The following is a 57671-nucleotide window of genomic DNA, read 5'->3' on the forward strand; positions in this document are numbered from 1 at the left end:
TCATCTCCACCTAAATTTCATAGAAATTATAGGTGGAGAATTCTTTGTTATTTTAGTTAAAATGTTAAAATGAAACAGGAGGTCTTATTAATATGAAAAAACAAAATCCATGGATATATTTAAATGAAGAAGAAAAAAATCAAATTTTCAATTTTTCTGAAAGCTACAAAAAATTTATAAGTAAATTTAAAACAGAAAGAGAAGTTTTAGCCTATGCCCTAGATAAAGCAAAAAAATTGGGATTTATTAACGCTGAAGAGAAAAAAAATTTAATGCCAGGCGATAAAATTTTTTATACCTGTAGAGAAAAATCTGTTGCTTTTGCTATTATTGGCAAAAATCCTATTGAAGATGGAATGAATTTCATTGTTTCTCACACAGATTCACCAAGACTTGATGCAAAACCCTCACCAATCTCTGAAGAAAATGAACTTACATTTATTAAAACCAACTATTATGGGGGAATAAAAAAGTATCAATGGTTATCTACACCCCTTTCAATAAGAGGTGTGGTATTTTTAAAAAATGGAGAGAAGGTTGAAATCAACATTGGAGATAATGAAAACGATCCTGTATTTGTAATTCCCGACATTTTGCCCCATCTTGATAGAAAAATACAAAGAAATAAAAAATCAGATGAAATTATTGAGGGAGAAAATCTAAAAATTTTAATTGGAAGCCTACCAATCGAAACAAAAGAAAAAAATAAAGTTAAACTGGCAACTTTGCAACTAATAAAAGAAAAATACAAAATAGAAGAAGAGGATTTTGTATCATCAGAAATTGAAATAGTGCCTGCAGGAACAGCAAAAGACGTTGGATTTGACAAAGCCTTAATTGGCGCTTACGGACAAGATGACAAAATATGCGTTTACACCTCACTAGAATCTATATTTGATCTTGAAGAGACTCCAAACAAAACAGCTATTTGCTTTCTTGTAGATAAAGAAGAAATTGGTTCAACAGGTTCAACAGGACTAGACTCAAGATATCTTGAATACTTTGTTTCTGACATGATCTTTAAAATTAAAAAATCAGAATACAATAATATTCACGTCCAAAAAGCTTTGTGGAATTCAAAAAGCATTTCTGCTGATGTTTGTGCAGCAATAAACCCACTATTTAGTTCAGTTCATGACGAACAAAATGCTCCCAAACTTGGCTATGGAATACCTATAATGAAATACACAGGGCACGGTGGAAAAAGTATGGCCAGCGACGCTGATGCTGAACTTGTTTCTTACATTAGACAATTATTAAATAAAAACAATATAGCCTGGCAAGTAGCAACACTTGGAAAAGTAGAAGAAGGAGGGGGAGGAACTGTTGCCAAATTCTTAGCTAGCTATGGAATAAGAACAATAGACATGGGCCCAGCTGTTATAAGTATGCATTCTCCAATGGAAATAACTTCTAAATTTGATTTATACAATGCCTACTTAGCATATAAAGCTTTCTACAAGGAATAAAATTACTATGGTAGTAGATTTAGAAAAAACAAATAAAATCAAAGTAGCTGAGCATATTATAGAGTGCTTTGGGGGAATTAAAAACATAAAAAACATAAACAAAGACCTAACACGAATAAAAATTCTAGTAGACAGCAATTCTTTAGTCAAAAGAGACGATTTAACAAAAAATGACAACATAATAGGAACCATTAAATCTAATGAACTTACAGAAGTTGTTATGAATTTTGAAATAATCGAAGATGTTTATAATAAAATTTTATATATGATGAATGAGCAAAAACAATAAAGCCCCTGAGAGGGGGCTTTATTTTATTGTCTAGCATCTTTCATATACTCAATAACAGATTCAGGCGCCAACTCTTTATTCAAAATTTTATATATAATGCTTAACAAACTATTAGAATTTAGATCACGATTTAATTGTTTTAAAAGGGAAAAAATTGATTTAGCAGCCAAAACTCCCTCTGGTAAATATCCAATTTTTTCAATATTATTTATCAAATCATCTATGCTAAAAAAGCTTTCTAAAATGTTTTTGCTAACAATTTCATTTCCAAATCGTCTATTTCTTCCAAACATGCTTCTACAAGTAACATCTAAATCGCCAGAACCAGACAAAAATAAAAACGTTTCAATATTTCTTCCCCCAAGTTCCATTGCAATATCTTTTATATTATTTAAGGATATTGAAAATAAAAATGATTCTGTATTATTTCCTATTAAATTGGGATAATTCAATTTATAAGCATCCAAAATTCCAAATGCAATTGCAAACACATTTTTTAAAGCTGCTGCTATTTGCACCCCAAAAACATCATTACTATAAAATAAAGAAATTGGGGTTTTACTAAATAAATTAATAAATAAATATGCATTTTCTCTGTTATTGCTAGCCGCAACAAGCCCTGTTATCACACCAAGCCCAACTTCCTCAGCATGACTTGGCCCAACAATATAAGTAATTTCATCTTTATATCCCTTCATAACTCTCTCAGCAGCTTCAATAACTGTTTGAATTTTACCATCAAAAGTAATAAATCCTTTTGTAAGTATTGCTAGCTTTGGCTTTATCCCTAAAGAATGTAAAAATTGATCCAATTTTTTTAAAATGTCAACAGTAAAAGGAGATGGTGTTGCAATGAAAATATAATCAGACATTGTTACAACTTCAAGCAAATCTGAACTTGCAACTAAATTTTTTGGCAATTTAATTTCCTTTAAATATTTAACATTTACATTGTCATTATTAATACCATTCTTAACATCTTCTTCAAAGGCCCATAAAAAAATATTAAAATCAAATTTATCTGCTAAAGACTTTGCAATAGCTGTTCCCCAAGCACCTGCTCCTATTACTGATATTTTCATAAATACTCCCTATAACCTTATAAAAACTCATATTTTATTGTTTCATCTAAATAGATTTTTATTTTACCAGAATTTTCAATTTTCTTAAAAAGAATTTCATCTATTAAAAGCTTTCCCAATTCTTTGAATATAAATTTTCTAACACTTTTTAAGCTGTAACCCTTACCATAGATCTTTTCTCGAATATAATCAACAACACTTTTTTCAAAAAAAAGATCAAATTTCCTATCTCTTAATATCCTTGCAAAACGATTAAGTTCATTAAAAATGATTTTTTCAAAATCTAACTCATCAATAGATTTAAATACAAACACATGATCTATTAACTCTAAAAATTCATTAGGCAATCTCTTCTCTAATATAAAGTTAAAATCATTTTCCCCTGCCATTTTATTTTTAAAGCCAATACTATTAAGCTCCTTGACCTCAGCATTAATACTTATTACTATTAAACTTTCTGATAAACTTACCTTTTTTCCAAGACCATCAAAAAGTTTACCTGTTTTAAACCCCTCTAAAAAAAAATCCAAAACCCTTTTATTACATTTATCAAAATCTGATAAAAAAATAATAGAATTGGAAGATTTGTTCAAAAATTTAAAAAATCCAGTAGATTCATAATACCCCTCATTACTTAAAACAGGCCCAATCAATCTATCAAGAGAATTAAAATCACTATACACACCCATGTTAAGACTAAATTTCGGAATTTTAAACTCTTGTGATAAAATATCCGTCAATTTGCATTTTCCTGATCCAGAAGCACCAACAAAGGCAAATATGCCGATAGTACTTCTGTTAGCAAGTAAATTGAATTTTAATAATTTAATATTTAATATCAAATCAAATACCAAGTTATCGTGTATAATAAGTTCTTTTTTTATTCTATTTTCTAAATTAATCAACAATTCGCTATCATACTCTTCAAAATTAAAAATATTAGAACCAACAATGGATTTAATCAGATCACAAACATCGTCTTTTGTTATGACCCTTTTTATGTTTTCAAGTCTAAATTTAGAGCCCAATTCATCTAAAATATCAAAAGCTTTGTCTGGAAGAAATCTATCTTTAATATATTTTTGAGACATGAGAATGCAAGCTTGTATTGCTTCGTCTGTATATTCCACATTATGATATCTCTCATAATCTTTTTTAATTTCCTGCAAAATATTATAAGTGTCTTCAAAATTGGGCTCTTTGAGCTCTATGCTCTGAAACCTTCTCATTAAAGCCTTATCTTTTAAAAAAAATTTTCTATATTCATATTCTGTAGTGGCCCCAATAAATTTAATTTTTCCCAAAGTGAGAATGGGCTTCAACAAATTGGAAATATCCATACTACCAAATGAAGTAGCTCCTGCCCCTACTATCATATGGATTTCGTCAATAAAAAGCACAACTTTTTTTCTTGAGTTTAAAAAATCCAAAACCCTATTCACTCTACTCTCAAGATCTCCCCTATATTTAGTACCTGAAACAAGCCTACCAATATCAAGAGAATAGATTTCATACCCTATTAAATCCTTTGGAACATTTTCTACTTTTATTTTATATGCAAGACCTTGGATTAATACTGTTTTCCCAACACCAGGTTCTCCAAATAAAATAGGATTACTTTTATGCTTTCTAAGTATCACCTGGATTAGTCGAGATAATTCTCGATTTCTACCAATTAAAGGATTATATTTTAAATCTAAAGCATCAATAACGTTTGTTAAAAAATTACCAATAGAATCTTTACCATCTAAGAAAATATTATTTTGATCCAACTTATCACGCTTATCATCAAAAATATGAAAACCTCCTTTTATTTTTGGCGTATTATTATGAATATACTGTGCAATTAATTCACTGTCGCCTGAGGCAGATTTAGTATTTACAGCCAAATAATCATGAACTTCAATAAGTTTGTCAAAAATAGTCAAATTAAAACCTGAACTAAGAAGCGAATCTAAAATACTATTTTTTCTTTTTTTGACAAGCACCCACAATAAATCTTTTTCTTGTATTTTATAGGGTTTTTTATAAAAAAAAAGAGCACTAATTATATCGTCATACAAATAATCTATACTAGAAACATAGTCTGGAATATAATTGCTTCTTAAGGGAAGTTTACTAAAAAATTCTTTTAATTGTTTATTGAGTTTACAAAAGTCAATTGCACACAAATTAAGCAGCTCTTTAACTTTATCGCTTTTAACAAGCCCATAAAAAATGTGCTCTTCTGTAAACACAAGATGCTTAGACTCCATGAAAAACAAAAAAGTGTTGAAAAACAAACAATTTAAAGCTCTTCTATCATACATTCAAAATCAACTATAAAACAATTCGTAAAAATTTTTTTTTACCTAATCTTAATTCAACTTCATTGTTATTAAAATCCTTTTTAGTAAGAAGGTGGCTCTGATTTTCTACCCTTTTGCCATTAATATAAACACCCCCAGAATTAATTAGTCTTCTACCTTCTGATTTGCTAGGCACAATTTTGGAATCTAGCATCAAATCAACTAACAACACCTCTTCTTCTGGATTAGAAAAGCCAAATTTAAAAAATGGAATATTACTTCTATCTCCACTTCCCCTAAATGCAGCAAAAGATGCTTCTTGAACTTTCAAAGCTTTCGCTTCTCCGTGAACAATTTTAGTTATCTCAAAAGCTAAAATATCTTTAGCTTTATTTAAAGCATTTCCCTTAAAATTTGAAATTAATTCAATTTCATCTTTTTCTAAAAAGGTAAAAAGATATAAAAAAGCTTTCACATCAAAATCTGAAGTATTTCTAAAATACTGATAAAAATCATAAATACTATAAAGATTAGAATCAAGATAAACAGCACCTTTTTCTGATTTACCCATCTTTTTTCCATCACTTCTTGTAATTAGTGGAAACGTGAGCCCAAAAGTTTCCGATCCATTTTTTTTTCTAATTAGATCAACCCCTGAAATAATATTCCCCCATTGATCATCACCACCAATTTGAAGTCTACAATTTTTAATTTTATTAAGCATATAATAATCATAAGACTGTAAAAGTTGATAATTAAACTCAATAAATGAAAGTCCAAAATCTAACCTTCTTTTATAAGTTTCAAAGCTTAACATACGATTAACAGAAAAATGCATGCCAATATCTCTTAAAAATTCAATATAATTGAGATTATCTAACCAATTTGAATTATGAATAAAACATTCTGAAGCAAACTTGGTTATTCTTTGAAGTTGATTTTTTATCAACATGGCATTATTGCTAATCTCTTCTGAAGATAAAATTTTTCTCATCCCACTTTTTCCAGAAGGATCGCCTATTTTTGCCGTAGAATCTCCGATCAAAACAATTGGCATGTGACCATGTTGCCCAAGGTGCATCATTGCTAAAAAGGGAATCAAATGACCAATATGAAGAGAACTAGATGTTGCATCAACTCCTACATAAAAAACTATTTTTTCTCTATCCATTAAATCACTTAAAACTTCTAAAGATGTACATTGCTTTAAAAATCCACGTTCATATAAAAGACTTAATGCAAAATTCATTTATTAAAATCCTCTTTATAATTTAAAATCTCTGTTTTAATGTATGAATATAAATCATTGATAAAAATTCTCTTCTGAGTCATACTATTTCTTTCCCTAACAGTAACTGTCTCATCTTCAATAGTATTGTAGTCTATCGTTACGCAATAAGGAGTCCCTATTTCGTCTTGGCGTCTATACCTTTTGCCTATTGTTCCACTATCATCATAAAATACATGAAAATCATCGCAAAGCTCCATATAAATCCTTCTGGCAACCTCAATAAGCTCAACCTTTTTGACAAGAGGAAATATAGCAATCTTGTAAGGAGCCAACTTGGGGTGTAAGCGTAAAACAATACGCTTATCTCCATCTGAGAGCTCTTCTTCAGAATAAGCATCACACAGGGTCATTAAAACAGACCTTGTAAGACCAGCAGAAGTTTCAATAACATAAGGCACATATTTCTCTTTTGTTAACGAATCATGATACTCAAATATCTTGGGCTTATTAGAAAATTTAGCGTGCTGAGTTAAATCATAATTGCCTCTATTGTGAATGCCTTCTACTTCCTGAAATCCAAACGGAAATTCATACTCAATATCAAATGCAGCTTTTGCATAATGAGCAAGCTGTGTTGAATCATGAGCCTTAAATCTTAATTTATCAGGCCTGATTTTAAGAGTTTCTGTAAAAAAATTCATTCTATTTTGCTGCCAATAACAAAACCACTCGTCTATTTGTTTGGGATGAACAAAAAACTGCATTTCCATTTGCTCAAACTCACAAGTTCTAAATATAAAATTTTTAGTAACTATCTCATTTCTAAACGCTTTACCTACCTGAGCAATCCCGAAAGGGATCTTAAGCCTTGAAGAATCCAAAACATTTCTAAAATTAACAAAAATTCCTTGTGCGGTCTCAGGTCTTAAATAAACCTCACTAGAACTGTCCTCCACTACTCCAATATGGGTCTTAAACATCAAATTAAAACTTCTTGGAAAAGTAAAATTATTCCCAACTTTACAATTCGGACAATTTTTTGACAAATCAACAAAATCAGCTCTAAATCTACTTTTACAATCTTTGCAATCAACCATAGAATCCGAAAAACCATCAACGTGACCTGATGCTCTCCAAATTTCGGGGCGCATGAAAATAGCACTATCTAAACCCACAATATTTTCATGCAAGTACACCATGCTCTTCCACCACTCCTTCTTTATATTTTTTTTAAGCTCAACTCCCAAAGGACCATAGTCCCAAGCTCCTGAAAGGCCTCCATAAACTTCTGAGGACTGGAATGCAAACCCTTTTCTTTTTGCAAGAGAAATAATATCTTCCATTCTAACCATAAAAATATCCTTAATAGCTATTCATTTATTTTTAAAAATTCCTGTGCTAATTTTATTCTTTCAAAAACTTTAGACTTGCCTATCAATTTTAAAGAATCAAAAAGCGGTGGAGAGACTTTGCTGCCAAGCGCTGCAATTCTAACAGGAAGAAGAATTTCTCCCAATTTAAAACCATTACTCTTGGCAAATTCATAAAAAATTTTATCATTTTCCTCTGATGATCTTTTTTCAAATCCTTCTAAAATAGGCTTTATTAATTCTAAAATAGAACAAACCTCTTTGGCTGTTTTTTTTCTGCTTAGAAACTCATCTAAATTCCAAGATTTAATATCCTCATAAAAAAATTTAGTCATATTTAAAGCATCGCTTAATTTTTTAATTCTACTCTTTATAAGAGAAATTAATAACTTTAATTGTTGATTCTCTTCTAAAGTGCTAGGCTTAGAAACATACCCTTTTTTTTGGAAAAAAGGGAGTAAAAGATTAAACAAATCTTCATCTTTTTTTTCTCTAATATAGTAGCTATTGAAAAAATCTAACTTATGATAATCAAAAACAGCAGGAGATTTATTGATCTTTTCAATTGAAAAAAATTGCTCAAGATCATTTTTTGAAAAAAATTCTCTCTTATCATCGTAAGACCAACCAAGCAAAGTAACATAATTAATAATAGCTTCAGGAAGATATCCATCTTCAATAAACTGTCTTAAAGCTGTTGAACCATGTCTTTTGCTTAATTTTTGACCATCATTTCCCATAACCATTGGAAGGTGGCAATAAATAGGAGGTTTCCATTTAAAAGCCTTATAAAGAAGCACATGCAATGGACCTGAAGAAACCCATTCTTGAGCCCTTAATACATGGGTAATTTTCATTAAATAATCATCAACAACATTGGCAAGATGATAAGTCGGCAATCCATCTGACTTTAGAATTACAGGATCAGGACTAATGTCTTTATTTGACCATGTAATTTTTCCAAGCAAAATATCATCAAAGCTAGTATCTCCTTCTAAAGGAATTTTAAATCTGACAACGGGCTTGATTTTTTGAATTAGCGCATTTTCAACTTCCTCATTACTTAAATTCCTACAATGCCTATCATATCCAGGTGGCATCTTATTAATATTTTGAATTTTCTTAATCCTTTCAAGCCTTTCAGGACTACAATAACAATAATAAGCATGCCCAGATTCAATTAAATATTTAGCATACTGCTTATATATTGCACTTCTTTGAGACTGAACATACGGTGCATAATCACCTCCTACAACAGGGCCCTCATCAAAAGAAATACCAAGCCATTTAAGACTTAAATAAAGATCATTTTCAGCTTCTGAAGAATACCTGCTCTGATCTGTATCCTCAATCCTGAGCAAAAATTTACCTCCACAAGACTTTGCAAAAAAATAATTAAACAAAGCTGTTCTAATCCCACCAATATGTTGCAAGCCTGTTGGAGAAGGTGCATAACGAACCCTTATACTCAAAACAAAACTCCTTTAATAAAAAACATCTTTTTTAGAAAAATCATAAATATAATAAAAAACAACAAAAAATAAATTCGAACCAAGTAGCCTTGTATGTTTAGAATCTATTCTGTTTTTAAATTTATAGTATCGATTTCTAATCTCAATTTTTTTTCTTTCAAGCAAATCAAAAGATGTTTTTGATTTTCGCAATAAATAATAGAAATAAATAGTAAAAATATCATTTTTTAAAAAAAACTTATCTAAAAAATTTACCAACTCTTTTAGCTTTGAGTGCTCTTCAAATGACAACATACTAAGAGCCTCACAATATTTCACCCACTTATTTACACTGTACTTGTAATTTAAAATTAAACTAGAAGCCTTTTCTTTTTCTCTAAAACTAATAAGAACAGAATAAAGCTCTATTATTGTCTTATGCCTTAATTTGGTATCTTTTAAATAAAAATAAAGCTCATCAAGGCTTTTTTTATCTTGTTTTATTAAAATAAATCTAAGAAGAATAGATATTTCAAAAACACTTTTAAGCTTTTTACGAACCATTTTAAGCTTCAAAAAAGTAAATGTATCTTCCATCCCATTTAAAATAAAATACAATCTTGGAAAAAAATATTGGGAATAAATAACATTAAAAACAATCACTAACAAAAAATAGATTACAATAAATTGATAATTAAACAAAATGAAGCTTAATTTCATTTGAAATCTTAAAATTGCCAGAAAATAAATAAATAATCCAAGAAAAATAACATTAAAACCTAAGCGAATTTTTTCTACCATAAAAATCTCTTAAAAAAAGCTTAATTCAAAAATTGAGATATAATAAATACATTATACTAATAGATAGACAATTAATAAATAATATGATATACATGGTTAATAGGGCTTAATTTCAAGGGAATAAATGCAAAATTCTGAAAGCATTATCAAAAATATAAAAAATTCATCATATTTAATAGACAAGGAATTTTTAGTTTGGCCTGAGAATGCATTTATTGGAGACAAAAACATTGAACTTATTGAAAAATGGAACTTAAAGCCATACATTAAAGAAAGAAAAAATTTTTTCAGTGACGATTCTGTTAAAAAAGAATATGAAGAAATACACAAAAAATTCAACGAAGAGGCTATTTCTAGTTATCATGTAATAATAAGTAATTTAGAAGAAATTTATGAAAATTGCAAAAGAAATAAAAAAATATATTACCAAGATATTCTGCCCACTGTAAAAAAAGTAATGGAATTTTACAAGAAACAGAAAAAATTTTTTATCAAATATTTTAGAATTCCCAAGCTTTCTGCAAACTATCACATTATTCACTCAGTAAATACAGCTATCCTAACAGTAGCCCTTGGCAATGAAATGGGATTAAATAACTATAAAACAGTAGAACTTTGTAGTATTGCTCTTTTACATAAAATAGGATTTTTATTTATTCCACCAAAAATCAGCGAAAAAAAAGAAGCATTAACTGCAGAAGAACTAGAAATAATAAAAAAATATCCCATAATAAGCTATAAAATAGCTTCAACAAGTAACTTATCACGATCAATATGTTTGACGCTTCTAACACATAAAGAAAATCTAGACGGAACTGGCTATCCCAAGGGCTTAACAAGTGAAAATATCAGCATAGAATCAAATATAATAGGCGCCAGCAGCGCCTATTCTGCTATCATTTTAGATAAGACATACAAAAAATCTTTTAATTCTGGAGCATCTATTATTGAATTAATCAAAGATGCCGACAAAAAATTTGACAAAAGAGTCTTAAAGTTAATAATCAATGCAATATCTTCTTGTCCTTTAGACTTTATTGTAGAACTTAATGACAATTCTATAGCAAAAATAGTAGACATAGATGATTCTAACCCCAATTTCCCATACATCCACTACATAATAAAAAATGGAAAAGTTGTAGACAAAAATGAACAATCTAATGTTCAGTCCATACCAAATACAAATACGGGAATAAAAAAAATACTCAATCAAAATGAAATAGAGCTAATTAAAAATAAATATTCTTTAATAAATATTATATAATACACTTAAAAGGAGAAAAAGCATGATTTTGATAATAGCAGCCATGCAAGAAGAATCAGAAGAAATAAATAAAATACTTGATAACAAAGAAGAAATTGTATTAAACGACTACTTAGAAAATAAAAAGATTTATAAAGGAAAAATTTTAGGAAAAGATGTAATATCTTTAACTACAGGAATTGGAAAAGTTAACGCAGCAACTTGGAGTAGTCAAATTATCTCTAAGTATAAAATTACTCACATAATAAACTCTGGAAGTTCTGGGGGGATAAAAGAAAACTCCAACCTTAAAATATCAGATATCATAGTATCCTCAGAAATAGCATACTATGACTTTGACTTAACCAAGTTTGGACACAAAATAGGACAAGTCCCTAATTTGCCACAAAAGTTTAAAGCAGATGAAGAGCTAGTGAAAAAAGTAGTCAATATTATTGACAACAAACTTTTAAACATTGATATCCACATTGGCTTAATACTAACAGGAGATCAATTTGTTGAAAATGAAAAAAATCTTACAACAATTAAAAAAAATTTCAAAGATGCTTTAGCTGTAGATATGGAAGGAGCTGCAATAGCTCAAGTAGCACACATATTTAAAATACCATTCATAATAATCCGTTCAATTTCTGATCTACCAAACAATAAAAACAACCATATAGACTTTAATAAATTTTTAAAAACATCATCAATAAATTCAAGCAAAATGACAAAGGAACTTATTAGGCTAATATGAATAAAATAATAGCGGCTAACCAAACTTTAACTTCTGAGGCTGTATCTGAAGGACATCCAGATAAAATTGCAGATCAAATCTCTGATGCCATCCTTGATGAAATACTAAAAGAAGATAAAAATGCAAAAGTAGCTTGCGAAGTTATAGTTGCACAAAATTTAGTAGTAATAGCGGGAGAAATAAATAGTCCTGTAAAAAGAAACATAGATATAAAAGAAATTGCTAAGAATATCATCAAAGATATAGGCTACACAAATATTGCTTATGGACTTGATTACAAAACAATAACAGTAATAGACGCTGTTGGCAATCAATCACGTGACATTATAAACGCAATTGAAAAAAAGGGGTCCAATGCCCTTGGAGCAGGTGATCAAGGAATCATATTTGGATATGCCTGCGATGAAACAAAAAATTTTTTGCCCGCTCCTTATGAACTAGCCAATTCAATTCTAAAAAAAGCTAGCAATCTTAGAAAATCAGGAGCAATAAAATGGTTAAGACCCGACTCAAAATCTCAAGTTACTATAGAATACGATAAAAACAGGAAACCTGTAAAAATAAAAAACATTATAGTATCTCATCAACATCATCCAAACATCTCCCAAAAACTAATACACCAAACAATAATTGAAGAAATTATCAAGCCCACTATTCAAGACAAATCAATGCTTGATGAAAATACTACTTATTGCATTAATCCTTCTGGAAATTTTGTAATTGGGGGAACTACCGGGGATACTGGTCTTACAGGAAGAAAAATTATTGCTGATAGTTATGGAGGATTTGCAAGACACGGAGGAGGAGCATACAGCGGAAAAGATGCCACAAAAGTAGATAGATCAGCTGCCTACATGGCAAGATATATCGCAAAAAATATGGTGGCAGCCGGAATTTCTAAAGAATTTGAACTACAGCTCGCATATGCAATTGGAATTGAAAACCCAATATCTATTCAAATAACTTCAGGAATAAATGATCCTCAATATGCAAACAAAATATTAAATTTTATTGTTAATAACTTCGATTTAACTCCCAATGGTATAATTGAAAAATTAAAGCTAAAACAACCCATATATCTTAAAACTTGTACCTATGGTCATTTTGGAAAAAATGAATTTGAATGGGAAAAATTAGATTTTGTAAAAAAAATACAAACAGTGCTAAAAAAATGAAAAAAATAACAAGTTTTACAATAGATCATACAAAACTAAACCCTGGCATATATGTCTCAAGAAAAGATACCTTTGAAAATGTAATATTTACTACAATAGACATTAGGATCAAAGCTCCCAACATCGAACCAATAATTGAAAACGCAGCAATACATACAATAGAGCACATAGGAGCTACTTTGCTTAGAAATAATGAAGTTTGGGCCGAAAAAATAGTATATTTTGGTCCTATGGGATGCAGGACTGGATTTTACTTAATAATTTTTGGAGATTATGAAAGTAAAGATCTTATTGATCTAGTATCATGGATTTTTTCCGAAATTGTAAATTTTTCAGAACCTATTCCAGGCGCAAGTGATAAGGAATGCGGAAATTACAAAGAACATAACCTTGATATGGCTAAATATGAATCTTCTAAATACTTACAAACATTAAACAATATTAAAGAAGAAAATTTAAAATATCCTTAAGCTTATAAAATTTACAAAATAGAAAGTATTTCGCTTTCATTTTTTGTTGCTACATCATACTGAAAAATAAATCCTAATGTTATTTTATGCATTTGATTTAAAAGCAAAGGTTTGTTGTAAAAAATTGGAGAAACTGTATATTCCAAAAAAATAAAATCCATAGTAATTCTAGCTCCAATGTCTATTCCCAAAACAAAATTATCCAATAATACCCAATCACTTGAATCTATAAAACAAACTTTTGCACCAATGTATGAAAATTTTAAACCTGTAAAAAAGATTAAACTAAACATTGGAGTATAAGGTAAAAAGAAATAATTACCATACATTCTCATTGAGAATGTAACATCTTTTATTATGAAATAATTTAGAGACTGCTTCAAATATACTTGATCATCCAACATAAATATAATCTCATTGGTGTAAGCAGTATGGTCGGGTAAAAATTTAATATCTAAATTAAATTCTCCGCCAAATGCTAAATTTTGAGAAACATTAACACCAAATCCACTGAAAAATTGATACTTAAGTCTTTCATAAAAGAATAAATCTTGAGTAAAATTATCAACGCCAACCCCAACTCCGCTGTATACATTAAGATAACCAGGAATTCCTGAATAAATCCTTAATGTACTGAGCATAAAAACAAAAAAAAATAAAAAGTTTCTTCTCATAAAGAATCCTTTTTAGCAAAATAAAGTTAAATATTCATACTTATTTGCATAGACAATTCTTTAAATTTTTCAACTTCAAGATTAAGTTTAGGGCCTCTCCTAAAACCAAAAACATCGTTTTTAAATCTTGGAATTACATGAAAATGAGTATGAAAAACTTCTTGCCCTGCTCCAACCCCCAAAGCAGAATAAATATTTATTCCACCATAAATGCTTAAATTTATTCTCTTTAAAGCATTTGAAATTTTTTTACATACCCTTAAAACTCTCTCATTAAATTTATCATCCATGTTCAATAAATTATCACTATGTTCTTTAGGAATAACAAGAGTATGCCCAACAGTTAAAGGATTAATATCTAAAAATGCTAAAACTAAATCGTCCTCATAAACTTTATAACTAGGAAGCTCTTTGTTTACTATTTTACAAAAAATACAATCATACATTAAAATATCCTATTATAAAAAATAATAATCAACATATTTAAATAAAATTTAAACAGCATAACTAACTAAAACCCATTTTGCTATATTAAAATAAGCTATTAAAGTAATAGCATCTGCAATCGTAGTAATTAAAGGGCCTGCCATAAGTGCTGGATCCAGCTTTAAAATTTTAGCAACAATGGGCAAAAGACCTCCCAATATCTTTGCTACTGTTAAACTTACCATCAAACAAGATGAAACTACAAAAGCTATTTTTAGCTTATCAGAATGGTGTGGAGCTACAAAAAATACAATTCTTAAAAAATTAACACTAGCAAGAATTGCTCCCACTAGAATACTAACACATATTTCCTTTAAAAACACTTTAAAAAAATCTTTTACCTTGACAGTACCAAGAGCAAGCTCACGAATTATTAATGCAGACGCCTGAGAGCCAGCATTGCCTGAAGTATCCATTAAAAGGGGAATAAAACTAGCTAAAACCACTAAAGACAACATTAAATTTTGATAATTTGAAATGATTGTAGCTGTAAAAGTAGAAGACACCATGAGAACTAAAAGCCAAATTATCCTATTTTTTGTCATAACTAAAATAGAAGTATCAAGATAAGAGGTATCTAAAGGTTTAACAGCTGCAATCATTTGAAAATCTTCAGTATTTACAGATTGAATAACCTCTAAAATGTCATCAATAATAATAACCCCTATCATTCTCCCTTCATTATCAACAACGGGAACACTGGTAATATCATGTTTCTGAAAAAGAAGTGCAACATCTTCCTTTTCATCATTGACTCCCACAATATAAAACCCGCTACTTCTCATTATTGACGAGAGAATAACATCATCTTTAGCCAATATCAAATCTTCAATTTTTATAACTCCTTTTAAATGCTTTTCATCATCTGTAATATAATAAGTATAAATATCTTCTTTGGTTTTAGCTACCCTTCTAATATAATCAAGAGCTTTACCAACTGTGAAATGTTCTTTAAGCTCAACATACTCAATTGTTACGATCGAACCTGCAGAGTCATCACTGTAAGACAAAAATTTATTAATAATTTCTCTATTTTCTTCTGTAGAACTTGCCAAAAATCTTTGAACAACATTTGCAGGGACCTCTTCTAAAAGGTCAATAACATCATCAAGATTCAGTTCATCAATCATTTCACTTATTTCTTTATTAGTAAAAGAATTTGCTAATTTATTTTTTGTAGATTGGTCAAAATTAGAAAAAGTTTCAACTGCTATTTTTTTGGGCAAAAATCTGTAGAGCAAAATCAATTCAGATCCATTAAGCCTTTTAAGAGCCTCAGCAATATCAAAGGAATCATGCTTTAAAAATTTTTCTTTAATTTTAGAATAGCTCTTCTCTTTAAGAAAAATTCTCAATTCATCGATATCTATCATTAAAAGGCCTCCAAAAATTTAAATTTTACAAGACATTTAATGAATCTAATTCATCAAAGCTTATCCAATAACATAGAACATCTTCCTGAAGGAATCGGAAGAGTTTTTTCTTTTTTATTTAATATATTTATTGTAAAATAATAAAGCTTTTCAGATTCCATTTTTATTTCCCAACCTCTTTTCCCTTTATTGCAAATTATTGTAGTTTGATTCTTTTTAAGAGATAAGCTTTCTATCCCCATAATCTCAAGAGTAGGTATGTTCCAATATACAGTTTTATCAGGTAAACTAATTGTAAGCCCAATAATATTTTCTATCATCAAACTAATACTAAAAAGTGCAAGATAACAAATAAGACCTTTCTCAGTATAAGTTTTTTTATTAGAATCAAAATATGCAGGTCCTTCTTGCATAGGTTTATAAGCTTCCCAAATATACCCTTTAATTTTATTAAAAGGCATTAAAGTGTCTAATATATAATACAAATGTCTTATAGTAAATTCTCTTGCAATATTTGCACGACCACAATATTCAAGACCTTTAATTACAAAAAAATTCATATAAGTATAAACTGAGCCATAATATCCATTACCATCCTCATTAAAACCCGGCTCACTAACAGAAAGTGTTGGAAAAGGATTTGGAGTTCCAAAATGATTGGTGCTTTTTAAATAAAAAACCATCCTTTCTATCCTGTCTTCGCTGGGAATCTCGGAAAGCATTGGGAAAAATCCTACTATTGTCTTAATTCCAAGAATATTTTCATTAACATCAAGATCATAATAAAATCCATCTTTTTCGCTCCACATTAAAGAATTAATTTTAACCTTAAGAGAAAAAAATCGTTTTTTATATTCAAGTGATAAATTTTTATCATTTAAAATGTCTGCCAATTTAGAAATACAATATGCACTATGAACTTGTAATGAATTAAAATCTATAGGATAGTATGCATCTAATCTTGGAGAGTTTTTATAAAAAATTTTATTTACATCAATTGAATAAAGACCATTTTCCTTTAAAAATTTTCTCTCTATCCATTTATAATACTTATCAAGAATTGGCAAAACTTCAGAAATTCTCTTTTTATTTCCTGTTTTATGATATAAGTTATACTCAGCCCACGCAAAAATAGGAAATCCAATATTCTCTTCATTCTCATCAAGATCAATAATAGCATTGTTATTATCATATCTAGCTCTAATTGCACCAGATTCTTCCTGCAATTGATAAAACTTATCAATTGCAGATGTAGATGAATATTCCCCGTTACTATAGACAAGAAAAAAGCTTGACATACAAGCTTGCATCTGATCTATATAATCACAATTTTCCGAATAATAATTTTTGTCTTTTTTGCTCCTATCAGAAACTTTTTGTAAAATAACCTTATCTTGAATCCAAGATAAACTTTTATTATAAATATCAATAAAGTCTTGATCATAATAGTAAATTTTGGGAAACATCTTTTTATTCAATGCCAAATCCTCTAAAACAATAGAAATGTACTTATATTTATTATAACACAATAAATATAACATAATTAAAAAAATTAAAAGCTGGGAAATTAAAATCTTTTTATTTCAAAAGTTTATAACTTTAATATTTGTTTTATAAAAATTTCATAACCCTCCTGATTGCAAGGAACAATGATCTCTTTATTGATTATTTTTCTCTCAAGAACTTTTATGTATTTAAATTCATTCGCATTGGGCAACCCAACAACACCATCTCTTAATCCCATTTGAACAACTTTTCCACCTTCCCAAACATTATTATTTTTAATATATTCACTAGTAATCAAATACAATGCGTCCCCAACGTTTTTTATAACAGAGGTAATAAAATTTTTAGGAGCAAGATATGACTGATCTTGATCGGCTCCAATAACATAATAACCATCGCCAAGTTTTTTTGCTGCCTCAATAACACCAAGTCCTGCCAAGCCAGCTGCAAAATGAATTACATCTATCCCTTTAGAATACATTTTATTAGCTATGACCCTACCAATATCAACATCGGAAAAAGAATTAGAATATTCACTTATAATCTGTATATCTTTATTAGCATACTTTGCACCAGCTTCATAGCCATAGCGAAACGCATCTACTATGTTGCCCTTCACTCCCCCTATAAAACCTATTTTTCTAGAAAAGCTTTTTTTAGCTGCTATATAGCCAGCTAAAAAAGCACCCTGCTCTACTCTAAAAACAACAGCAATCAAATTTTGGGGTATCTGAACATCATTTCCATAAACAGGATCTATTATTCCATAGCTAATTTTTGGATTTTCTGACGGAACCAATAAAGATGCGTCTGTAAGCATGTACCCTATAAGCCAAATCAAATCTGAACCATTAGCTTTTAAATTATCAAGATCTGAAACATAACTAGAATAAACTCCAGAAACAGCATTAGAAAAAACTTTTTCAATACTTTCTGGAAAATCTTTTTTCAAACGCAACAAAGCCTCATCAGCACTAGCATTAAAAGATTTGTCATCAAGAACACCATCTACCAACATGGATATCTTAATTTTTCTTGAACCAGATTCTATTCCATTCCTACTAAAGCAAGAAGTCAAAAAAATACCGAATATAAAAATTGCAATCCTCATATAGAGCATTTCTCCATTTCAATCATTCAAACAAAACCAATATGTTTTTTATACTTAAAAATAAAACATATAAATTATTTTTTTATTCAAATAAATTCTTTAAGAAATTTTTCATAACTTTCTTTATTAAATGGAACAATAATTTCTTTGTTGATTATTTTGCTAGAAAGAATATCAATTTCTTTTTCAAGTTCAAAGGAAATCATTTTAGGATTTCTTACAAACCCAACAACGCCTTCTTTAAGGCCATAATTTACTAATTTGCCACCTTCGAAAGTATTAGTTTTTAAATAGTTGGATGTAAAAATATTTAAAGCTCTACCAACATCTTTAATTGTAGATGTTATTACATTATTAGGAGCAAGATATGTCTGATCCTCATCAACTCCAATAATGTAATGCCCAGAACCAAGTTCTTTTGCAACCTCAATAGCTCCAATTCCTCCAATACCTGCAGCATGATGAATAATATCTATTTCATCAGAATACATTCTAGTTGCAATACTTCTACCAACCTCAGCGTCAGTAAAATTACCAATGAACTGAGTAGATATCTTTATATCTTTATTAGCATACTTTGCACCAGCTTCATAGCCATACCTGAATGCATTTACTATCTCACTTTCTATTCCTCCCAAAAATCCAATTTTACCTGTTTTAGAAAGTTTTGCAGCAATATAACCTGTTAAAAATGCACCCTCTTGAGCTCTAAAGGTCATGCCCGCCAAATTTTCAGGAATAAGCTCGTTAGAATAAACAGGATCAATAATTGCATATTTCATATCAGAATTTTGAAGAGCGGCGGCCATGGCCACATCGCTAAATCTATACCCTATAAGCCAAATTAAATCTGAACCTGCATCCTTAAGCCCTTCAAGATCAGATAAATAAGAATTTGATGAGGATTCTTTTAAAACAATCTCAATCTTAAATTCTTCTTTAACTTTTTTTATTCCATTTAAAGCACCCTCATTAAATCCTTTATCATCAAAAGTACCATCAATCATTAAAGATACTTTAGGAATTTCGCTCTTAAGACTACTCTTACCACTACAAGATAAAAAAATAACACTCTCAAACAAAATCAACAACAACAATTTATTCATAAACTATTCCCCCTTTACAAATAAAGCTATACCTAAGTAGCTTATAACTAGTTTATAACTTTGATTTAAATAAATCAAATGCATATTCACTATCAGGAACAATAATTTCTCCACTTATTATTTTATTTTCTAGATCAATAACTTCATCAACTAATCTATTATTTAAAATATCAGGATCCTTAACAATTTCTATTACTCCTTCCTTTAGCCCCCGATCAATAACGATCCCACCCTTAAAAACTCCATTATTAATATACTCTGATGAAATAGAGTAAATAACCTTGCCAACATCCTTAAGTATTGAAGTAATAACATTTTGAGGCGCAATATATGATTGATCTTGATTTAACCCAATAACATAATATTTAGGTCCAAGCTCTTTAGCAGCATCATAAACTCCAAGACCAGTTATACCAGCTATTGGAAAAATAACGCCCACTTTATCCTCTTTATACATGAATAGAGCCATTGATTTGCCCCTCTCTTTATCAAAAAAAGAGGGTGCTTTTTTTGAAACTAATCTTAATTTAGGATTAGCATAAAAAATTCCGGCCTTAAAACCAAACTTAAAATCTTTTAAATGTTCGCTCATAGGCCCTGTTAAAAATCCAATTTTTTCTTTTCTGCTCATCTTAGCAGCAATATAACCAGCCAAAAATGCAGCTTCTTCATTTCTAAACTTAATAGCCAATGAATTCTTAGGAACTTGAATATCACCATAATCAAAAGCATCTATAATACCATAATAAATATCTGGACGTTCATAGGAAAGTTTAATTGATAAACCAGAAAATTCGTATCCAATCATCCAAAAAAGATTTAAAGGATTTTTTTGAACCTCATAAGCGTCCTCTGTCATTGCCTCAGCAACAGTAAGAAGTCTTTTACCCTCAATAGGATAAGGCCTTAAAGATTTAGTTATAAGTTTTATTCCAAAATTATCTCTAAGTTTTACAACACCATGATAAACGCTTTGATTGTAGCCTTTATCATAAAAGCTACCATTAGCCAAAACACCTACAATAACTTTGTCAGATTTTACAGACTTTTTATTAGATTTAAAACAAGCAAACACTAATAAAGATAAAGCAATAAAAATAAACCTTTTAAACAAAATTAATCCTCTCCTTACAAAATTTTTTTAAAAAATTTAGAATTTTTTAAAAATTAAAATATTAACTTTATTCTACTAACAAGTAGCATTCTTTATTTATAAAATAAAAATTTTAATATACCCTTTTAAAAAAATACTTCTAGAATTAATAAAAACACGATGATGGAGAAAAAACAATTTTTCCCACATCATCATAATATCCAAATTTAAACCCTTTTGCAAGATTACTTTAAATTAAAACTTACAATAATTAAAAAAATCTATAAAATATCTTTAAAAAATTAAAAAGATTTCTCACAAACCAACTCAATAAAAATCAAGCTAATTTTCCATTTGCAAAACAAAGTTATCATAAGATACCTTGTCATAGGGCACTTTTATTATGCCATTCATTATACTTTGTCTGATTTTCAATGATTTGTTATAAATCTCAGAATAATTTGATTTTAAGTTTTCATTTAAGACCAAACCAAGTCCATCTTCTTTAAGTCCAAAAGTAATGGTCTTGCCCCCATCCAAAACTCCAGTTTCTAAATACTTTTTTGTTAAACTATACATCAATGAATCAACTTTCTTTACAGCAGAAACAATAACATTATTAGGAGCAAGATATGATTGATCCTGATCGACTCCAATAATATAATGATCGGGCCCCAACTCTTTTGCGGACTCAATTACCCCTATACCAGAAAGTCCTGCAGCTGCAAATATAATATCAACTCCATCTCGATACATATTAGATGCTGTTGAGCGACCAAGTCCAAAGTCTCCAAATGTACCAACGTATTGAGAAACCACTTTAATATTAGAGTTTGCATACTTAGCACCAGCTTCATATCCGTACATAAAAGATTCTAAAACTTTTCCCCTCACTCCTCCAATAAATCCAATCTTACCGGTTTTAGAAGCCTTTGACGCAAAGTATCCTGCTAAAAAAGCCCCCTCTTCAGATCTGAAATTAATATTAAGAAGATTTTTGGGTATTTGAATTTCATCATAAACTCCTTCTATGATTGCATAATCAATAGAAACATTCTCGCTGGCTCTTTGAAAAAGAATGTTTGACAATCTAAAACCAACTCCCCAAATCAAATTTGAATTACCATCTTCTAAATTTGCAATATCTCCTAAATAAGAATTGCCTGTGGAAGCTTTTTCAATTATATTTATATTTAAATCTGCCTTTAATTTTCTTATCGCCTTAGAAGAACTTTCATTAAATCCTTTATCATCAAAAGTACCATCAACCATAAGCGAAACCGTTTTTGTCCCCGACTTACCATCATTAAAGCCAGAGCAAGCAACAATAAATAAAAAAAATAAAAAATAATAAACTTTTTTTAACACAAAAATATCCTCCTTACTTTTAATATTAATAAAAAAATATAAAAAATAGTTATCATAATACACAGCATATAAACAAAAAAGACACCTTAAAAAGGTGTCTTTTTACCATCTATAATGAGTAAAAGCTTTATTTGCTTCAGCCATTCTATGAGTATCTTCTTTCTTCTTAAAAGCAGCTCCAGTAGAATTATATGCATTTAAAAGTTCGTTTGATAACTTTTCTTTCATAGACCTACCGCTAGACTTTCTAGCAGCAAAAATAATCCACTTCATAGCCAAAGCCTCTCTTCTCTCTTCTCTAACTTCAACAGGAACTTGATATGTAGCACCTCCCACCCGCCTACTTCTTACTTCTACTAGTGGCTTAATATTATCTAAAGCTTTATAAAAAACAGCCATCTTGTCGCTTTCTTCAAGCTTATCGGCAAGTAAATCGATTGAACTATAAAGTATACTCTCGCTTATTGATTTTTTTCCATCATACATCATTCTGTTTGCAAATTTTGCAACAATTCTAGAATTATATCTGGTATCAACAAAAACTTTCTTTTTAATTTTTTTATTTTTTCTTGACATATTTAATATTAACCCACCTTTAAGCTAAGCCTTAGGCTTTTTTGTGCCATACTTAGATCTACCCTTTTTTCTATTATTAACACCAAGGGTATCCTTAGCTCCTCTAACAATATGGTACCTTACCCCAGGCAAATCTTTAACTCGACCACCTCTAATTAGAACCACAGAGTGTTCTTGTAAATTATGACCAATTCCTGGAATATATGCTGTTACTTCAAATCCATTTGAAAGTCTAACACGCGCTACTTTTCTTAAAGCTGAATTAGGTTTTTTGGGAGTTACAGTCATTACACGTGTACAAATCCCTCTTCTTTGAGGACAATTCTGAAGCGCAGGAGATGCGGTCTTCTCCGTTTGACTTTTTCTAGGCTTTCTAATTAACTGATTGATTGTAGGCATTTATCAACGCTCTCCTTTTCTTGAAACTATTAATAAAATGGTAACAAATATATCACTTATTTTCAAGTTAAACTTTAGAATCGATATTTTCACTAACTTTAATTTTCTTATAAAGTCCCATGCCAGTTCCAGTAGGAATTAAATGTCCAATTACAACATTTTCTTTCAATCCTCTAAGATCATCTATTTTTCCAGCAATAGAAGCATCTGTCAATACTTTTGTTGTTTCCTGGAAAGAAGCTGCGGAAATAAAAGAATCTATATTAAGAGAAGTCTTAGTTACTCCTATAAGAATTGGACTCGCTATTGCTGGCTCACCACCCTGTTCGATTACTTTTCTATTTTGCTCATAAAAAGTGTGCTTATCTACCTTTTGCCCATAAACAAAATTAGTATCACCAACCGCAACAATCTTAACTTTTTTCATCATTTGCTTAATTATCACACCAATATGTTTGTCATTAATACTAACACCCTGTTTTCGATAAACATCCTGAATTTCTGCCAACAAAAATTCTTGTAAACTAATTCCACCTAAAATTTCAAGCACATCATGGGGATTAATTCTACCATCACAAAGCATATCTCCTGCTTTAACAACATCTCCATCCCTAACTAAAAGATGTTTTCCGGCTGGAATATAATGCTTATGCTCAACACCATACTCATCTAAAATATTAATAAGTCTTTTACCTTTTTGAATTGATTTAAATTGCACAATTCCACTTACTTTAGCCATTTCAGTCAAATTCTTGGGAATTCTTGTTTCAAAAAGATCATTAACACGGGGTAACCCCCCTGTAATATCTTGGGTTTTTTCAGAACCTTTAGAAAGTTTCGCAATAACATCTCCTATGTTAATACTCTGGCCATCTTCAACTTGAAGATAAGCATCACCCGGTAATACATAAGATGCAACCTCCATGCCACTGCTATCAATAATAAAAATTCTAGGATCAAGAGACTCAAAAACATTATCTGTAATTCTTTTTTCAACATTGCCTGTTTCAGTATTTATCTCCTCTTTAAGAGTGGTTCCTAAAATAATATCTTTAAATTTAATTTTACCCTCAACCTCTGCAATAATAGGCTCTGCAAATGGATCAAATGTACCAATAACCTTGCCTGATTCAACATAATCACCAACTTCTATTTCAAGCGTTGTTCCCGCTTTCAAGGCAACTTCTTGCTCTTCTGATACTATGAAAAAATTATCGTCTCTTAATTTGACATAACCGATGTAAGAAGAGAGAATCTCTACGCCCTTTTTATCAACAAACAAAGGGATTCCTTTTATTACTCTTTGAGAATCTAAAACTTTAATCTCTTTTATGTTCTTAATTTTTTCCTCATAAAAAACATTGATTATTTTTAAAGTTCCTTTTCTTGTGAAAAGAATTCCGTCGTCAACTCTAACATTAAAACCTTCTATGCCATTAAGTATAAAAGCATTCTTTAAGGATATTTTATCATCCTCACTACCAGCCTGAGCAACTCCACCAATATGAAAAGTTCTCATGGTTAATTGGGTGCCGGGTTGACCTATAGACTGAGCAGCAATTATTCCTACAGCCTCACCAATGTTAACAGGTTTATTCTTAGAAAAATCTCTACCATAACATTTTTGACAAACGCCATGCTCAGCTTCACACGTTAAAACAGATCTAATCACAAGTTTTTCAATACCAATTTTCTCTAATAACTCTATTTTGGCTTCCGAAATTTCTTCATTTGCATCTAAAACAATCTCGCCGGTAATTGGATTTTTTATTCTTTCAATAGAATAACTTCCAACGGCTTTTTCCTTCAAAGATTCTAATATTTCTTCACCATTTTTTACAGTCTCAACTTTTATTCCGTTTATAGTTCCACAATCTTCTATTCTAACAACAACATCTTGAGCAATGTCTACCAATCTTCGAGTTAAATATCCAGCATCAGCAGTCTTAAGCGCGGTATCTGCTAGACCTTTTCTTGCTCCATTTGTAGATATAAAAAACTCTATTACAGAAAGACCTTCTTTAAAGTTAGAAATAATTGGAAGCTCAATAATATCACCAGAAGTTTTTGCCATTAATCCTCTCATGCCGGCAAGTTGTCTTATTTGATTTCTACTACCCCTAGCACCAGAATCTGCCATCATGTATATAACATTAAATCCATCTCTGTCTCTCTTTAAAATTTCCATCATCTTATTGGTAAGCTCTTCATTAGTCTTTAACCAAACAGAAACCACATTGTTATATCTCTCTTCACCAGTAATAACGCCTTTGGCATAATCATTTTGAATTTTAGCAATTTCTTTATTAGCCCTTTCTACATAAGTTCTTTTTTCATCAGGAACAATAATATCGCTCATGCTAATTGTACACCCAAACTTAGTGGCATACCTAAAGCCAAGCTCCTTGATGATGTCAAGCATTTCAATTACGGCAGAAGAACCATGAACTACATAAACTTTTGATATTAAAATTTGTAACTCCAAATCACTAAGAGTTTTATTTACAAATTCAATTCCCTTGGGTAAGGCCTCATTAAATATAACCCTACCGGCTGTAGTTTTTTTGTACTCGCCATCAATTTTTACATAAATAGAAGCATTGTAATCTAGACTCCTATTATTTATGGCAAGAATAACATTACTAAAGTTTAAAAACTTTTTACCTTCTCCAACAACACTCTTTTTTTCCATAGTCAAATAATACAGACCCAAAACAATATCTTGGGATGGAAAAACAATAGGGTGCCCATTAGCGGGATTTAAAAGATTGTTTGTTGAAAGCATTAAGGCCCAACTTTCAGCTTGTGCTGCTGGAGTAAGGGGCACATGTACTGCCATTTGATCGCCATCAAAATCCGCATTATATGCATGACAAACTAGGGGATGTAATTTTATTGCCTTGCCCTCAACTAACACAGGTTCAAAAGCTTGAATCCCAAGTCTATGAAGAGTAGGTGCCCTATTTAAAAGAATGGGATGCTCTTTAATAACAAGATCTAAAATTTGCCACACCTCGTCAACTTCTTGCTCTATTAAATTCTTTGCTCTTTTAATATTAAAAACAGCTTCACTCTCAATCAGTCTCCTTATCACAAAGGGCTTAAAAAGTTCAAGAGCCATTTTTGCCGGCAATCCACATTGATGTAGCTTTAGCTCAGGACCAACAACAATAACAGAACGACCAGAATAATCTACTCTTTTGCCAAGAAGATTTTGTCTAAACCTTCCCTGCTTACCTTTTAATGCATCGGAAAGCGACTTTAGGGGTCTACTAGATGAGCCTTTGACAACCTTTCTTTTGTGAGAATTGTCAAAAAGAGAGTCTACTGATTCTTGAAGCATTCTTTTTTCGTTTCTCACAATAATCTCTGGCGCATTAAGAAGAAGCAATTTTCTTAAGCGATTATTTCTATTTATAACTCTTCTGTAAAGATCATTAAGATCAGATGTTGCAAATCGCCCTCCATCAAGCTGAACCATTGGCCTAATCTCTGGAGGAATAACAGGAAGGACTTCCATAATCATCCATTCTGGCTTATTACCAGAAATTTTAAAATTTTCAATAATTTCAAGACGCCGTAAGAGTTTCTTATCGGTTTTATCATCTTTATCTATCATTTGAATCCTAAGTTTAGATGAAAGCTCATCAAGATCAAGATTTTCAAGAAGAGTTTTAATAGCTTCAGCTCCCATTGAAGCATTAAAAGACATACCATATCGCTCTCTAGCCTCTATGTACTCATCTTCATTTAAAAGCTGCATTTTTTTAAGATCAGTATCGCCCGGTTCAATTACTACATATTTTTCATAATAAAGAATAGAATTTAAACTAGATGCCGTAACATCAAGCAAAAGCCCAATCCTAGAAGGTATATATTTGTAATACCAAATATGGGCAACTGGAGCTGCTAGCTCAATATGCCCCATTCTTTCACGTCTAACCTTAAAATGGGTAACCTCAACATTACAACGATCACAAATAATACCTTTGTATCTAATCGATTTAAATTTACCACAATAACATTCCCATTCCTTTGTAGTACCAAAAATCCTTTCACAAAAAAGCCCATCTTTTTCGGGTCTTAAAGTTCTATAATTAATAGTCTCGGACTTTTTAACTTCTCCATAAGACCAATTTCTAATTTGGTCAGGAGATGCTATTTTAATTTTTATTCTTTCAAAATCTTTTATCTCTTTCATAAAAACTCCAAAAACCTAGCTTTTATTAATCAATTCTTCTTCTTTTTCTGTCAAAGGAACTTGATTTCCAGCATCATCATAAATCGATAAATCAAGTCCAAGTCCTCTAAGTTCTTGCATTAGAACATTAAAAGACTCAGGAATCCCTGATACATTAGTAGGAACACCTTTTACTATATTTTCATATATTTTGACTCTGCCTGACATGTCATCAGATTTAACTGTTAAAAGTTCTTGAAGAGTGTGAGCTGCACCATAAGCTTCAAGAGCCCAAACCTCCATTTCTCCAAGTCTTTGCCCACCAAATTGAGCTTTTCCTCCAAGAGGTTGTTGAGAAACAAGAGAATATGGACCCGTCGATCTTGCGTGCATTTTATCATCAACAAGGTGATGTAGTTTAAGCATGTAAATTACCCCAACCATTACTTCATTTTCGAATGGCTCTCCTGTATAACCATCATATAAAATTTCTTTAGAAGTTGGATTAAATCTAGCTTTTTTTAATTTTTCCTGAATTTGTTCATTTGTAGCAGATTCAAAAACAGGAACATTATAAGATTCACCAAGATATTTACCAGCAAGACCTAATTGAGATTCCATTAACTGTCCAATATTCATTCTAGATGGAACTCCCAAAGGATTTAAGCATATATCAAGAGGAGTTCCGTCTGCAAGATAAGGCATATCTTCAACAGGAAGAATCTTTGCAACAACGCCCTTATTACCATGTCGTCCAGCCATTTTATCGCCCTCTTTAAGCTTTCTTTTTTTGGCAACATAAACTTTAAGTATCTCTTCAACTCCGGGAGAAAGATTACCAACATCCTCTTTGGTAATCCTTTGAACATCAATAACTGTACCTTCGGTACCATGAGGAACTTTTAATGAATTATTTTTAACATCTTTTGCTTTTTCTCCAAAAATGGAAGTCAACAGTCTAAATTCAGGAGTAATGTCTCCTTCTGACTTTGGAGTAACTTTGCCAACAAGAATATCGCCTGGCTTTACATAGGTTCCTATCCGTATAATTCCATTTTCATCCAATTTGTTTAGTATCTTTTCACTGACATTAGGTATGTCTCCCGTAACTTTTTCAGGACCAAGTTTAGTTTCTCTTACCTCTATGCTAAACTCCTTGATATGAATAGATGTATAAAGATCTTCCTTTACAATTCTATCGGAAATCAATATAGCATCCTCATAATTAAATCCATTCCAAGGAATAACTCCTAGTAATAAATTATTACCAAGAGCAAGTTCTCCAAATCTAGTAGCAGGACCGTCAGCTATTATCTCTCCCTTTTCAACCTTTTGACCCTCTTTAACTAAAATGGATTGATTAAAACAGGTATCTTGATTTGTCCTTTCATACTTAACAATATGATATTCATCCAAATCTTTAGCATTCTCTGCCTCAAAAGGTTTAACAACTATCTTGCTACTTGTTGCAAGAATAACTTTCCCACTTCTTTTGGCCTTAACAACTACTCCTGAATCCTTTGCAACAACGCTTTCCATACCCGTACCAACAATAGGAGGTTTAGGAAAAAGCAAGGGTACTGCTTGCCTTTGCATATTAGAACCCATAAGAGCCCGATTTGCATCATTGTGTTCAAGAAAAGGAATTAACGCCGAAGATACTGAAATTAACTGCCTAGGAGAAACGTCCATGTAGTCTATATTTGCAGGGCTTGTTGTAGTATAATCACCAGAAATTCTAACAGAAACCAAATCTTCAAGATACTTTCCATTAGAATTAAAGGCAGCGTTGGCCTGAGCAATGCACTTTTTCTCTTCGTCAATAGCAGATAAATATTCTAATTGATCAGTCACCTCTCCATTAACAACTTTCCTATAAGGAGTTTCTAAAAACCCATAATCATTAACTCTAGAATAAGTTGCCAAAGAAACAATAAGTCCAATATTTGGTCCTTCAGGAGTTTCAATAGGACACATTCTACCATAATGAGTATAATGTACGTCTCTTACTTCAAATCCTGCCCTATCTCTTGAAAGTCCCCCTGGACCAAGAGCATTAAGACGCCTTTTGTGAGTAAGCTCAGCCAAAGGATTGACCTGATCCATAAACTGTGAAAGCTGGCTGGTTGCAAAAAATTCCTTAACAGCAGATACAATGGGTTTAACGCTTATTAATTCTTGGGGCTTTAGATTAAAAACTTCCTTGTTAGACATTCTATCTTTAGCAATTTTTTCAACCCTTGACATCGCACCTTTATATATATTAGTAAGAAGCTCGCCAACAGAACGAACCCTTCTATTTCCTAAATGGTCAATATCATCAAGAATATCATGGCCTTCATATATTCTTAAAAGATGAGATATGGTGTTAACAATATCATCCATAGTTAAAACCGATGTAGTTAAATCATCAAATCCAAATTTCTTAGATAGTTTATAACGCCCCACACGTCCAAGATCATATCTTCTTTCAGAAAAGAATATAGTTTTTAAATCATTTTCAGCATTATCAATTGATATTGGCTCACCAGGAAAAAGGGAGCCATAAACAGCCAGCATAACTGATTCTCTTGGAAGCTCTTTAGAACCATCTTTTAAAGCAAAAAAAGCATCCTCTTTTTCAAGGCAATTTAAAATAACATTCGAACTTACAAAGCGCTTTCCAGAAACATCGTCATAACCATCAAAATCAACAAGCTCTATTTCATTTACTCCATTTTGTAAAAAATCTTCCACATCTTGCAGAGTAATTTTATCTCCTGCTCGATAATACATATTCTCTCTTATGTTAATACTCTTAGCTAAATATTGCCCTGGAAGATCTCTTTTTGTACCGTCTTCAACTTTAATTTTTTTAATATTATAAAAAGTCTCTATTATTTTTTCTCTCGTATCAAATCCCAAAGCTCTTAAAAAAAGAGTTATAAGTATTCTTTTTTTTCTATCTATTTTTACATAAAGATAATCTTTTTTAGAATCAATCTCAAATTCTAACCAAGAACCGCGATAAGGAATTATTCTAGCAGAATACAAATCTTTTTCTTTATAAAAAACAACTCCTGGGGATCTGTGAATCTGAGAAACAACAACCCTCTCAGCCCCATTAATAATAAAAGTGCCTCTTTCTGTCATTAAAGGAATAGTTCCCATGTATACGTCTTTCTGCCTTATTTCCCCAGTAGTCAAAAATTGCAAATTCAGTCTTACTTTTAAAACAGCCTCATAACTTTGCCCCTTTCTTTTACATTCTTTTTCTGTAAAATTAAGGGCATCATTTTCTATATAGTATCTCTCATACTCAAGAGCAACATCACCATTTCCACTTTTAATGGGAAATATATTTCTAAAAACAGACTCAAGGCCCTCATTAAGTAGGGGTTTTTTATTTTTTAATTTATCAAGTTGTAAAAATTTTTCATAAGAATTTAATTGTATTTCTATCAGGTTAGGTAGGTCTAAAATTTCATCAGCTCTTCCTTGTCCCAGATGAACTCTTTTTACCATTAAAAGACTCCTTTTTTAAGACATAACAAGCCGCACATCACAACGACATGCGGAATAACAACTTTGATATATTTTTAATTTTTTATTTAACTTCAACTTTTGCGCCAACTGCCTCAAGCTTCTTTTTTAATTCCTCAGCATCTGACTTAGAAAGACCTTCTTTAATAGCTTTAGGAGCAGCTTCAACTAATGCCTTAGCTTCTCCAAGACCAAGTCCTGTAATAGCTCTAACCTCTTTTATAACATTTATCTTGCTATCACCAAAAGACATAAGAATTACATCAAATTCGGTTTGTTCTTCAGAATCAGCCGAACCTACTGAAACAGCTCCACCTACACCAGCAGAAACAGCAGCAGTTACTCCAAACTTTTCCTCAATAGCTGTTACAAGGTCAACAACTTCCATAGTTTTTGCACCTTCAAGCCAGGTTAAAATATCTTCTTTATTTAGTGCCATATTAACTCCTTATATATTTTTATTTTACAGTGATAGCATGCAATCAAAAATTAAGACTAACACTGCCATGTTAATTTTTAACATCAGCCAAAGCTTTCAATGTTCTTGCAAGCTTAGAAACTGACGCTTTTATCACGCTAGCAAATAAAGAAATAGACTCTTTTTTGGTAGGAAGCTTGCTATAAGCTTGAACTTTAGCCTCATCATAAAACTCTCCTAATACAAAGCCGCCCTTTACTTTCAAAGTACTACTTTTTACAAAATCATAAAAAATTTTTGCTATTACATTAGCTTCTTCTAATGCAGTAACAACAACTGTAGGGCCAACCAAACAAGAATCAACAACATTAATATTCTTTTCTTTTAAAACCATCTTCATTATATTATTTTTAACAACTTTTAATGCTCCATGTTCGTCTTCTATTTTATTGCGAAGCTCTGTCAACTGAGCTACATTTAAGCCTCTATAATCTAAGAAAAAAAGATTCTGTTTACTATCTACAAACTGTTTTAATAAATCAAACATTTCCAACTTTTTAGAATTTATCTTTGCACTCATAACGTTACCTCCAAACAAAATTAACTTTTATAGAAGGCCCCATAGTAGATGAAACATAAATACTATCTATAAAAGCTCCCTTTAAATCACTAGGTCTTTTTTTAACAACTTCCTTAATAAATTCCTCATAATTTTCTTTTATCTTTTCATTGTCCATAGAAGATTTTCCAAAAGGAAAGCTTATTACACCATTTTTATTTGCTCTAAATTCTGTTCGACCCTTTTTAAGACTATTGATTGCATCTTTGAGATTATTTGTGACTGTTTGGGTCTTTGGATTGGGCATTAAGCCCCTTTTCCCTAAAATAGGACCAAGCCTTCCAACATCTTTCATCATATCAGGAGTTGCAACAACAATATCAAATTCATCCCAACCACTTTTAATCTTGTTTATAAGATCCTCATCGCCAACATAAGTTGCACCAAAAGCTCTAGCTTCATCTGCTCGATCACCTTTTGCAAAAACAAGTATTCTTTTTGGCTTCATAAACTGATTTGGCAAAACTATAGTGTCTCTAACGGTATGATTCTTTTTTAAATTAAGGTTAATAGATATATCTATAGTTTCATCAAATTTGGCAAATTTGATTTCTTTCAACAATGAAATTGCATCTTCAATGTTATAAAATTTATTCTTATCTACTTTAGAAAAAGCTTCAATATATTTTTTACCCTTTTTTGACATTATTTTTCCACCTCAACACCCATTGAACGTGCGCTTCCTGCAATAATTTTAAACGCTGCTGATTCTGACTTTGCATTTAAATCGGGCATTTTAATTCTTACTATCTCCATCAACTTTTCTTTTGATATAGTTCCAACTTTAGCTGTATTGGATTTTTTAGATCCTGATTCTATTCCAATAGCTTTTTTAATTAGAATCGAAGCTGGCGGGGTCTTTACAATAAAAGAAAAACTTTTGTCACTATAAACAGTAATAATAACAGGAACCACAATGCCGGGATCCATCTTTGCGGTTCTCTCATTAAATTCCTTTACAAACTGAGGACCACTAACTCCATGAGGTCCAAGCGCTTGCCCTATTTTAGCTCCTGGAACCGCTTGAGCAGCCGGAACCTGCAATTTAATCCAAGAAATTGCTTTTTTTTTTGCCATATCATCTCCTTATGGTAATAACGCCTTCAAAGCTCCCATTAGTATTAAATTTTAAATCTTTTCTATATGCTGGAAATCAACTTCAACGGGCGTTGATCTTCCAAAAATTTGAACTGCAACTTTTAATTTCTTTCTTTCATAATCAATAGAGCTAATAAGCCCCTCAAAAGAGTCAAAAGGTCCGCCTTTAATTCTAACTCTTTCTCCTTCTTCAAAGTCATAAAGCATAAAAATAGATTTATTTGCTTTAATCTCACCAGTAAGCATAAAAACACTTTTTACTTCTTCATCATTAATGGGAATAGGCCTTTGCCCCTTACTAACACCAACAAAATTAATAACACCCTGAACTTTGATAATATTAGCAATAATATCTTTCCAGCCTACTTCTGGAAGATCTAACTCAATAAGAATATAGCCTGGCCATATTTTTCTCTCTCTTATTCTTTTCTTGCCATTTCTTATCTCTTCTACTTTTTCAATAGGAGCTTTAACATCTAATACTACACCACCAAAAATACCTTCATTTATTAAAAGTCTTATGTCTTGCTCTATCTTTTTCTCATATTGAGAATAAGTTTGAACTACATACCAAGCTCTAGGCATAATTTACCCTTCTTCCAATAAAACTAAAATACATAAGTTACAACAAGAAACATGAGATAATCGACTATACCCAAGAAAATTGAAACAAATAATACAAGCCAAAAAACTTGCTTTCCATTTCCAACAACTTCATTATACTTAGGCCACGTTACCTTCTTAAGCTCTAATATACTATCTTTGATAAACCTAAACACTTTAAAGCCTCGCTTTAATTCTAACAACAGGTCAGGAGGGATTCGAACCCCCAGCATACAGTTTTGGAGACTGTCGTTCTACCATTGGAACTACTGACCTATTATTTATTATTTTATTTTTCCTTCTTTATGAAGAGTGTGTTTTCGCAATTTTGGACAATACTTCATCAATTCTAACTTTTCTTGCTTATTGCGTCTATTCTTAGTGGTGGTATAATTTCTAATTCCCGTCTCTTCACAAATCAAAGATATAAGCTCAACAGCTCCCTTGCCCTTCTTTTTACCCATATAACAAAACTCCTAACTACCAACAAAAGCCCTCAATCGGACTTGAACCGACGACCCCCACCTTACCATGGTGGTGCTCTACCAACTGAGCTATAAGGGCACTAATTCCCTACAAACTCTTTATTATCTTAGTTGATTGTTTGGAAAAAAACAAGTACTAAGTTTAATTTTATTACTTTATTAAAACAAGTTTTCCATCTTGCAAAAGTTTAATGTTGTTACTATTTGAAAACAATTTATTAATAGAATATTCATCAAGTATAATATCTGTATTATTTTTACCATAAATACTTTTGGCAACCAATTTTAAAGGACGATGTCCAATCCTATTTTTATTATTATAAAGAACATTATTGCTATATTCAAGCATTCCCCATTTTTTCAAAGCCTCTGAAGAAACCATTCTCTTATCAAAATATGGTCTAATATTTTCATCATAAATTTTGATAAAAAAAGAGTCTTCTAATTTTTTAGAACCAGAAATATTATTGTAAACTTCGCCTACATAAATCACAATTCCTGTATAATCGGTTTTATCAACATCAGAATTTATCAATGGATAAAAAGCTTTATAAGGCGTTTCGTGTGAAAAAAACAAATTTATAAAATCGGGAAAAAGACTAAGTTCATACCTAACAGTAAGACTTCTTAAATCTTCTGAATATTTTATATAAGACCTCTTCAAAATACTGTTAGGACCTGAAAAATTTAGTATTAAACTGGGATTCAGGTCAAAATAATCCTTAAAAGTATTTTCAGAATCCATAATTATCTTAAAAAGAGATTCTCTTATTAACGTGTCTTTAAAATCATTAATGGTTGCTATTAATTTAGACGCTGTATTTAAGCCTACTGGTCTAAATTCATTTTCATTAATTTCCTTAACAATATCAAAACAAATAACCTTTCTATCCCAATCGATTATTCTGTGCACACTTGTCTCAGCAGCTTCATCTTTTATTATAGAAACATTAGAATAAAGCAGAAATAAACAACTAAAAAGAAACTTAAAAAAATGCATTATCTCCTTCCTATTATTTTTTACCTAAATATACACCTATCCAAGTCCAGCCATTATTAATTTCTGGATCTTTAGGATAAACAATTCTTTTAAAAACAAAATACCATTCCCGAATATGGTCCCAGCCCCTTGATTCAAGATAAGATATATCGTCACTAGAATCTGCTTCAAGATGCTTTGCAAATTGTATTCCGTTTTTTCTTCTCCCTCCAAGCCTAATCATCGTAGTTAAAAAGCTATTAGTATTAATAGAATTGCTCTTTCCGCCCTTTTGATCCCAGCTTTGAATAAAAAAATTATTTTTATCTCTTATATTAAGCAATTTAGTAGTATCCCCAGAAAGAACAAAATTTTTAACATCCTGAATTAAATCTCCCAAATTTCTATAAACAACAAACTCTGGATTATTAAAGTAATTAATTTTTGTAACAACATTAAAATAGTCTCTAGAATCTATTTTTAAATTCGACCTTGGAATTGAAAGAAATTTTTTATAATAAAAATAAGATTCGTCATAATCTTGAACATCTTCCAAACTTAGTGCAAGATTATAAAAATAATTACCCTTTTCTTCATTATTTAAATTACCGATTCCCTCAATCCCTTTATTTAATATAAATTTGTAATAATTAATTTTATCAATTGAATCAATATTTAAATTGACAATCTTTTTAGCCACCCTTATTTTCATTGAACAGTTTTCATAAACATAATCATCAAAATTATCAACAATACGTTTGTAAATACTAAAAGCTACAAAATCTTCTCCCATGGAATCATAAATATTACCCATTAAATAAAGATACAAAGGATAATATTCTCTAGATTCATCATCAATAATTCCACTATTTACAATTTCTAAAGCAGCTCCATAATTTTTATTTGCAATATATATATTAACAACTCTATCAATAATAAGAAATTTATCTAATCTATTCTTGTTAGAAAATTTTAAAAGATGAATAAGATTGTGAATCTCGCTTTGTTTTTGATTGCAAGAAGCAAATAAAAACAAAATCAAAATAAATTTAGCAATTCTGATCAATAGATTCATATGAGTATTTTACAATATAAACTATACATAATAAAATGCACATCTCAATTAGAAGGGTGTCAAAATTTTTATAAATACCAACTTAACATAACAACATTTTACATTAACACCAATACAAAAACATCAAAACAATAGAACTAAAGCCTAAATTTAAAATTTAATATAAAACTCTAATATTTTAAAAATAGTAAAAATAATTGCACAACTAACAATTATAAACACAAAAACATTGAAAAATAATCTTATAATGCCCTATAATAAATGTCAATTTAATACCTATTTAAAAAAGCAATCGTCTAAAATTAAACACTTTATTAAAGGAATATAAAATCCACAAAAGATGAAAAAAGAAGTCATTATAATTTTAATGCTATTACAAGCAATAATGCATTTAAACTCAATAAATACTAATACAAATGTTTCAATAGTAAAAGAATTGCAAAAAAATTTATATGTTTTCAATAGCAAGGAATATCAAAAAGATAAAGACACTTTAAATGAATTTATAAATTCAATAAATATAAACAACAAAGAAATCTTACAAAGTTTGAAAAAAATTAAAAATGAACTTTTTATAGTATCTGTTTTTTTTAATAATAAAAAGGGGGTTTTAATTGCACTAAATCTTGGAGCAGAAATAAACTTTAAATATAAAATATCTCCAATTTCAATTTCAATAATAAACAATGAATTTGAAATCACAAAAATATTGATAGATTACGGAATAAGTCTTAACCAAATAGATGATACCAGCTATTCTCCAATATTTTGGGCAATATATACTAATAACGAAAAAGTATTTGAATTTTTAAAAGAAGGAGGAGCTGATTTAAGCTTCACACTTAAAAATAGAAAAACACCAATGCAAGCCGCAATAGAAACAGAAAACATAAAACTAATTAAATCTCTAGAAAAGAAAAAAATTCACATTGACGATAATTATAAAAAAGAACTTAAAACGCTTAAAAACAAAGAAATAGTTCGAATTTTAGTAAAATAGAAAATGAATTTAATATCCATCAGATACTTGGATATTTTTATCTTTATCAATAAGATCCTTGTATATAAAAGATTTTTTAGCAAGTGCCTCTTTTAAATTCTTAGAAAAGGGTAAATTCCTCCACATTATACCACGTACCAATTTCTCAAGTTTTTGAATTCCTTTACTTTCTTTTTCTATCCAAAGAAAATAATCCTCTAGAAAAAAATTTTTAACATTTCCCTTCTTAATAAATTTAACATAATAATCGTAATATTGACCTGTAATGCCTGTTTCCATCCATCTAAAAGAAGCTTGTTCTTTTGCAAGTTCCCAAACAAAATCACCAACACCTAAAATAACCGCTTTCCTTAAGTTTTTAGCATACATAGGTATTAATATTTTACCCCTGCCATTTGCTCTGTTTTTAACATCAATTGCTTCCCAGCAAATTCCTTTATCTCCATAAGAAGGTATTAATATAAAATAAGGAACTACTCTGAGCAAATCTCCTCTATATGCTTTTTGAAAAAGTCTAGGCTGAATATCTTCGATTTCCCAAACAAGCTGCATAATTCTTTCTCTACTTCCAAAAAATTGAGGGTTGGCAACTACATTATTTTTTAAAAGAATAGGAAAATGATTACCTCTTGGCCCTATTGTAAGTTTATTAGCGCTTCTGATAACTTCAACTTCATCATGTGCAATAGTTGATTCAACAGACATCCCAATATTATTCATTTTATTTTGAATTTCAAAAAGCTCTCTGTTAGTATCTTCAATTTTATTAATAAAAATATTAATATCCCGATTTGATTTAATAAGATCATCAACATAATTACTAGCAAAATTTAAAGGCTTTAAAATCGAATTGGGATAAGAACTCTGCACTCCGTATTCGGTCATATAAGTTAAATTGCTTTGACTATTGTTTAAAAATAAAAATTCAAACATACTTCTTAACTTACTAAGAGCCTCTTCCCTGATCTTATCAGTTCTCTTAAGGCTGCTTTTTGCAAAATCAATATTTGCCAAAAGTTTTTCTTTCTTATTAAGTAAAATTTTTTTCATATCTTCTTCTTTAAAATTATCCGTTGGCAAATCAATTGCTAATCTGCTAAGCTTAAAACTATTAACCCCATAAAGCCACTCATCAAAATAAATAAAAGACTCATTATAATGATTGTCCCAAATAGTTTTTGAAATTAATAGCTGAATTTCAGGTCCAAGTGCATTGGGAATAAGGGCAGCAAATCTAAATAAAATTTTCTGCTCCATAGTCAATTTTGAAATGTTTTTTGCAATTGATTTGAGAAAAGACCAATAAATGTTAATCACTTGATTATATCTTAAAACCCTATCAACCTCTTCTGACTGCGGATTTAAATAATCTACTAAAACTTTATGAAGCTTAAAGCCAATTTCTTTACTACTTGAAATAAGATTTTTATAAAAATCTTTAGTAAAAAATTGCTTATCATGCTCTTCTAAAGTTAAAACATTTGGCAATCGCGAATCTAAATCTGTATCTACAGAATCAGGATACTTATACAAACAACCCCCAAAAACACCCACAAGCAACATAGCAACACAAGTACAATTGTAACTCTAAAGTTTATATTTACAAAAAAATTTAGTACTATTTATTATAAACAATGTACCTTAAATCTCTGAAAGGAAAAGTCGTATGAATATAAAAATCAATTTTTTTTTCACTCTGCCTATTGGAATCTTTTTAGGATTATTTTTCCCTCTTGGGATTTATAGCTCTTTGTCACATGCTTTTATAAGATTATCATACTTATCCCTTATTCCCTTTTTAATATTTTCAATTCCATTAGGAATTGAAAATATTATTGAAAATAAAAACTTTAAAAAGCTTTTTGGTAAAACCATTTATTATGGAATTTTAACCAACCTATCTGGAGTTGCCGTATCAATAATAGCTGCGACAATATATCTTCCGCAAAGAATTCCAATACTAGAAAAAACAATACAAAATACATATTTTTTTGAAAAAGAAGCTTTATTAGAAACATTTTTTCCAAAAAATATTTTCAAAATATTTACATCTAGTAATCCAAATCTACTAAGCATCTATATGATTTCAATAATAATAGGAACGAGCTTTTATTATGCAAAACAAAAAGGCAGAATAGCTAGAGAACTGATGCTAAGCGCATCCAATCTTTTTTATCATGCAAATGGATTTATTGTAAACATATTAAATATAGGAATCATTTTTATAACAGCAGATTACGCTACAAACTTAAAAAATTTCAAAGATTACCAAAATTACACAAACAGCATAACTTTCTTTTTGGTATGGACAATTATAATTTTATTCATAATATTGCCAACAATTAGTTATAGGTTAACAAAAAGCTTTAAAATGATATATAAAGGAATCTTTGTATCATTACAAAACATAATATTTTCAGGACTTGCAAAAGATTCTTATTCTCCCTATGCGATATTAATAGAAGACATTAAAAATGAAAGAATAAATATAAAAAAATCCATAATTACAAACATACCTTTAATAAATTTTGTATCTAAATTTGGTACTATTTTTATTTCAGTAATATCATTTTTTATAATTTTAAAATCATACTCTAGCTTGCCTATTTCTATCTATGAAATAAGCTATATGAGCACTTTATCATTTTTTTTTGTCTTTGCATTTCCTCATATGCCAAATAGTTTAATTTATGCAATTACAATGCTTTGCTCTACCTATACAAAAGGAATAGAGCTAAATGTTTCTAACATAACGCCAATGCTGCCAATATTAATCTCTTTGGCTTTACTAATCGACTTTGCTTTTAACATTGCAATCATTCATATAATAAATTTCAAAGAATTAAAAAATCAAGAAAAAATTAATTAAAGTTAAATAAATCAATAAGATTTGGCAAATAAAACAAAATATTTAGCCTTAGAAGAACAATAAATACAAGTCATACCCGTTAAATCCCTGGCTTTAAAATCATCAGGAATGCATCTGATTGTAGCTTTAGTTTCATTTTTAATAATATTTTCACAAGTCAACCCGCCACACCAACAAGAAAGCACAAATCCAGAATAATCATTCATATAAGCTTTAAATGTCTCATAACTATCCTTACTGCTTCTAAAAATCTCCTTAGTATTTAAGGTCCTAAAATTTAATGCTTTTTTAAATAAATCTTTTTGCATCAAATCAAGTTCTACCTTAACCTTACTTACAAGAGAATCAAGTGATATTTGATACTTAAATTTTCTGTCCTTATCTCTTCTTGAAATAGTAACAGAATTTAAAAGAACATCATTTATCCCTACTTCAAGGCGTATTGGAATTCCTTTAAACTCGGCAGATGAAAATCTAAATCCTGGAGAGCTTCTAATATCCTTATCAATTTCAACCCTAAATTTTGCTTTTTTTAAAGTATCCACAATACAACAAGAATAGTCCAAAATTTTTTCATTAATCTCGTCTTCTTTTTTAAAAATAGGAATAACAATAATTTCTATTGGAGCAATGTGGGGCGGTAAAACTAAACCTTTCTCATCAGAATGAACCATAATTAAAGCGCCAATCAACCTAGTAGAAACACCCCAGCTACTAGCAAATACATACTGCATCTTGCCATCTTTGTCTTGAAATTTTACATCAAATGCCTTTGCAAAATTTAAACCTAAATAATGAGATGTGGCGGCTTGAAGCGCTTTTTTATCTTGCATTAATGCCTCAATTGAATAAGTAGAAACAGCCCCCGCAAATTTTTCCTTTTCAGATTTTTTACCACAAAAAACCGGAATGGCTAAATAATCTTCAATAAATCTTTTATATACATCTAAAATAAGCAAGGTTTCTTCTAATGCCTCCTCTTCAGTAGCATGAGCAGTGTGTCCTTCTTGCCATAGAAATTCGGTAGTGCGCAAAAAAGGCCTTGTTCTTTTTTCCCAGCGAACAACATTTGCCCATTGATTAATTTTAAGAGGAAGATCTCTATAAGACTTAATCCACTTACTATACATATTCCAAATAATTGTCTCAGAAGTAGGTCTTAAAACCAAAGGCTCTGCCAAACTCTCCCCACCAGCATTCTTAATAATAACAAACTCAGGAGAAAATCCATCAATATGATCCTTTTCTCTTTCTAAAAAACTATACGGAATAAGCATAGGAAAATATGCATTCTCGTGCCCTGTCTCTTTAAATTTTTTATCAAGTATACTCTGAATTTTACTCCAAATAGAATACCCATAAGGCATAATTACCATACATCCTTTTACGGGGCTGTAATCAGCAAGTTTTGCTTTCTGAACTATATCTAAATACCATTTAGAATAATCATCTTCTTTTGATGCTATAAAATCACTCATACATTATCCTTAATAAAGCACTACACTTCTTTAAAAAACTAAATTAATTATACTCAATATTTTTTAACTTCAACCATAAACCGTTTATACTTATTTCCATAAGAATTTAACATAATTTTTTCCAAAACAAAAACAATTCCATCTTCATTTGGAAATAAAACAATCTCTCTTATTCTGTAATCAATAACATTCTTTCTATAATAATTCCCTCTTCCAACAATCAGATGTTTTTCTAGAAATGAATTACAATATCTAATAGATAAAAAAATATTAAAAGAAGAAGAAAGTTCTTGGGAGTTGATATCCTTATTTACAAAAACTTGATATTCGTTTCCTGTTTTAAAATCAACAAAATTTAAAAAATCTGTTTCTGGAATTTCACTATTTACATAAAAATAAATTTCACGTCCTCTTCTTAAATGATTAATTTTAAATTCTTTAACTTTGAAATTAATTATCTTTAAAAGCTCATAAAGACTTTTATCATAACTGTCTGAATACTCAATGTACTCCTTAAAAATCTTAGAATGTACTCCAGAGTTTGCAAAATTATTTTTAACAACATCAACAAAGTATGCAGCAGAGTAATAATGTCCATTTTCAAAACCATATTCGCCAAACATGAAATATCGATCATTATTAGAAAATCCTAAATTTTTAAAAAAAATATTTTCTGGAAATCCCAATAAAAAGGAAAAAAAATAAAAAAAAACGACATATAGTTTAATCATAAGCTTTATATAAGTTTAATAACAATAATTATATGTATTAAATCTTATTTATAATTAATTTACTCTTACTTAAAATAATATCAAAACAGCATTTCAAATTCAAAACTTTGATATACTATTTGTTTATAGATTAAAAACTTAATATTCAAATTTTTGGGATAAATTTTTGAAAAAAAGAATTAATGGCCTAAAATTAGCTTTAAAAAGCTTGGAACAAATAAAGTTTTTTTGCAAGAGTTTTAAAATAAAGCATTGCAATAAAAATTGTTTATTACAAATTTATAAATTTATATTTTTTTCAAAGGCCAAAAAATCAACACAAAAATATATTTCCAAAAATCCTATACAAACAAACAATATTAACATCGATATACAGTCAAGTAGTATAATAATACCTGTATTTGTGATTAAAAATTTTTTGATAACCAAAGCTTTGATAAACAAAACAATAAAAAATTCAACAATAAAGTTTTACTATCAAAATAAGCAAATAAATATCGATATTTTTAATTTTTTATGCTTTATTAAAAATATCGTAAAAATAAAATTATCTAAAATTGAAAAATAAAAAAGGAGAATTTCAATGAGAATGCTATTAGCAACAATAATACTTATATTAACAACGGGCTTATTAACTGCCCAATCCAAAAGCAAAAGTATGTCTGAAGATGACTTTGATTTTGATAAACTTCTTGCAAAAGAAGAGTCTGTGAGCCGCTTATTTGGCATAGGTTTTGGAATTGGATATCCACTGACAAACATTACAATATCTGTTCCATATGTAGATATAGATCTTGGGTACGGAGGATTCGTAGGACTTAACCCCAACAATTTCTTGCCCTATGTTGTGGTGGGCGTAGATCTTTTATTTAAAGATGAAATACATAAAAACACTATGATTTCTGGCGGCATTGGAATAGGTGCAGATTGGTCAAAAGGAAGCCCTGAAAAATCGAATGAAAAACTTGAAGAAGAAGATGAAAATGAAGTACAACAAGTAGCTTCTCCGCAAAACAGAATAGGGGTTGTAATAAGGTTACCTTTGGTAATAGAGTATAGCTTTCTTAAAAATATTGTGATTGGATTTAAAGCTGTTGCTACTATTGGAACAACTATGCTACTTGGCAGCCCAATGTCATTTGAAGGGGCTAGATTTAATTTCTTAGGCTCAGGCTTTATAAAAATATATATATAATGGAGAATAAATGATAAAAAATTTTAAAAAAATACATATTTTAACACTAGTATTAGGTGTGGTACACCTTTCTTTTGCATCTGACAATTATATGGTCAGATGCAGCAAGGAAGAAGATTCAACCACCTGTATCGCAAAACTTAAAGAAATAAAAGAAAAGAAAAATTATGACTTATTTTCAATGGGAATTGGAATAGGCAATCCTATTGCAAACATTATGATTACAATTCCTTATATAAATATTGATGTTGGATATGGAGGTTTTATTGGCCTTAAGTCAAACAATTTTGAAAATTATCTAAATGGGGGAATAGACGTTATTTTTAAAAAGCAAATTGGACAATATATGAAAGTTGGCGGCGGCATTGGAATAGGCGCAGATTGGTCAAAAGCATCCCTTATACCTCCTAATGAAGAGAAAGAAACTGATTATGATAGAATAGGTGCTGTTATAAGAATTCCTTTTATAATGGAATATAATTTTGCAAAAAATTTATCTATAGGATTTAAAATTTATCCTGCAGTAGGACCAACAATATTGCTAACAAAACCAAGCATTTTATTTGAAGGAATTAAATTCAATTTTTTTGGATTTGGATTCATAAAATTTGCATTTAATTAACCAAATAATCTAATTGGCAATTAAAATTAAGCTTACTTATGTAAACTTAATTTTAATTAAAACCAGCAATAAAAGCTTCACCATCCCCATCAATAAATAAGTTTTCAGATTTTCTGCCTATAAATAGGCTATCACCTTTCTTAAGATTTAAGGATTTATTTATAATCACACACCCATCTAAAACTAGCAAAATCATTGCACTATTTCTATTAATACAAATGCTATCATTTATTTTTTTTTGAATCAGTTTCAAATTAGTATTCGGAAGTCTAAATACGCTAAAATTATCTTGAAAATCGGGATTTAAAAATGATAACTTTCCTTCTTCAAATTGACCAACTCTCAACATCTCTTCTTTATCAATATACTTTCTAGTAAGCCCAGCCCTAATAACATTGTCGGAATTGGTCATAAGCTCAATGCAGTCTCCCTTAAGATATGCATGTACCTCCTGACTATTTGTATAAACAACTTCTCCTGGCTTTAGCTTTAAAATATTCATGCCCAAAAACACTAAAAGACCCACATCTACACCGTAAATATTGTAAATTTCATTAAACCAATGGCCCCTAAAATTATCAATAAGATCCAAATTTTTTAAAATTTTTTCAATAATCTCCTTAAGTTCATAAGTTTGTAAATCAAAAATGGTCTTTACAAAGTCTTTATGTGATTGAAAGTCAAAATTTAATTTCAGAATTTCACAAATTGTTTTAATCTCATCCAAAGGCAAAAAGCCCTTAAGAGCATAAAAATCGCTCAAGGCATATATAAGTTCAATTTTAGGATTTTTATCTTTATATGTCCTTTTAGGATCATTAATATCTATCCCTTTATCATTTTCTGATTCATACCCTTTTAAAGCAATATCTTTAGAAGGATGAATCTGAATAGATAAAGGTTTATTTGCAGACAATACCTTAAATAAAAAAGGAAATTCATCATTACAGCCTAAAAGCTCTTTATGGTCTTCTAAAAAATCGCTTAAAAGCACATATTTATTTTTATATAAAATCTTACTGGAAAATGTTTTATGTGCTCCAAGCCACATTTCAGCCTTAGGCCTTCCATCAATCTTATCGCCTAAAAGATTGGGAATAAAATTAATTCCTCCCCAATCATATTCTTTAATATTGTTTTTCATTAAAAAAATATTATCTTCATTATTCATTCAGATTCCTTTAATTTTAAAGATTTCAAAAAAATTACCAAAGCTGTTGCAACTGCAACTCCAACAGCAATTGCAATAATAAACTCAAATTTATTATCAACAACAGGAAGTACTATTGGCCCTCCGTGTGGAGCATGATTAGCAACACCTAAAAAAGCAGCAATAATGCTTGACACAGCTCCTCCTACCACTATAGAAGGAATTACCCGCCCAGGATCACTAGCAGCAAAAGGAATAGCTCCCTCGCTAATACCAATAAATGAAATTAAAAAGGCTATTTTACCAGATTCTTTTTCTTCATTTTCAAATAATTTAGGTGCCAAAAAAGTTGCAAGCCCCATAGCCATAGGAGGAACAGGAATTGCTGCTGCTACCATTCCCATTATTTCTGGCACTTGGGGAATTAAACCTACACCAAAAAGAAATGCTACTTTATTAAAAGGTCCACCCATATCAATAGTAATCATTGAACCTAATACTAAACCTAAGAAAATCTTACCCAACACATCAAACGTTTCTGAATTGCTCTGCAAAGATTTAAGCCCACTCTCAAGTACCCCCATAAATTCTCCAACATAAACACCAATATACAACATAAAAAAACCAACAATAATGGTGCTTATTAGTGGAATTACAAATATAGGCATAACGGGTCTTAACCACTCAGGAACAGATCTTCTTGCTAAAAACCTTGCAACATAGCCTGCAAGAAATCCTGAAAATATTGCACCCAAAAACCCTGCTTTTACATTTCCAGACATTACTCCACCAACAAGACCGGGTGCAAGACCAGGCTTATCAGCAATTGCCATTGAAATAAAACCAGCAAGCACGGGCAGCATCATACCAAAAGCAACAGATCCAATATCTGCAATCTGCTTATAAAATGGATGCTCAGAAAAATTAGGCCCATCGGGTCCAATCCCAACAAAAGCAATACTAAGAGCAATTAAAATTCCTCCACTTGCAACAACAGGAATCATTGGAGATACTCCACTCATTAAATATTTATAAAAGCTACTTTTGCCTGTTGCGGCCGAAGCTTTAGGAGCGCTATTAGCACCAAAGTCTTTGCTTTTAAATATTGGAGCATTAAAAGCTTCCTTAATAATATTTTCTGTATTGTTTATCGCTTTTACAGTTGAAACTTTATAAACTCTCTTGCCTTCAAATCTCTTTTCATCAATGTCCTTATCAACAGCAAGTATTACAGCGGATGCATTCCTAATTTCCTCTTCGGTTAAGGCATTTTCAATACCAATAGATCCTTGAGTTTCTACTCTAATGCTATAACCCTGCTTTTTGGCTTCATTTTCAATTTTCTTCGCTGCAATATATGTATGAGCAACTCCAACAGGACACGCAGTTACAGCCACTATTTTTTCTGCTTTTGTAGCTCCAAAAACCTCTTCTTTGGCCTGTCTTTGAACATTCTCAATATAATAATAAATGTCATCAGTAGTAACAAACCCACTTAAAGCATTTTGAAAAGCATCATCTTCAAATAGTTTAGCTATAAAAGCAATTGCCTTAAGATGCTCATTGCCTTGTTGCTTTTTTGACATACAAATCAAAAATATTAAATTAACAGGAGGATTTTCTTCAGACCACTTAACACCAGCACCTTTAATGTAAAGCAATGAAATAAAACTAGTTTTAACAATATCTCCTATGAAATGAGGAATTGCAACCCCATTTTCCCAAGAAGTGTCACCTATCTTTTCTCTATCAAAAATTCCTTGAAGAAACTCTTTTTTATTATCTATATATCCCTTATCATTGATTTTTTCAACTAAAAAATCAATTACATCTTCTTTTGAATTTACTTCTGGCAAAATAAATACAAGATCTTTTTTCAAAAAATTAAACAACATAACTGTGGCCTCCTAGCAATTATACATATTGTATAATATACAATAAAATAACATACTACAGCCACTTAATATAAAAAATATTTTTTAAACCAAACAGGTTAATTTTCTCTAAATACATATCGCAACATTGAAAAGGTAAAACAATTTTTATATTATTTAAAATAATCTGTTTATGAAAAAAACTCCAAACACTTGTATTTTCTTAACATTGCTTATCATTTCAAATTTAAATGCACTTGCAAATGAAGAAAGAAATACTAATAAAAAAATTGATCAACCCAATCAAAGCTCTAATTTTTTTAGCCCAGAAAGGGGATTCACATATTCAACAGGAATTGGAATTGGAATTGGATTTTTCCTAAATTCAAATATTAAACACCTTATTTATAGGCCTTATTATACATTCTCCAATAATACTTTTGATTTTTTAATCATTGCTATGATATTAACAAAAGAAAACCTTAATATCCCTAAAAAAATGCAATACTTTAAATCTTATATTGGAGGAGGAATAAACTGGCACATTGCAAACCTAATTAAAAAAACAAAATATTTTTCTGCTACCATTGGCATAGGTGGTCGTTTTTACCTATCCACAAACTTTATAGGAGACATTCGATTTTACGAAAAATTGCCTTATGTGATAGAACCTTATATGTTTATTGAAATTTATTCTAAAAAAGCAACCCCTTTAATGGGGCTGGACTTTAAAATTGATTTTTTATTTTTAGATACATTTAGCATTTCTTTTAATTTCACTATTAGATATAATTTTAAGGACGAAAACGAGATGGAAACATGAAAAAAGGGTCAAAATTTTTTCTTTACTGCTATATTTTATGCCTAACAGTATTTTTATTTTTTTCCTTAAATCCAAAAGCCCTAAAACAAATTAAACACAAAATTTATGACTATTTAGAAATAATAGAAAATAAATACATTAGCATTACAAAATCTATTCCAATAAAAGAATCTCAATTAATACCAAAAGGATATCTTACTACCCAAATAATAAGCAAAAAACACTATACCTTAGGATATGCTGAAAGTGCAAGACAATCTGAATGGGCTGCTTATCCGCTTAAAAGAGAAATGGTAGAACTAGCATTAACTTTGTTAAAATCAAAAAAAATTAAAAGGAGTACCAAATTCTTTGAAGACACCAACATCAGGGGCACTTTTCCAAAACTTGAAGATTACTTTAAAAGCGGTTATGATAGAGGACACATAGTAAGTTCTGCAGACATGTCCTTTTCTGAAAATGCAATGAAAGATACATATTTTTTGTCAAATATGTCACCCCAAAAAAGCGAATTTAATTCTGGAATTTGGCTAAAACTTGAAAAATTAGTAAGAGAATGGGCAATCTCAAAAGGATATATATATATCATTAGCGCTGGAATTTTAACAGAAAATAAAGGATTTATCGGTAAAAACAAAATTTTGATACCTAAAAATTTTTATAAAATAGTGCTAGCAATTAATAATAACAATTATTATGAAATAATCTCTTTTATTATTCCAAATGAAAAAGCAAAAGACCTAGATTTAAAAAATTATGTTGTTAGCGTTGATTCAATTGAAAAAAAAACAAAGATAGATTTTTTTGAAAAACTTGATCCCAAAATTAAAAAAAATATTAAAAAAATACAAAACACACATTCTTGGAAATTTAAATGAAATCAATGTTTACAAAGTTAAGCTCTTCTATTAATTTCTTTCTTTTTATAATTTTTATTTTAGCAACACTAGTTATACTGACTTTCTCTTATAAAATAAAATATAATGAAAATTATCAAAATTATATTCTAGAAATATACAATAATAATTTTATAATATTGATTAATAAATTAACCATCTTTATTGCTGGAATCATAGGTTCGCTGTGGTCATATATTAACTACAAAAGAACCAACAATATACAATTTATACTTTTCTATTGCTTTATTAGCTCATATACATTAGAACCCATTTTGGTCTCTGAAGATTTTTTTTTAAAAAACAATCTAAATTCAAGTTATTATTTATTTACAAAATTTATCCTTTTTGTAAATACTTTTTCATTATTAAATTTATTTTTTCTAAGTTTATATATATGCGATTTCAAGATAAAATCAATACATTATACAATTTACATTATTTTAATCTTTGCCTGCATATATAGTTATACAATGCCTATTAATTCGTACGAAAATAGTCAAAACTACAGCATTCTTAAAATCAAAAGTACAAAATTTTATATAGACGCATTTTTGCTGCTTATTTTAACAAACTTTATAGTGGCATTTTTAAGAAAAAAAAGCTTTGACTATTTTTTTCTTTTTGTTTCAATGCTTTTAATATTAAGTGGAATTTACTTGAATTTACTAAAAATACCTTATGCCTTTCTTCCAATCTCAATTGGCATACCAATCTACTTAAAAAAATCGGGAAAAATTTTCTTTTACTGGCTATAAAAAAAAAGAAGTTAACAAATAGGATGAAGCCGAAACAACAAGTGGTAAAAATAAATTGTCAAAATTAGCAGCATCAAAAAGCTCTACCGATACTGCTAAAATTCCAAGAATTAAAGCTACTATTAAACATGGAAAAAAATAATAATATGAAAAAAAAGTAACACAAAATACAACAAGGCTGCCAGAAATCGTTTTGTCGTTTACAAACTTAAAAAAGGAATTAGCTTTCCCAATAAGACTTGCAAATCCATCACCAAGACATACCGAAAATATTCCAATATAATTAAAAGCATGCATAGCCAAACAATATGATATCAATATACCTATAAACAAAAAGACAGAGGGAAAAGATACTTTATTGGGCAATATTTTCTTTGATTTTAATATTATGTTTGAAATATTTTTAAATAAAAGTATTTTTTTTTAGTAATCCTAAAAATTTCAGAACTTAAGTATAAAATTATAAAAAGTATATTTAAAACAAGTCCTATCCAAAAATTTATTCTATAAAAAATCAAAACTATTAAGCTAAAAACATGAAAAAATTTTCTCAAAATTGCATACTTAATATCTTCTCTAAGAATTATTATTTTAACCCAAAACACCATCTAATCTTTTTTAAATGCATATTAAATTGACATTTGCAAATATCTTTTCCAAAATCCATTAAATTCCCCATTTATTACTTTAAATAAAGTAAAATAAACAAAAACTTTTTTATAAACTTATAACTTATAATAAAATTACTTATAGTAATTTTACAATTTTTTTCAAAAAAAATATTCTTACCTAGAGATTTATTATAAATAGGTAATACTTATTTATAAAGTAAGAATTAAGCAGGTTTCCCAAAAATGCTAGAAATTGAAGATAAACTATTTTTAAAATTTTGCGATTTTATATATAACAACAGTGGAATTCGTTTTGATGAAAAAAATAAATTTGTTCTTCAAAGCAGAGTGAATGAAGCAGTACGAGCTCTTGCTCTTAAAACTCCAGCACAACTTTACAATTTAATAATTAGTGAAAAATTAAAAAAAGAATATTTCTTGGATTTAATCACAACTAATTTAACAAGATTTTTTAGAAATTCACTACATTTCCAAACTTTTGAAAAATTTGTAATTCCTAATTTAATTAATATTAAAAACATAGAAGGAAAAAATAGGATTATTATCTGGTCTGCAGGATGTTCAACAGGAGAAGAGCCTTATTCATTGGCATTTGTACTCAAATCAAAGCTTCCAAAAGAAATGGATTTTGTTATTATTGCTTCTGATTTAAGCTTAAAATCTTTAATGATAGCAAAAGAGGGATATTACTCATCAAATAAATGTGAAAATATTCCTAAAGAATACCGTCACTATCTATATTCTCATTCAAACGGATATAAAATTAAAAATGAAATTAAAAATCATATAAGATTTGACTATCATAACCTAAACTTTGAAAGTAATTTTTCACAAATTGATGTTATTTTTTGTAGAAATGTATTAATATACTTTGATGAAAAATCAAAAATTAAAGTACTTAAAAAATTTTACAACAACATGTCTAAAAACAGCTATTTATTTATAGGGCACTCAGAATCACTTTTTGGACTTAACCTTCCTTTTAAATTTTTAAAAACACCTTGGGCAATAATATATGAAAAAAAAGATACTGACTCTCAAAAAGAAAAATTCAAATCACAAAATAAATATAAGTTATAATTTAACAAAAATAAAATGGGAAAAAAATAACAGTGGAAACAAAAATTTCTGTACTTATCATAGAATACTTTGCTGTAAAGAGAAAACTTATATCGGACCTTATCAATTCGTCTCCAAAACTCCAAGTCATTGCAACTGCCTCTAATGGCAAATTTGCAACAAATAAACTTAAAAAACATAACCCTGAAGTAATATTAATGAATTTAGAAGAAAACAATATTAAAGACATTCTATTTTTGGATAAAAAAAACAATTTAAACAAAACAATACCAGTTGTAGTCATATCTTCAAATCAAAACATAATAAATATTGCTGCTTTAAAGGGCGCCAATGATCTTATATTAGTATCTAAAAACAAAAAATCATATGAAATCAAAAAAGAACAAATTATTAATTCTCTTTTGACCTATGGATCGATATCTATAAAAAACAAAATTGTCTGCAATAAGGATATGAAAACAAAAAACTACAAAAGAGCTAATTTTATTTTAAATTACAAAAATGGCATCTCTTCATTAACTCAACTTGAAGAACATGCAAAAGAAAAAATACTAAATGAAAAAGAAATAAAAAAACTTAAACTGAGAAAATTTGACATAATAGCAATTGGAGTATCAGCGGGAGGCCCCGTAGCCTTGAAATCAATATTGCCAGAAATACCTGAAAGCTTTCCGCCAATAATAATTGTTCAACACATGCCCAAAGGATTTACAGAAGAATTTGCTAAAAATCTTAATAATCTATGCAAAATAAACGTAAAAGAAACCACTAATAACGATATATTAAAGCAAGGACATGCATACATTAGCTCGGGTGGATATCATACAAAAATCAAAAAAATCGATGGTAACTATCAAATAAAAATCCTCGATGGCAAACATATAAATGGTCACAAACCATCTATTGGGTTATTATTTCAATCTATTGCAGAAATTGCAAAAGATAAAGCAATTGCAATAATAATGACTGGAATGGGAAATGACGGATCAAGAGAAATTGGAGATATAAAAAAAGCTGGGGGACTAACTATTGCGCAAGATAAAGAAAGTTCTATAGTTTTTGGAATGGCAAAAATAGCAATAAAGGAAAACAATATAGACTATATAGTTCCACTAGACCATATGGTAAAATTATTAAAAGCTATACTAATTAATAGCTAAATTTTTCAAACAAGGAATATTTTTTGGACAATAAAAAAGAAAACACCCAGAAAGAAAACTGTTTTTCTCATGTAAGTAAATTTAATATACACAATAAAACAATATATATACTTGGAACTGCTCACGTATCAAAAAAAAGCTCAGAAGATACTGCAAATTTAATAGAAATCTTAAAGCCAGACTATATTGCTGTTGAACTTGATGAAGCCCGCTACCATTCGATCTTAAATACTAATGAGAATGAAAAATGGAGAAACTTAGATATAGATAAAGCACTAAAACAAGGAAAAGCCTTCTTTCTCATAATAAACATAATACTTAGTAATTTTCAAAAAAAATTAGCAAAAGAACAGGGAATAAAACCCGGTGAAGAAATGAAAACGGCTATTTTAAAAGCTAAAAAACACAATATTCCACTAATTCTTGCTGACAGAAAAATTGAAACAACCCTAAAAAGAGCTTGGATATCTATTCCAATATTTGAAAAAGCAAAAATAATCTCAAGCCTTTTTTCCCTAACAGATGCAAAAATCACAAAAGATGAAATTGAAAAACTCAAAGAACAGGATGCTCTTTCAAAAATAATGGAAGAACTTTCCAAAGAAATACCTAAAGTCAAAAAAGCTTTAATTGACGAAAGAGATGAATTTATTACAAACAAAATACTTGAAGGAGAGGGCATTATTCTTGCAGTTGTGGGTGCAGGCCATGTAAGCGGAATAATGAGAACTTTAAAAGAAATAAGTCAAAACAAAAAAATAATAAACACTGAAGAACTTGAAAAAATACCTAAAAAACATTTTTCATTTAGCAAAGTTCTATCTTACTTGATTGCAATTTCAATCATTTTACTAATAGTAAGCTCTTTTTACTTTAAAGGATTTGATTTTGCTTACAAAAATTTAAAGCTTTGGATAATATCTAACTCTCTTTTTTCAGGCATGGCATCAATTTTATTAAAGTCCAATCCTTTAACAATTTTAACAGCTATTTTAGGTTCTCCAATATTCTCCGTAATACCATTCATAGGAACAGGAATGGTAGCAGGACTTGTTGAAGCTTATATAAACAAACCAAAGGTCAAAGATTTTGAAAATCTACAAGAAGAATTATCGACAATAAAAGGATATTTCAAAAATAAAGTTACAAGAATTCTATTAATAGTGCTTTTTGTAAACCTTGGATCTACAATTGGAACAATTGTGGGACTTAAATTTTTATTAAATGTTTTCAAATAAACCCTTAAAATAACAAATATTTACACAGGAGTATATATGGGGCTTGTATTTTTAGGTCCTCCAGGTTCTGGAAAGGGGACTATTTCAAAAATTATTTCTAATGAATTTAAATACCAACACATTTCAACAGGAGACTTATTTAGAGAAAATATTTTAAATTCTACGGCTCTTGGAAAAGAAATAAAAAAAATTGTTGAAAGGGGAGAACTGGTCCCTGATCTAATTACAATCAAAATAGTAGAAGATAAAATTAAAGCTATTAAAAAGAACAAAGATTTTATTTTAGATGGATTTCCGCGCAATATTTGTCAAGCCGAAGCTCTTGATAAATTTTTGCCAAATGTAAAAATAATAAACTTTTTAATTGATGAAGAGTTAGTAATAAAAAGACTCTCGGGAAGAAGAATTTGTAAATCTTGCAATAACATTTTTAATATATATACCCTAGCAACAAAAAACATTGGCATTTGCGACGTTTGCGGAGAAGATCTTTACCAACGAGAAGATGATAAAGAAGAATGCTTAAAAACAAGACTTAAAGAATATAGATTACAAACAAAACCACTAATAGAATTTTACTCAAAATGCTCTAGACTTAACAATATTGATGCATCAGTTAAGATTGATGAAATAAGAAAAAAAATAATTGAAATAATATTGAAAAAAATAAATGGAAAAAATGTTTAAAATAAAAAAAATTTGCTTTTGTTTGTTGCTTTTGCAAGCAAAAATAATTCTTGCCCAAGATCAACAAAACTTAGAATTCAATAATGAATATTTTTACTTTAATTTCAAATCTGCTTATTATCCTCCCCACGAGCTGGGCACAAATGGAAGCATCTTTTCACAAAGCTTTAAACGTCCTAACTTCCAAAATATTGAACCAAGTTTAAAAATTCCAGTCAATTATTGGGGAGGAATAAAACTAATATCATATTTAGGTTACTATAAAAATTTTAAAGCTTTACACAATCCTAATTCTATATTTTTTAAAAAAAATGGCATAGACATAGATTTAAATATAGGATTATCTCCTGTAAGCGTCTCATTTAAAAGCACAATAAGCTTTACTCCTATTGCTTTTTTAAATTTATATGCATCAAATGAACTTGGTATAGGTTGGCAAGCTTTTGGATTCAAAGGAGTTGGTGTACACATTGAAAATGGAAAATATTCAAATGATGTTGAATTTTATTCAGAAATAACAGCGGGTGGGCGATTCCAATTTGACCTAAACGCTATTCTCCAAGGTGAATGGACACATATTATTACAGCTATTGGGAATGATTTTATATACTTAATTAATCCCCACGCAAAAAAATATCAACTTTGGAAATATAAAGCAGATGCTGGTAAAAATATAAATGGCATGCTAATAAAACCTTACGTTCTTTTAGCTTACAAAATGCCAATACCTCTTAACACCATAGGCTTACTTTATGAAGGAAAAACACAAATTGGTAAAGAAAGAAACATAGGCTCTTGGAAAAACAAAGGCTGGGGAAGCGATTTTTTTTATCACAATATTTCTATTGTTGCTAATTTTGAAATTATCAAACCTTTAACAATTGGCCTACAATTTAAATTGTCTACAAATCCCACATACACAAGTAACACAGCCGGACTGGCTGATATTTCAAAAAGAATAGCAACTGGCAATTCTTATTTTTATTACAATTCTATTGGGATATCTATAGCTTATAAATACCAAAGTCTATTAAATTAATTTAATACCTAAACTGATTTCTTCCAGAAACTTTAGCTTCATAAAGCTTTCGATCAGCAAGCTTTATGATATTGGTAAAATTGTTATCAATAGGAATTTCTTGAGCAAGTCCAATTGAAACAGTTACAATGCTAGAAACACTACTGTGTTCATGAACTATTCTTAAGCGCTTTATATCATTAATCATTGTTTTAATAATGCCAATCATTTCATTTAGACTCTTATTGACAGAAAAAAAAATAAATTCTTCCCCGCCATATCGAGCAACATCTATTTTGTATTTTAAAGAAACCTTATATAAGGCTTTAGCAATCAATTTAAGACATTCATCGCCATTGGTGTGGCCATAATTATCATTGTAATTTTTAAAATTATCAATATCCAACATCCCAACAATTATTATTTCTTTGCTTTCTAAAGCTTTCATCCACGACTTAGAAAATTTATCCATAAAAAATCTTCTGTTTGGAATTTGAGTAAGCCCATCAATCCTAGACAAGCTTTTAAAATAATCTCTTAACCTTTTTAATTCAAGATGTGTCTTAACTCTAGCATCAATTATTCGACTATTAAAAGGCTTTAAAATATAATCTACACCACCAGCGTTAAATCCTTCAAGTTGATCATCTGTGGAGCTTCTTGAACTAATAAAAATTACAGGAATCTCTTTAGTATCAGGATCGCTTTTTAGCTTCCTACACACCTCATAGCCATTAATATCTGGTAGACCTATGTCAAGAAGTACAAGATCCGGACTATCTTTTTCAACCTGCTTTAAAGCATCAAGTCCATTTGTTGCAACCTCAATCTCATAGGCATCTTGCAATATGTTTACCAATAAATCTAAATTGGTGGGAGAATCATCCACAATTAAAAGCTTCTGATTCTCTGCTTCAAAAGCTTTATCTTTAACTATTATTTCCACTGCTAATTCTCTTATTACTAAGCATTTCAATAATCTCTTCAAGAATCTTAGAGCTCTCAGCAAATCTATATAGTCTTAAATTTCTACGAAGATCACTAAATAATACCTGAATATTATCGTCTAAAACATACTTTTCAATGCTTTCAAGAATTTCTTTGTATTCTCTTGGCTTTCTAGCCTTAATACCAATTAAAAGTTTATTGAGAAGGTTTAAAAATTGATCATTATTTTTAAAATATAGCTTATTCTTACTAACAACCTCAGACTCAAACAAAATATTTTCCTTCATATCGCTTATTAGCTGCAATAAATCATCTTTTACAAAAAAATACATTTTTTTTAACTCAGAAATTGGATCTTTGCTTGTTTCAATTTTTTGAAAATCTTTATACAATTCGCTACGCATATTAGAAAGAGCTCCAGATATTGAATGAGATATATCCTTAATTAAAGACAAATTTTCTTCATCAAAAGCTTTTTCTAAATCAATAATATTAATGGAGATAAAATCAACAAGTCCTCTGCATAATTCAGAATATAATGAATATGAAATATTTAATTCTTTTAAGGCCCTATTAACATCTAAATTGGTAAACTTAACAAGTTGATTCATATCTTTATTCTCCAAAATATCATCAACTTCAAACTGTAAGTATTTTTTTAATATTGTTTTAATCGAACTTATGTGTATTGGCTTTGAGATGTAATCATTCATACCGCTTGCAAGACATTTGTCTTTATACTCTTGCAAAGCGTGCGCTGTTACAGCGACCAAAACACAGGGCTTTAAATTATTTACCTTTTCAAATTTTCTAATTTCCTTAGCCACCGAAAATCCATCATATCTTGGCATTCGTATATCAATAAAAGAGATAGCATATTTTTTATCTTTTAAAGACTTTAAAGCCTTTACCCCATCATCTACAACATCAATAAAATTTTCATTAATACCTATTACAACAAGAATATCTTTCAACACTTTTTGATTTACCTGATTATCTTCAGCTATTAAAACATTAATGGGCTCTTTTATCCTTAAAGCACCATCTATTGGAACCAAATCTTCAAAATCCATTTCTGGATTAAACTCTTCTTTTTCATAAAGCACAGAACATATACTAAGCCCCATTAAAGGCTTTTTAACATACCTATATTTTAAATTTTTTAGAGCTTTATTATCTAAATAATAAAATAAAAAAATAATTTGTACATCAGAA

52 protein-coding genes, 2 tRNA genes and 2 pseudogenes (1 of these 56 running past the window's edge) are annotated in these 57671 nt (G+C 29.6%); 19 read left to right on the forward strand and 37 right to left on the reverse strand.

What is annotated here, in order from left to right; translation table 11 throughout:
- Positions 1 to 92 precede the first annotated feature (92 nt).
- Together LRB30_RS00005 and LRB30_RS00010 are read left to right on the forward strand one after the other, a co-directional pair.
- Positions 93 to 1469 (forward strand): aminopeptidase, encoded by a 1377-nt coding sequence (locus tag LRB30_RS00005; RefSeq protein WP_231014165.1) that lies wholly within the window; start codon positions 93 to 95, stop codon positions 1467 to 1469.
- A gap of 7 nt (positions 1470 to 1476) precedes the next feature.
- Positions 1477 to 1758: a PTS transporter subunit EIIB gene (locus tag LRB30_RS00010; protein WP_231014166.1), complete on the forward strand. Its 282-nt coding sequence runs from the start codon at positions 1477 to 1479 to the stop codon at positions 1756 to 1758.
- A 23-nt stretch (positions 1759 to 1781) separates the two neighbouring features.
- Here LRB30_RS00010 and LRB30_RS00015 read toward each other — a convergent pair whose 3' ends face one another.
- From LRB30_RS00015 to LRB30_RS00040, 6 genes are read right to left on the reverse strand one after another with little or no spacing between them, the layout of a single operon-like run.
- Entirely contained in the window at positions 1782 to 2840 is a 1059-nt protein-coding gene (locus LRB30_RS00015; RefSeq protein ID WP_231014167.1) for an NAD(P)H-dependent glycerol-3-phosphate dehydrogenase, read from the reverse strand.
- 17 nt (positions 2841 to 2857) lie between these two features.
- A complete protein-coding gene (locus LRB30_RS00020) occupies positions 2858 to 5149 on the reverse strand; it encodes an AAA family ATPase (RefSeq protein WP_231018587.1) in 2292 nt (763 codons plus the stop codon).
- Positions 5150 to 5159: 10 nt separating this feature from the next.
- Positions 5160 to 6377, reverse strand: coding sequence for a tyrosine--tRNA ligase (gene tyrS / locus LRB30_RS00025; RefSeq protein ID WP_231018588.1), 1218 nt, complete (start codon positions 6375 to 6377; stop codon positions 5160 to 5162).
- Positions 6374 to 7711: a glycine--tRNA ligase gene (locus LRB30_RS00030; protein ID WP_231014171.1), complete on the reverse strand. Its 1338-nt coding sequence runs from the start codon at positions 7709 to 7711 to the stop codon at positions 6374 to 6376. Before LRB30_RS00030 ends, tyrS begins: the two co-directional genes overlap by 4 nt.
- 17 nt (positions 7712 to 7728) lie before the next feature.
- On the reverse strand, positions 7729 to 9201 hold the full coding sequence (gene gltX / locus LRB30_RS00035) for a glutamate--tRNA ligase (RefSeq protein WP_231014172.1): 1473 nt from the start codon (positions 9199 to 9201) through the stop codon (positions 7729 to 7731).
- 12 nt (positions 9202 to 9213) lie between these two features.
- Positions 9214 to 9981: a hypothetical protein gene (locus tag LRB30_RS00040; RefSeq protein WP_231018589.1), complete on the reverse strand. Its 768-nt coding sequence runs from the start codon at positions 9979 to 9981 to the stop codon at positions 9214 to 9216.
- 124 nt (positions 9982 to 10105) lie between these two features.
- Between LRB30_RS00040 and pdeB the strand changes: the two genes are divergently transcribed.
- From pdeB to LRB30_RS00060, 4 genes are read left to right on the forward strand one after another with little or no spacing between them, the layout of a single operon-like run.
- Entirely contained in the window at positions 10106 to 11245 is a 1140-nt protein-coding gene (gene pdeB / locus LRB30_RS00045; protein WP_231013688.1) for a cyclic di-GMP phosphodiesterase PdeB, read from the forward strand.
- Positions 11246 to 11267: 22 nt separating this feature from the next.
- On the forward strand, positions 11268 to 11981 hold the full coding sequence (locus tag LRB30_RS00050) for a 5'-methylthioadenosine/adenosylhomocysteine nucleosidase (RefSeq protein WP_231013687.1): 714 nt from the start codon (positions 11268 to 11270) through the stop codon (positions 11979 to 11981).
- A complete protein-coding gene (gene metK / locus LRB30_RS00055) occupies positions 11978 to 13156 on the forward strand; it encodes a methionine adenosyltransferase (RefSeq protein WP_231013684.1) in 1179 nt (392 codons plus the stop codon). Before LRB30_RS00050 ends, metK begins: the two co-directional genes overlap by 4 nt.
- The gene (locus LRB30_RS00060; protein WP_231013683.1) at positions 13153 to 13626 is read left to right on the forward strand and encodes an S-ribosylhomocysteine lyase; all 474 of its coding nucleotides are present in this window, start codon (positions 13153 to 13155) and stop codon (positions 13624 to 13626) included. Before metK ends, LRB30_RS00060 begins: the two co-directional genes overlap by 4 nt.
- Positions 13627 to 13637: 11 nt before the next feature.
- Here the strand turns inward: LRB30_RS00060 and LRB30_RS00065 are convergent, their stop codons facing one another.
- The 23 genes from LRB30_RS00065 to LRB30_RS00175 all read right to left on the reverse strand — a co-directional run bounded on the left by LRB30_RS00065 (position 13638) and on the right by LRB30_RS00175 (position 36297).
- Positions 13638 to 14300, reverse strand: a complete 663-nt coding sequence (locus LRB30_RS00065) for a hypothetical protein (RefSeq protein ID WP_231018590.1) — start codon at positions 14298 to 14300, stop codon at positions 13638 to 13640.
- Positions 14301 to 14326: 26 nt separating this feature from the next.
- Positions 14327 to 14746 (reverse strand): HIT family protein, encoded by a 420-nt coding sequence (locus LRB30_RS00070; protein ID WP_231013680.1) that lies wholly within the window; start codon positions 14744 to 14746, stop codon positions 14327 to 14329.
- Positions 14747 to 14794: 48 nt separating this feature from the next.
- Positions 14795 to 16159: a magnesium transporter gene (gene mgtE / locus LRB30_RS00075; protein WP_231013678.1), complete on the reverse strand. Its 1365-nt coding sequence runs from the start codon at positions 16157 to 16159 to the stop codon at positions 14795 to 14797.
- A 53-nt stretch (positions 16160 to 16212) separates the two neighbouring features.
- Positions 16213 to 17637, reverse strand: coding sequence for an MGH1-like glycoside hydrolase domain-containing protein (locus LRB30_RS00080; protein WP_231013677.1), 1425 nt, complete (start codon positions 17635 to 17637; stop codon positions 16213 to 16215).
- Between the two features lie 113 nt (positions 17638 to 17750).
- Positions 17751 to 18776: a nucleoside ABC transporter substrate-binding protein BmpB gene (gene bmpB / locus LRB30_RS00085; RefSeq protein ID WP_231013675.1), complete on the reverse strand. Its 1026-nt coding sequence runs from the start codon at positions 18774 to 18776 to the stop codon at positions 17751 to 17753.
- An 86-nt stretch (positions 18777 to 18862) separates the two neighbouring features.
- On the reverse strand, positions 18863 to 19882 hold the full coding sequence (bmpA, locus tag LRB30_RS00090; RefSeq protein ID WP_231013674.1) for a nucleoside ABC transporter substrate-binding protein BmpA: 1020 nt from the start codon (positions 19880 to 19882) through the stop codon (positions 18863 to 18865).
- Positions 19883 to 19934: 52 nt separating this feature from the next.
- Complete coding sequence (gene bmpC / locus LRB30_RS00095) at positions 19935 to 20996, reverse strand: nucleoside ABC transporter substrate-binding protein BmpC (protein ID WP_231013673.1); 1062 nt, start codon at positions 20994 to 20996, stop codon at positions 19935 to 19937.
- 321 nt (positions 20997 to 21317) lie between these two features.
- Complete coding sequence (gene bmpD, locus LRB30_RS00100) at positions 21318 to 22343, reverse strand: nucleoside ABC transporter substrate-binding protein BmpD (RefSeq protein ID WP_231013672.1); 1026 nt, start codon at positions 22341 to 22343, stop codon at positions 21318 to 21320.
- A gap of 102 nt (positions 22344 to 22445) precedes the next feature.
- Positions 22446 to 22919: a 30S ribosomal protein S7 gene (gene rpsG / locus LRB30_RS00105; RefSeq protein ID WP_002556981.1), complete on the reverse strand. Its 474-nt coding sequence runs from the start codon at positions 22917 to 22919 to the stop codon at positions 22446 to 22448.
- A gap of 24 nt (positions 22920 to 22943) precedes the next feature.
- Positions 22944 to 23318 carry a 30S ribosomal protein S12 gene (gene rpsL, locus LRB30_RS00110; RefSeq protein ID WP_002656492.1) on the reverse strand — a complete coding sequence of 125 codons (375 nt, stop codon included), beginning with the start codon at positions 23316 to 23318 and terminating at the stop codon, positions 22944 to 22946.
- A gap of 67 nt (positions 23319 to 23385) precedes the next feature.
- Positions 23386 to 27519 carry a DNA-directed RNA polymerase subunit beta' gene (rpoC, locus tag LRB30_RS00115; protein ID WP_231018591.1) on the reverse strand — a complete coding sequence of 1378 codons (4134 nt, stop codon included), beginning with the start codon at positions 27517 to 27519 and terminating at the stop codon, positions 23386 to 23388.
- Positions 27520 to 27534: 15 nt separating this feature from the next.
- Positions 27535 to 31002, reverse strand: a complete 3468-nt coding sequence (gene rpoB, locus LRB30_RS00120) for a DNA-directed RNA polymerase subunit beta (protein WP_231013670.1) — start codon at positions 31000 to 31002, stop codon at positions 27535 to 27537.
- A gap of 82 nt (positions 31003 to 31084) precedes the next feature.
- The gene (gene rplL, locus LRB30_RS00125; RefSeq protein ID WP_231013669.1) at positions 31085 to 31459 is read right to left on the reverse strand and encodes a 50S ribosomal protein L7/L12; all 375 of its coding nucleotides are present in this window, start codon (positions 31457 to 31459) and stop codon (positions 31085 to 31087) included.
- Between the two features lie 70 nt (positions 31460 to 31529).
- Entirely contained in the window at positions 31530 to 32018 is a 489-nt protein-coding gene (rplJ, locus tag LRB30_RS00130) for a 50S ribosomal protein L10 (protein ID WP_231013668.1), read from the reverse strand.
- A 4-nt stretch (positions 32019 to 32022) separates the two neighbouring features.
- On the reverse strand, positions 32023 to 32703 hold the full coding sequence (gene rplA, locus LRB30_RS00135) for a 50S ribosomal protein L1 (RefSeq protein ID WP_231013667.1): 681 nt from the start codon (positions 32701 to 32703) through the stop codon (positions 32023 to 32025).
- On the reverse strand, positions 32703 to 33134 hold the full coding sequence (rplK, locus tag LRB30_RS00140; RefSeq protein WP_231013666.1) for a 50S ribosomal protein L11: 432 nt from the start codon (positions 33132 to 33134) through the stop codon (positions 32703 to 32705). Before rplK ends, rplA begins: the two co-directional genes overlap by 1 nt.
- 51 nt (positions 33135 to 33185) lie before the next feature.
- The gene (gene nusG, locus LRB30_RS00145) at positions 33186 to 33740 is read right to left on the reverse strand and encodes a transcription termination/antitermination protein NusG (protein ID WP_231013665.1); all 555 of its coding nucleotides are present in this window, start codon (positions 33738 to 33740) and stop codon (positions 33186 to 33188) included.
- Between the two features lie 23 nt (positions 33741 to 33763).
- A complete protein-coding gene (gene secE, locus LRB30_RS00150; protein ID WP_002556990.1) occupies positions 33764 to 33934 on the reverse strand; it encodes a preprotein translocase subunit SecE in 171 nt (56 codons plus the stop codon).
- A gap of 27 nt (positions 33935 to 33961) precedes the next feature.
- Positions 33962 to 34034: transfer RNA gene (locus LRB30_RS00155), tRNA-Trp, on the reverse strand.
- Positions 34035 to 34042: 8 nt separating this feature from the next.
- A complete protein-coding gene (rpmG, locus tag LRB30_RS00160; RefSeq protein ID WP_002556991.1) occupies positions 34043 to 34222 on the reverse strand; it encodes a 50S ribosomal protein L33 in 180 nt (59 codons plus the stop codon).
- 27 nt (positions 34223 to 34249) lie between these two features.
- A tRNA-Thr gene (locus tag LRB30_RS00165) sits at positions 34250 to 34322 on the reverse strand.
- Between the two features lie 72 nt (positions 34323 to 34394).
- Positions 34395 to 35243, reverse strand: a complete 849-nt coding sequence (locus tag LRB30_RS00170; RefSeq protein WP_231013663.1) for a hypothetical protein — start codon at positions 35241 to 35243, stop codon at positions 34395 to 34397.
- Positions 35244 to 35256: 13 nt separating this feature from the next.
- On the reverse strand, positions 35257 to 36297 hold the full coding sequence (locus tag LRB30_RS00175) for a hypothetical protein (RefSeq protein ID WP_231013661.1): 1041 nt from the start codon (positions 36295 to 36297) through the stop codon (positions 35257 to 35259).
- A gap of 340 nt (positions 36298 to 36637) precedes the next feature.
- Between LRB30_RS00175 and LRB30_RS00180 the strand changes: the two genes are divergently transcribed.
- The gene (locus LRB30_RS00180; RefSeq protein ID WP_231013659.1) at positions 36638 to 37297 is read left to right on the forward strand and encodes an ankyrin repeat domain-containing protein; all 660 of its coding nucleotides are present in this window, start codon (positions 36638 to 36640) and stop codon (positions 37295 to 37297) included.
- 9 nt (positions 37298 to 37306) lie between these two features.
- Here LRB30_RS00180 and LRB30_RS00185 read toward each other — a convergent pair whose 3' ends face one another.
- Complete coding sequence (locus LRB30_RS00185; RefSeq protein WP_231013658.1) at positions 37307 to 38860, reverse strand: hypothetical protein; 1554 nt, start codon at positions 38858 to 38860, stop codon at positions 37307 to 37309.
- 103 nt (positions 38861 to 38963) lie between these two features.
- Between LRB30_RS00185 and LRB30_RS00190 the strand changes: the two genes are divergently transcribed.
- Entirely contained in the window at positions 38964 to 40166 is a 1203-nt protein-coding gene (locus LRB30_RS00190) for a dicarboxylate/amino acid:cation symporter (protein WP_231013657.1), read from the forward strand.
- Positions 40167 to 40177: 11 nt separating this feature from the next.
- Here the strand turns inward: LRB30_RS00190 and proS are convergent, their stop codons facing one another.
- Both proS and LRB30_RS00200 read right to left on the reverse strand, forming a co-directional pair.
- Positions 40178 to 41644, reverse strand: coding sequence for a proline--tRNA ligase (gene proS, locus LRB30_RS00195; RefSeq protein WP_231013655.1), 1467 nt, complete (start codon positions 41642 to 41644; stop codon positions 40178 to 40180).
- A 53-nt stretch (positions 41645 to 41697) separates the two neighbouring features.
- Positions 41698 to 42375, reverse strand: coding sequence for a DUF2259 domain-containing protein (locus LRB30_RS00200; protein ID WP_231013654.1), 678 nt, complete (start codon positions 42373 to 42375; stop codon positions 41698 to 41700).
- Positions 42376 to 42541: 166 nt separating this feature from the next.
- Between LRB30_RS00200 and LRB30_RS05915 the strand changes: the two are divergent.
- The 3 genes and pseudogenes from LRB30_RS05915 to LRB30_RS00210 all read left to right on the forward strand — a co-directional run bounded on the left by LRB30_RS05915 (position 42542) and on the right by LRB30_RS00210 (position 44192).
- A pseudogene (locus tag LRB30_RS05915) lies at positions 42542 to 42962 on the forward strand (hypothetical protein).
- Positions 42959 to 43570: a DUF3996 domain-containing protein gene (locus LRB30_RS00205; protein WP_231013652.1), complete on the forward strand. Its 612-nt coding sequence runs from the start codon at positions 42959 to 42961 to the stop codon at positions 43568 to 43570. The pseudogene LRB30_RS05915 and the gene LRB30_RS00205 overlap by 4 nt, the downstream one beginning before the upstream one ends.
- 10 nt (positions 43571 to 43580) lie before the next feature.
- Positions 43581 to 44192, forward strand: coding sequence for a DUF3996 domain-containing protein (locus tag LRB30_RS00210; protein WP_231013650.1), 612 nt, complete (start codon positions 43581 to 43583; stop codon positions 44190 to 44192).
- Positions 44193 to 44244: 52 nt separating this feature from the next.
- Here the strand turns inward: LRB30_RS00210 and manA are convergent, their stop codons facing one another.
- Positions 44245 to 45363: a mannose-6-phosphate isomerase, class I gene (manA, locus tag LRB30_RS00215; protein ID WP_231018594.1), complete on the reverse strand. Its 1119-nt coding sequence runs from the start codon at positions 45361 to 45363 to the stop codon at positions 44245 to 44247.
- The gene (locus LRB30_RS00220; protein ID WP_231018596.1) at positions 45360 to 47237 is read right to left on the reverse strand and encodes a fructose-specific PTS transporter subunit EIIC; all 1878 of its coding nucleotides are present in this window, start codon (positions 47235 to 47237) and stop codon (positions 45360 to 45362) included. The genes manA and LRB30_RS00220 overlap by 4 nt, the downstream gene beginning before the upstream one ends.
- 172 nt (positions 47238 to 47409) lie before the next feature.
- Between LRB30_RS00220 and LRB30_RS00225 the strand changes: the two genes are divergently transcribed.
- The 3 genes from LRB30_RS00225 to LRB30_RS00235 are packed head-to-tail and all read left to right on the forward strand — an operon-like array spanning position 47410 to position 49693.
- On the forward strand, positions 47410 to 48039 hold the full coding sequence (locus LRB30_RS00225; RefSeq protein WP_231013647.1) for a hypothetical protein: 630 nt from the start codon (positions 47410 to 47412) through the stop codon (positions 48037 to 48039).
- Positions 48036 to 48917, forward strand: coding sequence for a DNA/RNA non-specific endonuclease (locus tag LRB30_RS00230; protein ID WP_231013646.1), 882 nt, complete (start codon positions 48036 to 48038; stop codon positions 48915 to 48917). Before LRB30_RS00225 ends, LRB30_RS00230 begins: the two co-directional genes overlap by 4 nt.
- Complete coding sequence (locus LRB30_RS00235; RefSeq protein WP_231018598.1) at positions 48914 to 49693, forward strand: hypothetical protein; 780 nt, start codon at positions 48914 to 48916, stop codon at positions 49691 to 49693. The genes LRB30_RS00230 and LRB30_RS00235 overlap by 4 nt, the downstream gene beginning before the upstream one ends.
- Here the strand turns inward: LRB30_RS00235 and LRB30_RS00240 are convergent.
- Positions 49688 to 50301: pseudogene (locus LRB30_RS00240) on the reverse strand (diacylglycerol/polyprenol kinase family protein). The gene LRB30_RS00235 and the pseudogene LRB30_RS00240 sit on opposite strands and share 6 nt — an antisense overlap.
- A 246-nt stretch (positions 50302 to 50547) precedes the next feature.
- Between LRB30_RS00240 and LRB30_RS00245 the strand changes: the two are divergent.
- From LRB30_RS00245 to LRB30_RS00265, 5 genes are read left to right on the forward strand one after another with little or no spacing between them, the layout of a single operon-like run.
- Positions 50548 to 51405 (forward strand): protein-glutamate O-methyltransferase, encoded by an 858-nt coding sequence (locus LRB30_RS00245; RefSeq protein WP_231018599.1) that lies wholly within the window; start codon positions 50548 to 50550, stop codon positions 51403 to 51405.
- A gap of 32 nt (positions 51406 to 51437) precedes the next feature.
- Positions 51438 to 52565, forward strand: coding sequence for a chemotaxis-specific protein-glutamate methyltransferase CheB (cheB, locus tag LRB30_RS00250; protein WP_231014398.1), 1128 nt, complete (start codon positions 51438 to 51440; stop codon positions 52563 to 52565).
- A 23-nt stretch (positions 52566 to 52588) separates the two neighbouring features.
- Positions 52589 to 53803, forward strand: a complete 1215-nt coding sequence (locus LRB30_RS00255; RefSeq protein ID WP_231014399.1) for a TraB/GumN family protein — start codon at positions 52589 to 52591, stop codon at positions 53801 to 53803.
- Positions 53804 to 53839: 36 nt separating this feature from the next.
- Positions 53840 to 54490 (forward strand): adenylate kinase, encoded by a 651-nt coding sequence (locus LRB30_RS00260; RefSeq protein ID WP_231018600.1) that lies wholly within the window; start codon positions 53840 to 53842, stop codon positions 54488 to 54490.
- On the forward strand, positions 54474 to 55529 hold the full coding sequence (locus tag LRB30_RS00265; RefSeq protein WP_231014401.1) for a hypothetical protein: 1056 nt from the start codon (positions 54474 to 54476) through the stop codon (positions 55527 to 55529). The genes LRB30_RS00260 and LRB30_RS00265 overlap by 17 nt, the downstream gene beginning before the upstream one ends.
- Before the next feature lies 1 nt (position 55530).
- Here LRB30_RS00265 and rrp1 read toward each other — a convergent pair whose 3' ends face one another.
- Positions 55531 to 56454 carry a cyclic-di-GMP-producing response regulator Rrp1 gene (gene rrp1, locus LRB30_RS00270; RefSeq protein ID WP_231014402.1) on the reverse strand — a complete coding sequence of 308 codons (924 nt, stop codon included), beginning with the start codon at positions 56452 to 56454 and terminating at the stop codon, positions 55531 to 55533.
- Positions 56438 to 57671 carry the 3' portion of an ATP-binding protein gene (locus LRB30_RS00275; protein WP_231018601.1) on the reverse strand. The gene runs 3272 nt beyond the window's last position, so the window shows 1234 of its 4506 coding nt (coding positions 3273-4506); its start codon lies off the right edge, out of view; the stop codon is at positions 56438 to 56440. Before LRB30_RS00275 ends, rrp1 begins: the two co-directional genes overlap by 17 nt.

This window comes from Borreliella americana, assembly GCF_021043605.1.
Classification (GTDB): Bacteria; Spirochaetota; Spirochaetia; order Borreliales; family Borreliaceae; genus Borreliella; species Borreliella americana.

What these genes read in the sequence shown, in the direction of transcription:
- LRB30_RS00005 (WP_231014165.1), top strand. Translation starts at nt 93, where the DNA reads ATGAAAAAACAAAATCCATGGATATATTTAAATGAAGAAGAAAAAAAT.
- LRB30_RS00010 (WP_231014166.1), top strand. Translation starts at nt 1,477, where the DNA reads ATGGTAGTAGATTTAGAAAAAACAAATAAAATCAAAGTAGCTGAGCAT.
- LRB30_RS00015 (WP_231014167.1), bottom strand. Translation starts at nt 2,840, where the DNA reads ATGAAAATATCAGTAATAGGAGCAGGTGCTTGGGGAACAGCTATTGCA.
- LRB30_RS00020 (WP_231018587.1), bottom strand. Translation starts at nt 5,149, where the DNA reads ATGTATGATAGAAGAGCTTTAAATTGTTTGTTTTTCAACACTTTTTTG.
- tyrS (WP_231018588.1), bottom strand. Translation starts at nt 6,377, where the DNA reads ATGAATTTTGCATTAAGTCTTTTATATGAACGTGGATTTTTAAAGCAA.
- LRB30_RS00030 (WP_231014171.1), bottom strand. Translation starts at nt 7,711, where the DNA reads ATGGTTAGAATGGAAGATATTATTTCTCTTGCAAAAAGAAAAGGGTTT.
- LRB30_RS00040 (WP_231018589.1), bottom strand. Translation starts at nt 9,981, where the DNA reads ATGGTAGAAAAAATTCGCTTAGGTTTTAATGTTATTTTTCTTGGATTA.
- pdeB (WP_231013688.1), top strand. Translation starts at nt 10,106, where the DNA reads ATGCAAAATTCTGAAAGCATTATCAAAAATATAAAAAATTCATCATAT.
- LRB30_RS00050 (WP_231013687.1), top strand. Translation starts at nt 11,268, where the DNA reads ATGATTTTGATAATAGCAGCCATGCAAGAAGAATCAGAAGAAATAAAT.
- metK (WP_231013684.1), top strand. Translation starts at nt 11,978, where the DNA reads ATGAATAAAATAATAGCGGCTAACCAAACTTTAACTTCTGAGGCTGTA.
- LRB30_RS00060 (WP_231013683.1), top strand. Translation starts at nt 13,153, where the DNA reads ATGAAAAAAATAACAAGTTTTACAATAGATCATACAAAACTAAACCCT.
- LRB30_RS00065 (WP_231018590.1), bottom strand. Translation starts at nt 14,300, where the DNA reads ATGAGAAGAAACTTTTTATTTTTTTTTGTTTTTATGCTCAGTACATTA.
- LRB30_RS00070 (WP_231013680.1), bottom strand. Translation starts at nt 14,746, where the DNA reads ATGTATGATTGTATTTTTTGTAAAATAGTAAACAAAGAGCTTCCTAGT.
- mgtE (WP_231013678.1), bottom strand. Translation starts at nt 16,159, where the DNA reads ATGATAGATATCGATGAATTGAGAATTTTTCTTAAAGAGAAGAGCTAT.
- bmpB (WP_231013675.1), bottom strand. Translation starts at nt 18,776, where the DNA reads ATGAGGATTGCAATTTTTATATTCGGTATTTTTTTGACTTCTTGCTTT.
- bmpA (WP_231013674.1), bottom strand. Translation starts at nt 19,882, where the DNA reads ATGAATAAATTGTTGTTGTTGATTTTGTTTGAGAGTGTTATTTTTTTA.
- rpsG (WP_002556981.1), bottom strand. Translation starts at nt 22,919, where the DNA reads ATGTCAAGAAAAAATAAAAAAATTAAAAAGAAAGTTTTTGTTGATACC.
- rpsL (WP_002656492.1), bottom strand. Translation starts at nt 23,318, where the DNA reads ATGCCTACAATCAATCAGTTAATTAGAAAGCCTAGAAAAAGTCAAACG.
- rpoC (WP_231018591.1), bottom strand. Translation starts at nt 27,519, where the DNA reads ATGAAAGAGATAAAAGATTTTGAAAGAATAAAAATTAAAATAGCATCT.
- rpoB (WP_231013670.1), bottom strand. Translation starts at nt 31,002, where the DNA reads ATGGTAAAAAGAGTTCATCTGGGACAAGGAAGAGCTGATGAAATTTTA.
- rplL (WP_231013669.1), bottom strand. Translation starts at nt 31,459, where the DNA reads ATGGCACTAAATAAAGAAGATATTTTAACCTGGCTTGAAGGTGCAAAA.
- rplJ (WP_231013668.1), bottom strand. Translation starts at nt 32,018, where the DNA reads ATGAGTGCAAAGATAAATTCTAAAAAGTTGGAAATGTTTGATTTATTA.
- rplA (WP_231013667.1), bottom strand. Translation starts at nt 32,703, where the DNA reads ATGTCAAAAAAGGGTAAAAAATATATTGAAGCTTTTTCTAAAGTAGAT.
- rplK (WP_231013666.1), bottom strand. Translation starts at nt 33,134, where the DNA reads ATGGCAAAAAAAAAAGCAATTTCTTGGATTAAATTGCAGGTTCCGGCT.
- nusG (WP_231013665.1), bottom strand. Translation starts at nt 33,740, where the DNA reads ATGCCTAGAGCTTGGTATGTAGTTCAAACTTATTCTCAATATGAGAAA.
- rpmG (WP_002556991.1), bottom strand. Translation starts at nt 34,222, where the DNA reads ATGGGTAAAAAGAAGGGCAAGGGAGCTGTTGAGCTTATATCTTTGATT.
- LRB30_RS00170 (WP_231013663.1), bottom strand. Translation starts at nt 35,243, where the DNA reads ATGCATTTTTTTAAGTTTCTTTTTAGTTGTTTATTTCTGCTTTATTCT.
- LRB30_RS00175 (WP_231013661.1), bottom strand. Translation starts at nt 36,297, where the DNA reads ATGAATCTATTGATCAGAATTGCTAAATTTATTTTGATTTTGTTTTTA.
- LRB30_RS00180 (WP_231013659.1), top strand. Translation starts at nt 36,638, where the DNA reads ATGAAAAAAGAAGTCATTATAATTTTAATGCTATTACAAGCAATAATG.
- LRB30_RS00185 (WP_231013658.1), bottom strand. Translation starts at nt 38,860, where the DNA reads ATGTTGCTTGTGGGTGTTTTTGGGGGTTGTTTGTATAAGTATCCTGAT.
- LRB30_RS00190 (WP_231013657.1), top strand. Translation starts at nt 38,964, where the DNA reads ATGAATATAAAAATCAATTTTTTTTTCACTCTGCCTATTGGAATCTTT.
- proS (WP_231013655.1), bottom strand. Translation starts at nt 41,644, where the DNA reads ATGAGTGATTTTATAGCATCAAAAGAAGATGATTATTCTAAATGGTAT.
- LRB30_RS00200 (WP_231013654.1), bottom strand. Translation starts at nt 42,375, where the DNA reads ATGATTAAACTATATGTCGTTTTTTTTTATTTTTTTTCCTTTTTATTG.
- LRB30_RS00205 (WP_231013652.1), top strand. Translation starts at nt 42,959, where the DNA reads ATGAGAATGCTATTAGCAACAATAATACTTATATTAACAACGGGCTTA.
- LRB30_RS00210 (WP_231013650.1), top strand. Translation starts at nt 43,581, where the DNA reads ATGATAAAAAATTTTAAAAAAATACATATTTTAACACTAGTATTAGGT.
- manA (WP_231018594.1), bottom strand. Translation starts at nt 45,363, where the DNA reads ATGAATAATGAAGATAATATTTTTTTAATGAAAAACAATATTAAAGAA.
- LRB30_RS00220 (WP_231018596.1), bottom strand. Translation starts at nt 47,237, where the DNA reads ATGTTGTTTAATTTTTTGAAAAAAGATCTTGTATTTATTTTGCCAGAA.
- LRB30_RS00225 (WP_231013647.1), top strand. Translation starts at nt 47,410, where the DNA reads ATGAAAAAAACTCCAAACACTTGTATTTTCTTAACATTGCTTATCATT.
- LRB30_RS00230 (WP_231013646.1), top strand. Translation starts at nt 48,036, where the DNA reads ATGAAAAAAGGGTCAAAATTTTTTCTTTACTGCTATATTTTATGCCTA.
- LRB30_RS00235 (WP_231018598.1), top strand. Translation starts at nt 48,914, where the DNA reads ATGAAATCAATGTTTACAAAGTTAAGCTCTTCTATTAATTTCTTTCTT.
- LRB30_RS00245 (WP_231018599.1), top strand. Translation starts at nt 50,548, where the DNA reads ATGCTAGAAATTGAAGATAAACTATTTTTAAAATTTTGCGATTTTATA.
- LRB30_RS00260 (WP_231018600.1), top strand. Translation starts at nt 53,840, where the DNA reads ATGGGGCTTGTATTTTTAGGTCCTCCAGGTTCTGGAAAGGGGACTATT.
- LRB30_RS00265 (WP_231014401.1), top strand. Translation starts at nt 54,474, where the DNA reads ATGGAAAAAATGTTTAAAATAAAAAAAATTTGCTTTTGTTTGTTGCTT.